This window comes from Glutamicibacter sp. FR1 (genome assembly GCF_047300825.1).
Classification (GTDB): Bacteria; Actinomycetota; Actinomycetes; order Actinomycetales; family Micrococcaceae; genus Glutamicibacter; species Glutamicibacter nicotianae.
On record NZ_CP178603.1, the window covers coordinates 1 to 57,671 of the forward strand.

The 57,671-nt window shown below is 53.3% G+C and carries 52 protein-coding genes and 1 pseudogene (1 of these 53 running past the window's edge); 15 read left to right on the forward strand and 38 right to left on the reverse strand.

The window, feature by feature from the left end:
- Positions 1–251 precede the first annotated feature (251 nt).
- The 11 genes from ACLQ8T_RS16385 to ACLQ8T_RS16435 all read right to left on the reverse strand — a co-directional run bounded on the left by ACLQ8T_RS16385 (position 252) and on the right by ACLQ8T_RS16435 (position 11,921).
- Positions 252–614 (reverse strand): hypothetical protein, encoded by a 363-nt coding sequence (locus tag ACLQ8T_RS16385; RefSeq protein WP_413456483.1) that lies wholly within the window; start codon positions 612–614, stop codon positions 252–254.
- 412 nt (positions 615–1,026) lie between these two features.
- Entirely contained in the window at positions 1,027–1,854 is an 828-nt protein-coding gene (locus ACLQ8T_RS16390) for a hypothetical protein (protein ID WP_413456484.1), read from the reverse strand.
- A 730-nt stretch (positions 1,855–2,584) separates the two neighbouring features.
- On the reverse strand, positions 2,585–3,103 hold the full coding sequence (locus tag ACLQ8T_RS16395; protein WP_413456485.1) for a hypothetical protein: 519 nt from the start codon (positions 3,101–3,103) through the stop codon (positions 2,585–2,587).
- Positions 3,104–3,817: 714 nt separating this feature from the next.
- Positions 3,818–4,960 (reverse strand): acyltransferase family protein, encoded by a 1,143-nt coding sequence (locus ACLQ8T_RS16400; RefSeq protein WP_413456486.1) that lies wholly within the window; start codon positions 4,958–4,960, stop codon positions 3,818–3,820.
- A gap of 153 nt (positions 4,961–5,113) precedes the next feature.
- Positions 5,114–6,286, reverse strand: coding sequence for an MFS transporter (locus ACLQ8T_RS16405; protein ID WP_133834610.1), 1,173 nt, complete (start codon positions 6,284–6,286; stop codon positions 5,114–5,116).
- A 100-nt stretch (positions 6,287–6,386) separates the two neighbouring features.
- Entirely contained in the window at positions 6,387–7,166 is a 780-nt protein-coding gene (locus ACLQ8T_RS16410) for an SDR family NAD(P)-dependent oxidoreductase (protein ID WP_413456487.1), read from the reverse strand.
- A 79-nt stretch (positions 7,167–7,245) separates the two neighbouring features.
- Positions 7,246–7,737, reverse strand: coding sequence for a cupin domain-containing protein (locus tag ACLQ8T_RS16415; protein ID WP_413456488.1), 492 nt, complete (start codon positions 7,735–7,737; stop codon positions 7,246–7,248).
- 11 nt (positions 7,738–7,748) lie between these two features.
- Complete coding sequence (locus ACLQ8T_RS16420; protein ID WP_413456489.1) at positions 7,749–8,942, reverse strand: acyl-CoA dehydrogenase family protein; 1,194 nt, start codon at positions 8,940–8,942, stop codon at positions 7,749–7,751.
- Between the two features lie 108 nt (positions 8,943–9,050).
- Complete coding sequence (locus ACLQ8T_RS16425; protein WP_413456490.1) at positions 9,051–10,421, reverse strand: FAD-binding protein; 1,371 nt, start codon at positions 10,419–10,421, stop codon at positions 9,051–9,053.
- Entirely contained in the window at positions 10,418–11,161 is a 744-nt protein-coding gene (locus ACLQ8T_RS16430) for a GNAT family N-acetyltransferase (RefSeq protein ID WP_413456491.1), read from the reverse strand. Before ACLQ8T_RS16430 ends, ACLQ8T_RS16425 begins: the two co-directional genes overlap by 4 nt.
- 154 nt (positions 11,162–11,315) lie before the next feature.
- A complete protein-coding gene (locus ACLQ8T_RS16435) occupies positions 11,316–11,921 on the reverse strand; it encodes a TetR/AcrR family transcriptional regulator (RefSeq protein WP_413456492.1) in 606 nt (201 codons plus the stop codon).
- Between the two features lie 135 nt (positions 11,922–12,056).
- Between ACLQ8T_RS16435 and ACLQ8T_RS16440 the strand changes: the two genes are divergently transcribed.
- Complete coding sequence (locus ACLQ8T_RS16440; protein WP_166650835.1) at positions 12,057–12,956, forward strand: zinc-binding dehydrogenase; 900 nt, start codon at positions 12,057–12,059, stop codon at positions 12,954–12,956.
- 805 nt (positions 12,957–13,761) lie between these two features.
- Positions 13,762–14,742 (forward strand): hypothetical protein, encoded by a 981-nt coding sequence (locus ACLQ8T_RS16445; RefSeq protein ID WP_413456493.1) that lies wholly within the window; start codon positions 13,762–13,764, stop codon positions 14,740–14,742.
- Positions 14,743–14,797: 55 nt separating this feature from the next.
- Here ACLQ8T_RS16445 and ACLQ8T_RS16450 read toward each other — a convergent pair whose 3' ends face one another.
- On the reverse strand, positions 14,798–15,175 hold the full coding sequence (locus ACLQ8T_RS16450) for a VOC family protein (RefSeq protein ID WP_413456494.1): 378 nt from the start codon (positions 15,173–15,175) through the stop codon (positions 14,798–14,800).
- A gap of 472 nt (positions 15,176–15,647) precedes the next feature.
- Between ACLQ8T_RS16450 and ACLQ8T_RS16455 the strand changes: the two genes are divergently transcribed.
- Both ACLQ8T_RS16455 and ACLQ8T_RS16460 read left to right on the forward strand, forming a co-directional pair.
- Complete coding sequence (locus ACLQ8T_RS16455; RefSeq protein WP_413456495.1) at positions 15,648–15,914, forward strand: hypothetical protein; 267 nt, start codon at positions 15,648–15,650, stop codon at positions 15,912–15,914.
- Between the two features lie 35 nt (positions 15,915–15,949).
- Positions 15,950–16,234, forward strand: coding sequence for a helicase associated domain-containing protein (locus tag ACLQ8T_RS16460; protein WP_413456496.1), 285 nt, complete (start codon positions 15,950–15,952; stop codon positions 16,232–16,234).
- Between the two features lie 67 nt (positions 16,235–16,301).
- Here ACLQ8T_RS16460 and ACLQ8T_RS16465 read toward each other — a convergent pair whose 3' ends face one another.
- From ACLQ8T_RS16465 to ACLQ8T_RS16510, 10 genes are all read right to left on the reverse strand, one after another.
- A complete protein-coding gene (locus ACLQ8T_RS16465; RefSeq protein WP_413456497.1) occupies positions 16,302–17,165 on the reverse strand; it encodes a DUF6282 family protein in 864 nt (287 codons plus the stop codon).
- Entirely contained in the window at positions 17,152–18,999 is a 1,848-nt protein-coding gene (locus ACLQ8T_RS16470; RefSeq protein ID WP_413456498.1) for an isocitrate/isopropylmalate family dehydrogenase, read from the reverse strand. Before ACLQ8T_RS16470 ends, ACLQ8T_RS16465 begins: the two co-directional genes overlap by 14 nt.
- On the reverse strand, positions 18,996–19,703 hold the full coding sequence (locus ACLQ8T_RS16475; RefSeq protein ID WP_413456499.1) for a hypothetical protein: 708 nt from the start codon (positions 19,701–19,703) through the stop codon (positions 18,996–18,998). The genes ACLQ8T_RS16470 and ACLQ8T_RS16475 overlap by 4 nt, the downstream gene beginning before the upstream one ends.
- 50 nt (positions 19,704–19,753) lie before the next feature.
- Positions 19,754–20,686: a hypothetical protein gene (locus ACLQ8T_RS16480; RefSeq protein ID WP_413456500.1), complete on the reverse strand. Its 933-nt coding sequence runs from the start codon at positions 20,684–20,686 to the stop codon at positions 19,754–19,756.
- Between the two features lie 10 nt (positions 20,687–20,696).
- Complete coding sequence (locus tag ACLQ8T_RS16485) at positions 20,697–22,145, reverse strand: FAD-binding protein (protein WP_413456501.1); 1,449 nt, start codon at positions 22,143–22,145, stop codon at positions 20,697–20,699.
- A 36-nt stretch (positions 22,146–22,181) separates the two neighbouring features.
- Entirely contained in the window at positions 22,182–22,772 is a 591-nt protein-coding gene (locus ACLQ8T_RS16490; protein ID WP_413456502.1) for a hypothetical protein, read from the reverse strand.
- A 49-nt stretch (positions 22,773–22,821) separates the two neighbouring features.
- The gene (locus ACLQ8T_RS16495; protein WP_413456503.1) at positions 22,822–23,808 is read right to left on the reverse strand and encodes an NAD(P)H-dependent flavin oxidoreductase; all 987 of its coding nucleotides are present in this window, start codon (positions 23,806–23,808) and stop codon (positions 22,822–22,824) included.
- Positions 23,809–24,053: 245 nt separating this feature from the next.
- Positions 24,054–25,079 carry a LysR family transcriptional regulator gene (locus ACLQ8T_RS16500; protein WP_413456504.1) on the reverse strand — a complete coding sequence of 342 codons (1,026 nt, stop codon included), beginning with the start codon at positions 25,077–25,079 and terminating at the stop codon, positions 24,054–24,056.
- A 197-nt stretch (positions 25,080–25,276) separates the two neighbouring features.
- Positions 25,277–25,846 (reverse strand): NAD(P)H-dependent oxidoreductase, encoded by a 570-nt coding sequence (locus tag ACLQ8T_RS16505; RefSeq protein ID WP_413456505.1) that lies wholly within the window; start codon positions 25,844–25,846, stop codon positions 25,277–25,279.
- Positions 25,843–27,069, reverse strand: coding sequence for an MFS transporter (locus ACLQ8T_RS16510; protein WP_413456506.1), 1,227 nt, complete (start codon positions 27,067–27,069; stop codon positions 25,843–25,845). Before ACLQ8T_RS16510 ends, ACLQ8T_RS16505 begins: the two co-directional genes overlap by 4 nt.
- Before the next feature lie 98 nt (positions 27,070–27,167).
- On the opposite strand from ACLQ8T_RS16510, the gene ACLQ8T_RS16515 reads away from it, so the two are divergent.
- From ACLQ8T_RS16515 to ACLQ8T_RS16555, 9 genes and pseudogenes are all read left to right on the forward strand, one after another.
- Positions 27,168–27,542, forward strand: a complete 375-nt coding sequence (locus tag ACLQ8T_RS16515; protein ID WP_413456507.1) for an ArsR/SmtB family transcription factor — start codon at positions 27,168–27,170, stop codon at positions 27,540–27,542.
- A gap of 279 nt (positions 27,543–27,821) precedes the next feature.
- The gene (locus ACLQ8T_RS16520; RefSeq protein WP_413456508.1) at positions 27,822–28,202 is read left to right on the forward strand and encodes a LexA family protein; all 381 of its coding nucleotides are present in this window, start codon (positions 27,822–27,824) and stop codon (positions 28,200–28,202) included.
- A pseudogene (locus ACLQ8T_RS16525) lies at positions 28,181–28,477 on the forward strand (hypothetical protein); the annotation flags it as partial. The gene ACLQ8T_RS16520 and the pseudogene ACLQ8T_RS16525, both read left to right, overlap by 22 nt.
- Before the next feature lie 179 nt (positions 28,478–28,656).
- Positions 28,657–29,742 (forward strand): tyrosine-type recombinase/integrase, encoded by a 1,086-nt coding sequence (locus tag ACLQ8T_RS16530; protein ID WP_204677448.1) that lies wholly within the window; start codon positions 28,657–28,659, stop codon positions 29,740–29,742.
- Positions 29,743–29,744: 2 nt separating this feature from the next.
- The gene (locus tag ACLQ8T_RS16535) at positions 29,745–30,074 is read left to right on the forward strand and encodes a helix-turn-helix domain-containing protein (RefSeq protein ID WP_413456509.1); all 330 of its coding nucleotides are present in this window, start codon (positions 29,745–29,747) and stop codon (positions 30,072–30,074) included.
- A gap of 2,240 nt (positions 30,075–32,314) precedes the next feature.
- Positions 32,315–33,649 (forward strand): MFS transporter, encoded by a 1,335-nt coding sequence (locus ACLQ8T_RS16540; RefSeq protein ID WP_413456525.1) that lies wholly within the window; start codon positions 32,315–32,317, stop codon positions 33,647–33,649.
- A 178-nt stretch (positions 33,650–33,827) separates the two neighbouring features.
- Complete coding sequence (locus ACLQ8T_RS16545) at positions 33,828–34,835, forward strand: DUF4113 domain-containing protein (RefSeq protein ID WP_413456526.1); 1,008 nt, start codon at positions 33,828–33,830, stop codon at positions 34,833–34,835.
- A gap of 252 nt (positions 34,836–35,087) precedes the next feature.
- On the forward strand, positions 35,088–35,336 hold the full coding sequence (locus ACLQ8T_RS16550; RefSeq protein ID WP_413456510.1) for a hypothetical protein: 249 nt from the start codon (positions 35,088–35,090) through the stop codon (positions 35,334–35,336).
- 240 nt (positions 35,337–35,576) lie between these two features.
- Entirely contained in the window at positions 35,577–37,529 is a 1,953-nt protein-coding gene (locus ACLQ8T_RS16555) for a hypothetical protein (protein ID WP_413456511.1), read from the forward strand.
- A 781-nt stretch (positions 37,530–38,310) separates the two neighbouring features.
- On the opposite strand, the gene ACLQ8T_RS16560 is transcribed toward ACLQ8T_RS16555, so the two are convergent.
- The 14 genes from ACLQ8T_RS16560 to ACLQ8T_RS16625 all read right to left on the reverse strand — a co-directional run bounded on the left by ACLQ8T_RS16560 (position 38,311) and on the right by ACLQ8T_RS16625 (position 54,739).
- Positions 38,311–39,228, reverse strand: a complete 918-nt coding sequence (locus tag ACLQ8T_RS16560) for a hypothetical protein (RefSeq protein WP_413456512.1) — start codon at positions 39,226–39,228, stop codon at positions 38,311–38,313.
- Between the two features lie 2 nt (positions 39,229–39,230).
- A complete protein-coding gene (locus tag ACLQ8T_RS16565; protein WP_413456513.1) occupies positions 39,231–40,856 on the reverse strand; it encodes a hypothetical protein in 1,626 nt (541 codons plus the stop codon).
- A gap of 115 nt (positions 40,857–40,971) precedes the next feature.
- On the reverse strand, positions 40,972–41,247 hold the full coding sequence (locus ACLQ8T_RS16570; RefSeq protein ID WP_413456514.1) for a hypothetical protein: 276 nt from the start codon (positions 41,245–41,247) through the stop codon (positions 40,972–40,974).
- 62 nt (positions 41,248–41,309) lie between these two features.
- Positions 41,310–42,512: a hypothetical protein gene (locus tag ACLQ8T_RS16575; RefSeq protein WP_413456515.1), complete on the reverse strand. Its 1,203-nt coding sequence runs from the start codon at positions 42,510–42,512 to the stop codon at positions 41,310–41,312.
- A 157-nt stretch (positions 42,513–42,669) separates the two neighbouring features.
- Positions 42,670–42,954 carry a hypothetical protein gene (locus ACLQ8T_RS16580; RefSeq protein WP_413456516.1) on the reverse strand — a complete coding sequence of 95 codons (285 nt, stop codon included), beginning with the start codon at positions 42,952–42,954 and terminating at the stop codon, positions 42,670–42,672.
- 12 nt (positions 42,955–42,966) lie between these two features.
- Positions 42,967–45,171: a hypothetical protein gene (locus tag ACLQ8T_RS16585; RefSeq protein ID WP_413456517.1), complete on the reverse strand. Its 2,205-nt coding sequence runs from the start codon at positions 45,169–45,171 to the stop codon at positions 42,967–42,969.
- Positions 45,172–45,714: 543 nt separating this feature from the next.
- Complete coding sequence (locus ACLQ8T_RS16590) at positions 45,715–46,320, reverse strand: hypothetical protein (RefSeq protein WP_413456518.1); 606 nt, start codon at positions 46,318–46,320, stop codon at positions 45,715–45,717.
- Positions 46,313–47,959 carry a M23 family metallopeptidase gene (locus ACLQ8T_RS16595; RefSeq protein WP_413456519.1) on the reverse strand — a complete coding sequence of 549 codons (1,647 nt, stop codon included), beginning with the start codon at positions 47,957–47,959 and terminating at the stop codon, positions 46,313–46,315. The genes ACLQ8T_RS16590 and ACLQ8T_RS16595 overlap by 8 nt, the downstream gene beginning before the upstream one ends.
- Positions 47,956–50,076 carry a hypothetical protein gene (locus tag ACLQ8T_RS16600; RefSeq protein WP_413456520.1) on the reverse strand — a complete coding sequence of 707 codons (2,121 nt, stop codon included), beginning with the start codon at positions 50,074–50,076 and terminating at the stop codon, positions 47,956–47,958. The genes ACLQ8T_RS16595 and ACLQ8T_RS16600 overlap by 4 nt, the downstream gene beginning before the upstream one ends.
- Before the next feature lies 1 nt (position 50,077).
- Positions 50,078–52,582: an ATP-binding protein gene (locus tag ACLQ8T_RS16605; RefSeq protein WP_413456521.1), complete on the reverse strand. Its 2,505-nt coding sequence runs from the start codon at positions 52,580–52,582 to the stop codon at positions 50,078–50,080.
- Between the two features lie 14 nt (positions 52,583–52,596).
- Complete coding sequence (locus ACLQ8T_RS16610) at positions 52,597–53,157, reverse strand: hypothetical protein (RefSeq protein ID WP_388025525.1); 561 nt, start codon at positions 53,155–53,157, stop codon at positions 52,597–52,599.
- Positions 53,158–53,166: 9 nt separating this feature from the next.
- The gene (locus tag ACLQ8T_RS16615) at positions 53,167–53,499 is read right to left on the reverse strand and encodes a hypothetical protein (RefSeq protein ID WP_133834577.1); all 333 of its coding nucleotides are present in this window, start codon (positions 53,497–53,499) and stop codon (positions 53,167–53,169) included.
- On the reverse strand, positions 53,496–54,491 hold the full coding sequence (locus ACLQ8T_RS16620; RefSeq protein WP_413456522.1) for a conjugal transfer protein: 996 nt from the start codon (positions 54,489–54,491) through the stop codon (positions 53,496–53,498). Before ACLQ8T_RS16620 ends, ACLQ8T_RS16615 begins: the two co-directional genes overlap by 4 nt.
- Entirely contained in the window at positions 54,488–54,739 is a 252-nt protein-coding gene (locus tag ACLQ8T_RS16625) for a hypothetical protein (protein ID WP_413456523.1), read from the reverse strand. The genes ACLQ8T_RS16620 and ACLQ8T_RS16625 overlap by 4 nt, the downstream gene beginning before the upstream one ends.
- A gap of 225 nt (positions 54,740–54,964) precedes the next feature.
- On the opposite strand from ACLQ8T_RS16625, the gene ACLQ8T_RS16630 reads away from it, so the two are divergent.
- Together ACLQ8T_RS16630 and ACLQ8T_RS16635 are read left to right on the forward strand one after the other, a co-directional pair.
- The gene (locus ACLQ8T_RS16630) at positions 54,965–55,750 is read left to right on the forward strand and encodes a hypothetical protein (RefSeq protein ID WP_413456524.1); all 786 of its coding nucleotides are present in this window, start codon (positions 54,965–54,967) and stop codon (positions 55,748–55,750) included.
- Positions 55,751–56,071: 321 nt separating this feature from the next.
- Complete coding sequence (locus tag ACLQ8T_RS16635; protein WP_413456437.1) at positions 56,072–56,956, forward strand: replication protein RepA; 885 nt, start codon at positions 56,072–56,074, stop codon at positions 56,954–56,956.
- A 9-nt stretch (positions 56,957–56,965) separates the two neighbouring features.
- Here the strand turns inward: ACLQ8T_RS16635 and ACLQ8T_RS16640 are convergent, their stop codons facing one another.
- Both ACLQ8T_RS16640 and ACLQ8T_RS16645 read right to left on the reverse strand, forming a co-directional pair.
- Positions 56,966–57,541: a hypothetical protein gene (locus tag ACLQ8T_RS16640; protein WP_413456438.1), complete on the reverse strand. Its 576-nt coding sequence runs from the start codon at positions 57,539–57,541 to the stop codon at positions 56,966–56,968.
- Positions 57,534–57,671, reverse strand: partial view of a ParA family protein gene (locus ACLQ8T_RS16645; protein ID WP_413456439.1) — the 3' end only. Its footprint extends 804 nt past the window's final position; the window shows 138 of its 942 coding nt (coding positions 805–942); the start codon falls outside the window, past its right edge; the stop codon is at positions 57,534–57,536. Before ACLQ8T_RS16645 ends, ACLQ8T_RS16640 begins: the two co-directional genes overlap by 8 nt.

Genomic DNA, 57,671 nt, shown 5'->3' on the forward strand with positions numbered 1-57,671 from the left:
ACCGAGCCTGGCAGCGCATCATGCCGCCCGCAGTCTAGGGCCATGCCTGAGCTTGGGTCGATCCATAGTGAAGACATCACGGCCACGCGGTGTCTGATCCAGGGAGCAGGCCCACGGCGAGCGCTACCGAAGGCCAAGCAGGGTGGTGATCATCGCTGGGGTTTCCCTTACCTCACGGTGGCGGCAACCCGTCAAGTGGGATTCAGAATAAAACCTAGTCAACGGATAACTAGACCTGCCATGTGGTGATTCTAAGCGCTGGGTTTCTTGTAGACCAGCCACGGGTCTGCCCGGTAGTCGATCGTCTTGTCCTGGTCTGCATGCCATTTAATGTCGTCATCCGTGTGTGCCAATAGGGCATCTGCTCGACGCACACGACGCGCTGCGCTCTTGTTGATCCAGCACTGTTCCGGGTCTCCTTCAAAGGTCCCGGTTGCGGATAGCGGAGGATACTCGATCAGAATGAGATCCCCGGCCCATGCTTTGATCCTGGCGTGCAACAACTGCTCCCACGGCAGTGTCACCTCAACATACGGATATCGTCCTTCAGGATACTCGCGGATTGAATCCTCAGGTGGCACAATCATGGGTTCAGTTTGCCATGATTCACTCACCCCAGCGAGCAATTAAACGTACTAGCCAGCAAGGCGTTTTCAGGGCGGGCACATGGCGCGCGGTGCTGAGAGACGTCCCGCCTGCAGGAAAGACGCGGCTTCGCTGCAGAAAGGCACCGGCCCCTCCCCTTTGCCAGGCGGCCACGTGATGGCCCGGTCGGCCCACAAGCCACCACTTACTTGAACGCTGACTGCAAATAAGGCAGAGGAATACACGGCGAGCGCCCACAGAACAAAGTGCAGTGGTTGTCATGGCAGGACGTACCTCCAGTGGGACGGGGCCCAGGGTGTCGAGGGGTTTCCGTGGCCGTCGGGGCCGGCGGTTGGAGGATCCCGGGGTCGTACCACCAGTGGCCAAGGGTGAGCTCGTCCGAGGACCGCATTGCGAATAAACCATTGTTAGACGGAACTACTAAACGCTACGGTGGCGTCGACGTGGCATGAAATCAATGTGCTCTTTTGCTTCGACTTTGACGTATGGCCAGTCAGAAACCGGAGGTGACGGGAATTGACCGTATGCGATCACATAACGCCCAACGAGTTTCTTTGGCTCAGTTTCCTTCATCCGCTCTAAAGTCTTTTGAGGTAGCAGGATTGCTAGCTGGTCTCCTGCGTTTTCTAGCTTCAGCATGTTCCCGCCATAACGCGTGAGCTTATATTCTCTGATCTTTCCCCAAACAATTCTGCGTTGCCCATTCCAATCAGACTGTCTCGTCTCATCAATCTTCACAACCAGATCGGCTAACGGCACTGGCTTTTGGTATTCGACCTGTAGACGCATATCAGGTGGGCAAGTGCCAGCCACCAAATCCACCAGCAACCGGTGCAAGGAACACTCCGGATGCTCTGAACGGGCGAGCTGATCCGTCACGCTTAAAATACGTGTCCGTGTTCCTGGGTTTTGAGGATCAGGGCGCCATCTTCCATTTTCAGAAATATCTTGTCTAACTACGGCAGATAACCTGATCTTCCAAGCATTTTCCCGAGCTGCAACCACATGCGTATGCCCTTGATCCCCAATACGACTACCTGCACTGTGCGGATGATCTAGACACCCAGGAATGTGGGTGGCTCTGAAATGAGCAGCCTGCACCTTACTATCCATCGATGCGCTCCATGCGCGTCCTTCGCAAGGAACTCCTTGCATTGTTTCTCCTGGGCACCACATTTCAGGTACCGCATCGAGAGTACGGAGTTTCTCAATAGTTATTGGACCCGAGGAGGTCATCGCAACATCCATCTGACTACTCCTTATCCAACCCGCTCAAGTCCAGACTAGACGTAAAACAGGAAAGATAGTCAGAAAGGTAACTAGCCAGTGTAAACGCCTGCTCGGGGTCAGACCGGATTCCAGATACAGAACACCCACTAGTGGGACCAACTTTCCTGACAAGGTAGCCAACTAGAGCAAATCCGTGGCGAGCTCAGCACCTGTTGAATTGCCCAAAGCTGACGGCTGAAAACATCGTCAAATAGCGATTAGAGCGATGCACAGCGAGCACCCTAATCCCCTACGTATGCAACACGGTGATGCATGGTGCTGCGTACTCCGTGTTGGAAAACCTTTGGAGTACAGATGCGTGAGGCACCGTAGCCAAGCGGCAGTTTTGGGCCATACTGCCTAAAGGAGCGCAGCCAGCCCCTGTAGCAGCCTGGTCCGGCCTTTCCGAGAGCATCCGTTAAAGGAAGCCGAGGACATACCGCCCACGGCCGCGCCGAGGATGAACTGCTCCAAAGAGGATTCCCGTCTCCGCGGAAGGTGCCGGCGGCCGCGCTGCAGGCAGCCCGCCCCGGTGGTATGTCCCCCAGCGGCCTGCAGCACTGCTCAAGATGAAACCAGGTGGTCCCGTTCTAGCTCCGGCGGGCTTCAATGAGATGTCGCGATGAGTGCGCAATAAACGGCTGGCCACCACGCATCAAAGCATCCAGCTGTCACTGAAGCCGGTCCTAAGCCGCGAGGTAAACAAAGGTCAGGTTCCAGCCCGCTCACATTCAATATGCTCGATCTGAAGTTCCGCCCATCTCTTTTCGACTTCAGATTTTCGATAAATGTAATTAGCCACGGCAGCCCGAGAGTTCCAGTCGCGTATCCACGAAGTTTCTTTCTTTCTGGAAAGGAAAATAGCGAATGCCGGCAGCAAACCCGTGAGACTGCAAGTGATTCCCACTAAGGGAGCAGAAACATACGCCAGCCCTACACCAATCGCGGCAAGCGCGGCTAGGTAAAACAATAGGAGAACTAAGGCCAGCAACTTATCCCAGACGGAAGTTTTCATCATCCAGGATATAACGGTGTGAAAATTGGTCACAGCACAGAATCCACCGATTACTGCGTAAAATGCGTAAATTCCTAGGGCCGCAGAAAAGGACACTGGGTGATAAAATACCATGGTTAATGAGGCTAAGACAAAGCTCAATGCTAGAGGAGGTAGTAAAAATACCTTCCACGCAGCAAACCGTGATCTACTACGAAAAATTTCAAGGTTCACTTGTGCTTTACTTAGCTTCGTTCGCGCTAGCTTCAATTGTACTCTTGGATCGTTAACTGCATAGTTACCTAGCGCTATCGACAATAAGATCAAAGCAGTATAAGCAGGTATAACGACTAGCATTTTAGCCGCCTTATCCGCTTCTCCGACTGAGGCGACTGAGGAAAGTACAATTGCAGGGAACGTACACGCGATAATTAAAGTAGAAAATACGCCTAAGGTCCTACTTGTTTGCCATGCCCTATCGCCAGTCCCTCTAATTTGTCCAGTGACACTCACTACAAAGAAACCCAACAGGATCGTTAGGTAGAATCCGCAAACCCATCCAATCTCTTCTAGTATCGAATCCCCGAGAGCACGTACAACTCGATGAAATTCATCCAACCCACTACCCACGGGAAGCGTACATTGGATCGCCGCAAAAGAGAGCACTAATATTACGATCGAAACTGTCATTATTTCACTGAGAGTCTCGCTTAGAGGTCGTGTCGGCCACTGGCCGTAATGAGTTACCCTAGCTTTTCTCACAAACTTGTTCACCTAACTTATTTTCAATTCATTTAAATAATGGCAGACAGAGCACACTTATCGATATATAAGCCGGGTGCCTCACGTTAAATTTTCAGATAGAAAATCTTGATTATTTATCGTTCCTTTCGAGGTAGCGCTGATTTCATAGTGCTCACCAGAGCCTGGGTGTCTGCAGCTGATCCCTCACTTTGTTGCCATCGGCCTACGAGAAACTGACGAATCAAGCGTTTCACGGCGGCCGAATGCTTCAACAAGAGGCCGTTCAATCAAGAAATACAAAATCCATGCAACAGCTACAGCGATCACGAATGCGGTCAGCGCTAGGGTAATGATTTCGGAATTGCCATTCAGACCGTCAGATGACTTCGACCATTTGGCGACCAATTCGAGTACTGGGTAATGCACCAAATAGAACCCGAAGGACAGTTCCCCTAAAAGCATCAGCCAGCGAGGCGCATCAGTTCCACGCGCATAGGTGCGGCTTAGTGAAGCGGAAAGTATCAGCCACGCGCTCGGGATCACCAATATGGCCCGATGTGACCACAACGTCGGTGCATACAAGCAAAGAACGTATGCACAGATCAGACAAACGAGTGCTGGAAGAATTGGAGCTCTTTTGATCCACCCTGATCTGACGGCTATTGCAAGGCAGCCTCCGAGCACAAACTCTGGAAGTCGAAATAGCGGAGATACATAGGCAATCCAGTAACCGAAGCTCTTGACGTTCGGATCTAATGGCATCGCTACTCCAGTATTGAAATAGGTTGCAAGCAGCACGATGCCAGCGATCGCAATCAGTGCTCCAACGGCCAACACAGTTGCCCTCATCCGAGTTCTACATCTATACATCAAAGGTGCGATGAAAAGCGGGAAAAGAGCATAGAAGAAGGCCTCGACGCATAGTGACCATCCAGGTGCGTTGAGCCCAAGCGCGGTTGCTGGGTGTGTGAACCACGCTTCACTCATGACCAGATATCCGGGAAGCAGATGTAACCGATCTTGGTTAATCATGACGGCCAGGATCCCGGAGAGCCAGTACAACGGCAGGATTTTGACGAAACGGCGCCGCCAAAAACTACGAACTCCATCACCGGGTTTATGGGACCAACTGATCACAAAACCACTGAGGATAAAGAAGAAAGTCACTCCCAAGCCGCCAGCTGGGTCTGCTACCCAGCGTAAGGTCGAATGGGATTCGACCTCAGATGAGAGCAAACCGATCTGAGGGAGAGTCACGTGGAAGATGAAAACCACAAGGGCCGCGGGGAACCTGAGAACAGTCAGCATCTGCAGACGTGGTGCGTCCACTGGGCTAGGGGGTTGCATGAGATTTCGTTGCTCTATTCATTTGTGAAGGTGCGATGCTGGAGAATGGCCAGCTTGATGAGACATGCCATATTGAAAGGCCAGTGCAGACACTGGCCTTTCAATATGTTTTGAGTTGCAAGATTGTCGATGGCGCTCACGCCGTGGTTTGAGCTATTCCGCCATAACGGCTTCGACCAGCTCTTGTTTCTTGGTTCGAGTCTGCGCCGCCAACACCAGTGCAGCAAGGACGACGAGCACGGCCCCTGTCCACATTGCGATGGCCGGGTCATCGCCAAACATTCCAATGGTCACAGCGCTGACCGCTGAGCCCAGCGTGACACCTGCCGAAATTACGGCAGTGTGGATAGTGCTGACCATCGTGCCTGCACCACCAACTTCTGCCACACGAGTTACCAGAGCCGGGTTCATCGTGACTCCGACGAAGCCAACGACGATCACCATAATCAGAACGACCGGCTGGACGTATCCGAATGCGGCAAGCGCGGCGAGCGCGATGAATAGCAGGGCGTGGCCGATCCGGAGAACTGCGATGGCGTGCTTGTCTGCGAATTTCCCGACGATCATGTTGCCGATGTATGAGCACACACCGTAGGCAAGAAGGATGATGGTGGTGGCGTTTGTGCTGAATCCTGCGCTGGTCTCTAGCAATGGCGTGAAGTATGAGAAGGAAGCGTAGGCAGCACCAACGGTAAGCAGGCTGACCAGGTATCGTGCCCAGAGTCGTGGCATTCGCAGGTTTCGTAGATCTTGTGCAGCTGCTTCCTGTGCTGGGGCTTCGCGTTTAGGTAGGACGGCGAGGCTTGCGACGAAGAGTGCAAAGGTGAGGATGCCTAGGACGTAGAAGCTGGACTGCCAGCCCCAGCGGTCTGCGATGAAATGCGATAGTGGCAGCCCTAGGACGGTGCCGACCATGATGCCGCCGAGCACGATTGAGATCGATTCTCCGATTTTCTGCGGGCTTGGGGCGAGGAGGGCGGCGTAGGTGACGGATAGGCCGAATGATGCGCCAGCTAGTGCTCCGGTGACGATGCGTACCATGGCGACCCACCAGTATTCATCGACTAGGGGAACGAGTACCTGCATGACTGCGTAAAGGGCCACGATGGTTAGTAGGGCGCCTTTGGGTGGGCTGTGTCGTAGGAAGTAGGCAAAGAGGGGTCCGCCGACGGCCATGCCTGCTGCGAACATGGAGACGAGCATGCCGATCTGGCCTGTTGATACTCCAAGGTCTTCGGACATGGCTGGCATCATGCCGGCGACTTGGAGTTCGCTCATGACGGTCACCATGATGGTGACCATGAGCAAGTAGAGGTGCTTTTTCATAGGAGTTTCTTCCTTGAGAGCTTGGAACTTGTTGGTTGTTCGAACAATTTTGGATTACATTATCCAGAAATTGGGTATGCGTAATCGTTGTTGTTCTGGATCAGGCGTTCGTTCCGCCGTCGACAGCAAGTGTCGCTCCAGTGATGTAGGAAGCTTCTTCGCTGGCGATGAATACTGCAGCACGTGCAACGTCGTCCGGAACACCATATTCTCCAAAGACCGTAGTGGAGCGTTGGTAGTCTGAGGCTGGTCCGTCTGCAGGGTTCATTTCTGTATCGATTGATCCGGGCGCAATTTCGTTGACGCGGATTCCGAGTTCTCCCAGGTCTCTTGCGAGTCCACGGGTGAATCCAGTGATGGCAGCTTTGCTGGTGGCATAAGAGGTGAGTCCTCTGCTGGGCACTCGATTTCCGAGGCAGCTGCCGATGTTTACGACTGATCCCTTGGGACTGATGTGTGGTGCAGCTGCTTGTGTAACCAGAAATGGTCCGATGACGTTGGTGGTGATCGTGCGTTTAAGCGTTTCGGGAGATATCGACAGGAAGTCTGGCGTGCTCATGTCGGCGTATCCTGCGTTGTTGACCAGGACGTCAATCTTTCCACCCAGGATGTCCACGGCCTGCTGGATTGCTGGGGCGATCGTTTGTTCTTGTTCGAGGTCTAAATGTATGGCGGAAGTTGGCAAGTTGGTTTCGGCGGTGATGCGTCGTGCCGTTTCTTGTGCGGCTTCTTGGTTGCTGCGGTATGTGAAGGCTACTTCGTATCCAGAGTTAGCGAATTGCTGGGCGATGGCTGCGCCGATCCCTCGGCTACCTCCAGTGATTAGGGCCGTCTTCCGTTTCGAAGTTTTAGTTGTCTGTTGTGCAGACTCGATGGTCAATGTACTTTTTCTCCGTTTGCACTTGGGTTTTCAATGGTCGATGCCGTGGTGTTCTTTACGTGTTGCACCACCATTGTGGTTAGGCGGGTTGCAATCCGTGACGCAGTCCGACCTCAGCGGCTCGGAGGTTGTCTGCTTCGGTAGCGACTGGGATCGGTAGTGCAGGTTCAGCCTTGGTTCCGGCTTCTTTGAAGAACTGTTCGGTGCCTGATGGGGTGAAGAGAAACTGCAAGTGAGCTGGTGTCGCTGTGTGGTTGTAGAACCTGTGGACGGTTCCGGCGGGAATCACAGCAACATCGCCCGTGTGAACTTCTTGGCCTTCTTCGTTGAGGTAAAGAGTGACGGAACCGTCCAGGACTGTGATGATTTCCAAGGCATCAACATGGATGTGCGGTGGTGGGCCCCCACCAGGTGGTACCCACGCGTCTGTGAGGGAGATGGCTCCACCTGTCGCTTCACCGGGGACTGTCAGGGTGTAGACATCGCTGCTTAGCCAAACTTGTTCGGCTTCTGCGAATCTGAGAATTTGCGCTTTGGGCGTGTCGGGGTTGGTTTGTTTTCTCTGGTTCATTTTGGTCTTTCCTACAGGAATGGTCCTGCAGTTTTTCCGCCAAGAATGCGGTTCCCTGCAAGTTCTAGTAGTGATTGTTGGGCTACGGCATGCTGGCACATCACGTGCAGGTCACTTAAGCGAGCGCCGAGATCGCCGGCGGCGACGTAAACCGCCTGGGCGCCGAGCAAGTCACCTGCTTTCATGACCAGATCTCGTGATCCCTGGAATGCGCGCTGACGAATGGCTGCAGAGGCTACGAGGATCGAGCCTTGATCAGCTTGGGTGTGAGGGTTTTGCTGATACACGTCCCAGGCTGTTGCCAAGCTGCTGTAGACACTTGCTCGTAGTGACAGTAGGTCAGCGGTGAGATTTCCGATGGAATGTAGAACGCGATCGTTTGGTTTCTCGCCCTCTTTGAGGAGAGCTGCGACTTTCTTCTGGACACCGGCGACAACTGCGCTGAGTCCGCCCACAGCTACACCGAGAGGGATTCCTGCCATTTTGCGCAGAATGGCATCGTGGGGACGATGCATTGGGCCGTCGAGTTTCGGTTCGTGCAGGGAAAAGGTTCTCTCGGTAGGGATGATGAGACCCTCTGCGCTGTAATGCTGACTACCTGATCCTTGGAGCCCCCAAGTGTCCCAAGTCTGCTCAACCTTGACTGATTGTTTGTCGAGTACTGCAATGCGCCAGGTCCATTCGCTGGAGTCGTGGGCGAAGTATCGAACTCCCCCGAGCAACACGTCAGCATGGTCGATGCCTGAGCCGAATTGCCAGCGACCGTTTACTTGGCAAGTCCCGTTTCCGAGATCGACGGCCGTACCTTGAGGGTGAATCCAGCCGGCACTAATCAGTCCGGATGTGGGGAACACTTCTTCGCTCACGGAGGATGGTAGGAAGCCTCGGTAGATTCCTGAGTCCATGCCAATCATCACGCACCAGGCTAAACTGCCGTCGATCGTGCCTAGCTCTTCTAAGACTCGCGCTTGGGCTGCCGAGGTTAGTCCGCGGCCGCCTTGTTCCGTGCTGAGCGCGAGGTCGAAGAGTCCGCCGGTGCGCAGTAGTTCTACGCAGCTGTCAGGCAAGCGTCCGCCTTGTCGGGCTTTCACGCCGTGGTCTTGCAGTTCTAGACGGTGTTCCTGGACCCATTCCAGGACTTCCCATACGCGATCCTCTTCGGCAAAGAAGTAATCGTCTTGCTGTTGCAGCATTGTTTGCAACATCTGCTCTCCTGTCTTGTTGGCCCTACAGGGTGGACCTAGTTCTTAGTGGTGTTGCAGGCACTTCTGTATGCCCCAGCTCAAAGGTTGGTGGCGGTTTGAGCCGGTTCGTTATTCTGCTCCGGCGGTAACGTAACGATTACTTGCAAAAACTCGGGTCGGGTCAATCACTCGACTAATCCTTTGTGCAAGGAGAGCGTCAATGCTCCGGCCTTGATCGGCATAGTCTTCTCTGGTGTGCCCTGTATCAACTCGGTAGGGTACGTATCCTGAGTCGACGAGCTTGGAAACCATCCGGTCAAATACTTGGTGGGCGTCATTGGAACCGGTCTCGTCACGCTGGAATGAGAGCGCTACGACCAGGTCCACGGTGTCGTGGTCAAGTACGTTCACGGTAGTTCCGGCTCTTACGTTTGTTCCGACGATGCTTTGTCGGACAATTTCGATAGCTTTGACGACATCTCGACCATGCATGGGCAGGAAGGGCAAAGCGAAGATCCAGCCGGTCCCGTGTTTATCGGCGCCTTGTGTTGATGCGTTGAGTGCGTTGCGTACGATGGTTTCGCTATTGCTGGTGTCACCGTCGTACAAGCTGATGACAGCGGACATGAGCGGGTCATCATTGACTTTTGAGGCCGGCACTCGTTGTGGTTGGATGCTTCCGAGGCGCCGCCAAAGTTCTGAGATTTTGGCTTGTGCGATCTGCTCAGGACCATCAATGCACGCGTGAATGGCAATCCTTGCTTCACGGGCTCCGTAAAGTGAACTTGATTCTTCGTCGTAGATCTTTGTGACGCCGCTGAGAATTCCGTCTCCAACTAGGGTGCGTAGTTGGTCGACTACCGTTTCCATTGTTCCGGGGTCGACGGTGAAGGTCACGATCTCGCGGCGGGAAGGACGTGGTCGAAGGCTAATGGTCGCGGCGGTGACTACCGCAAAGTTTGATTGTGTAAATAGGTGAAGCGACGAAGGGCCCAGTCCCCAACGATTCGCCGCGAGCGATCCCACGTTAGGCCACCACCCAACTGTGCCAGCGGTGCCATCAGGTAGAACGACTTCAACTCCTAGTAGATCGTGCGTTCGTTGGCCGTGAAGGCCGACTCCGCGATCCATCATGTTTCCAACAATTGAAGTTTGGCCCGAGGAGGCAGTGCAGTTGAGAAAACGTGATGTTCCTTGAAGCTCAGCACTGAGCTGATCCTGTGTAACGCCAGCTTCTACAACGGCGAATCCTCGCTCAAGGTCAATGATCCTGATCTTGTTGAGTCGATGTAGATGTACAAGATCAGTATTTGGTGTGGGGCTCGATGCTGAACCGAGTCCCCAGTTATATCCGCTGGAGACGACGCGTAGCGGGAGGTTGATGCTCGCGTTGTGTGCTTTGAGCAGTTCTTGGACTGCGGCGACATTTTCTGGCTCGAAGACTGTTCCTGGTTGAACTGCAGGAAACTCGCTGACGTTCATTCCTTGGAGGCGGTTCATGCGGACTGCCCCCACTCACGGTTACGGTCTGATTTGATCGCGACATATGAGTGTTCATCGTCAAAGGTTGCATCCGGGGTGATCAAACGTGCCCGACGAACCGATTCCAAAGAGTATCCAGCTTTAATTGCAGTGCGTACAGAAGCGGAATTTGCTGGTTTGATTCCAAGCTCAATCCTTTGAATTCCTGCAGATTCAAAGGCCCAGTTGGTAAATACTTTGAGCGCACGCGCGGCATAGCCCTGCCCACGATGATTTGGCATCGTGGCATATCCGACGTCAAGAACTCCTGGTGGGACGAGTCGACGCATGGACAGCTTCGCGACGGGTGGACCGTCCATCTCAGTGCGAGCGATGAGGAGCGATGTATCCCCAAGTCTCCAGCCTAGGTAAGCTTCTGCAACAAGAGTTTGAATCGTCGCGTCTGATGCAGCGGGGAAGAGCGCGTGCTGGCGTGTTCCTTCGTCCATTTCATTCGCGCATAAGTCAATGCAATCAGTGACTCGTGGGTGCGTGAGCACAAGCCCCTGGCCGCGGATACAACCGTCTTTCAGGACCGGGAAAAACATCTTAGGTTGCTGGCTTATCTGCTGACCTTCTGATGGAGCTGCCCATCGCGAGTTGCCCAGATGTGTCCACCCTTCGCCAATCAGCCGTTCCACCTCCTGGCAGTCGCCCATTGTCACAATCCGAACATTGGGCTCGATGCGATACTCAAGGGCTCGGTGATCTAGAGCCATCTTGTTTCCTCCCTAGGTGAGTTTTCCTAATTTGCCCTGACAGCTTCGAAAGGTCGTTGTGGAGCTGTTGGTTTTGGACAGGGCAGTACTTTCATTCTGTACTTGAAAATACAGAATGAAAGTACAGTTTTGAAAAGGTGTGATGATCAGAAAATTAGTGAATTAGTACGGAATCCAGGCTGGCCTTGGCCACACGCTCAATTAGATCAGGCTCAGCTCCTGCTCCTGCCGTTACCCTCATTCCAGATATAGCGGTAATCACCAGCATTGCCACATCTCCTGGCGACATCCCCGAGGTAACACTGCCATCCGATTGGCCGATCGTTGCCGCATGGACCATGCACTCTAGGCGCCGCTCAAGGTCGCGATCCAAGATATCTTGGATGCGCCCGTCCCGCGCGCGAAGAGTTGGGGACATGTAGGATTGCACGATCATGCAGCCTGCCGCGCGCCCCCCCGAAAACGCTGCACGCTCTTCATCCACAGCCATCTCCACGACCCGACGAAGCCGGGTCCCTCCATCGAGGTTAACGTCAGTCAGAACTGTCGCATGCGCTTCAGCCATAACCTCCGTGTAGCGTTCTAGTGCTTGAATGAAAAGCTCGTCTTTCGACACGAACGCGTTGTAAAGACTGCTGCGACGAACGCCTGCAGCTTCACACAATTGGTCGGTCGATGTTTCCTCAAAACCGTTGATACGAAACTCCTTGATAGCAGCATCAAGGGCGGCAGTGGTGTCAAAAGAGCGCGGTCTAGCCATGGGAGGAGCGTATCATGTTTTGGACTACAATATCCAATATAAGGTTCATCTCCAGGCGTCACACTCCTCAAGACCCCACCTATCGTTCACTTAGGACACATGTCATGCGTCCTGTCACCCGGAAGAGGTTTTACTTTGAAGGCACTTGTTCTCGCAGCCGATGGACTCGAGTTAGCGACCATCCCTGAACCCACACGCGAAACCCCAGATGCAGTACTCGTGGAAGTTACCCTTATATCCCTCAACCGAGGAGAGACTTCTCTACCTTGGCGCTCAGGTCAAGTTGCTGGCTGGGACGCATTCGGCACTGTTATTGAAACAAGCTCTGATGGACAGGGCCCTCCGGTCGGTTCCACCGTGACCACGTGGGGCTATTCAGGAGCCTGGGCACAACAACGGGTCGTCTCACGCCATGATCTGGCAGTCGTTGCCGGGAATATCGACCCTTATGCCGCGGCAGCACTTCCCGCAGCTGGAGTATCCGCCCTACATGCAGTAAAAACAGCCCAAATAGTCAAAGGCACACGGCTAGCCATAGTGGGCGGAACTGGCGGTGTCGGGCATCTGGCAACCCAACTAGCAGCAAGTCTCGGCGCCATCGTCACAGTCGTAACCAGAGACCCCATTTCCGCCTCAGCAGCACACACAAAATCAGCAAACTGGAACATCAATTTCACCTCTGTAGAAGACATCAATCCCTCCGCTGAGTTTGACGCCATCATTGACACTGTCGGAGGCACACCACTATCGCTTCTGACCGAACACCTGGCGCGAAGAGGCCGCGTCCTGCTCGTTGGTGCTGCAGGCGGTGAAAAGACAACCCTCGACACTTCTCAGCTCATCAAACGAAAAGCCAGCATGCACAGTCTCGACGTCCCCACACCTCTTGGAAATGACTTATCAGACTTACTCACACTCGTTTCAGAAGAGAAAATACGACTCACAGCTTCCGACGGCGGTAGCTGGGTCCGGTTAATTGACGAACCAGCTTCTCAACTCATGGGCATGGGAAAAAGCGTGTTCCACGTCAACTAATACTCAACGGAGCACGCCAGCATTCTCAAGCACACAAATCCCCGGCGAAGCGCTGATCTCCAATACTGCCCTGACCAAGCGGGGCATGCAGCATCCTGCAGGGACCGTGAGCATCATGAGCACTAAAATTCCTGTCGGCTACACGGTCGTCGGTTCATACACACCGCTCGTTACTTGAGCTGCCGTGCACGGCAAACAACCGCCCCCGGCCCAACACACAACCCGGGGTCAAATACCCCGGAACGAACCTGCAAGTTGAAGAAACCAACAGAAGCAGCAGCCATGTCCGGCAAGGTCCGCTCAACCACCCCAACCCACCACAATCAGCAACCCCATGAATCCGAAACCGACTGAATAAGGGGGCGTTACCCGGACCATACGGCCTGACCCATCGCGCTGGCCAGCATTGCTAGCAGCCTGCACCCCAAAATGGGGACATACCGCCAGCCGGACCCAGGGACGCCGGGCCTCAGACCGGACCCCAAACAACCCCTTCCATCGTCACCGCAACTGGCGAGAAACTCAGCAACTGGCGAGCGGTTCAACAACCAAGAATGTGCGCCCGCCCAAACTAGACGCGCACAGCAGCTTCAACGCACCAGATTACTTAGCCCACAAGAACCCAAACAGCACGCAGCAGCAAGAAGGCCTTCAGGATGGCGCCAAGCGGCTACGCACGGTATGTCCCCACCAGACAGCAAAAACCAACCGAGTGCTTGTTCGATAACACCCCAATCTTCATGAAGATCTGCATCAGACGGGAGATTATTGAATGGCAGGTCCAATTTGCGTGAAGGAGTCATAAATGAGTGCAGCAGATGATGAGTTTCTTGGCGTCGGTCTATTTACTGAGATCAGGACTCTCCAACGGGGGACTGTCGCAGAGCCTCAACCAATAACGAAATTCGCTGCTAAGAATGTGGAAGATCATGCACGTTCTAACGACGGCACCACTCATGATGCTGTGGACCGTGATTATATGATCTTTTCGGATAGCTCAGGTTTCATGACTGCGCCGCATTCGCACGTTGAAGCTTATCGACGCTATTGGGCTATTCAATCTTTCGATGATGATGGACAAACTATCCGTTGGGTGGAGAGTCGGCAGAAAGATTTCATGACACCGCTTAACGTGTCTCGAAAGGAGCTCAATGCAATTTGTAGAGAGCGACCTGTGACGTTCAAGGGTTTACGTTGTCCAAGGTGTAATGAGCCGGTTCGGATTCATAGTCGCAGAGAAGCAGTAGACGCGATCTGTTCTCCGAGTGGTTATTGCGGAAGTTGTTGGCGTAGTTACTGGGATGAACTAGTGCAGAGAAACGACCGTGAACGCGATGAGAGGATGCTTGAATCGCAGAAACAGGAACGCAAGCTTCGCCGAGTTTTCGAGAGCACTTCTTGCGAAGATTCACACCTTTCGGAGTGCCTGAAGCTTTTAAGCACTTCTGCTCTAGAGCTCTATCTAGACCTGAAGCAAAAGTCTGATAATCCTGAACAAGGATTCTATCGAGAAGAGCTTCCAGGTCATTCTGTGTATCTGATTAATCCGTGGCTTGAAAGACCGCAGGACCTCGCTTACCAAGACCGTGGTCCTGATCTGTTTTCGCTATCCAGGCACAGGCTGATTGAGCCCGAGCGGCTGAATGGGTTCGTTACTTTGACTCAACATGGCCTGATAGATCCCAAAGGGCTCCCTCACGTCGCTTGGGTTGTGCACAGCGCGCCAGATGGCTTTCCAGTTGAAGAAGAAGTTCAGAGGCTCCTACGAGAAGTTCAGGGGAATTAGCTTGGATGCCGCATTCGCTTTCCTGAAAACATCCCCTCGTTGATATGTAGCCGAGCTACGACTGGGGCAGCTCAGCTTCGCTTCTCTCGATGCAGAATTCGTTACCTTCTGGGTCTCGCAGAGTAACCCACCCTCGCCCATCAGAGGAGCGGTGGTCCTCATAGATCGATGCACCCAATTGGATGGCTCTTTCTACTTCTGCGTCTCGGTAACGTTCTGTGGGCTGCCAATCGATGTGCACTCGCTTCTTGACTATTTTTCCTTCCGGCACATGGATTAACAGTAGCCCAGGCAGAGGATGAGGAGCCTTTACCAAAACTTCTGGATCCCCAGGCGCATCAATGTCGGAGACTGGCCAGCCGGTCATACGGCTCCAAAAGGTCGCAAGAAGATAGGGATCAGCGCAGTCAATGGTCAAATGGCGAAATCTCATGGTTGCTCCCTCCTCTTCCAAGCGGGCGGCTACAGTCCAGCTCTTCCGTTATCTCTTCAAGAGCCTTTACTCTGCCACACCGAGAATAAGAAGCATAGGCTTGAGGTGACGAATCAAAGATCCGAAACGCTTCAGGTTCACTGCCAATAGTTGCACCAACTAACTCAGATATGAAACGGTAGAAGCTGTGAGTTGATTGCCGTAATTTCCGGTTTCATCTCATGATTTATGCGCATTCCCCCAAGATGGCGCATGAATCAGTTGCTTGGCAGTCCCCCAAGATGCCAAGCAATAGTATCTGGATATTTACTACCTTAAGGTGTTCTGGATGCGACCAATGTAGGGATGCTTTGCACCAGCGATGCATCCCTACTTTTATGCGCGTCATGCGAAATCCCTAGGATGTTCAATACGAAAGACGTAGCGTAGTTCCATGGTTGGGTGGGACTTTTCAAGGCATCCTGAATGGGACATGATGTACGCGGCAGGACTTACCGTGCGTGAGATCTCCACCTGGTGCCACCAGATCTACAGCACCGTGCATCTGCACCTGCAGGTCAGGGAGAAGTACTCGCCAGGTCTTCGCGCACAGCATGAAGCGGCGCTTGCCCAACGCAGTCCGAATTTCGCGACCACTAAGTGGCGCAACTGGCTGGAGGCGGCCATCACCTTTTATAGAGCTCACGGTCGGTTGCCCGCAGCCAGCGAAGATCCAACAGAGCAATCGCTGTACTTGTAGGTGTGCCAGCAGCGGCGTACACACGAGCATGGGACATGCCGCTTTCAAAAAAGGTGCTGCTCGAAGCACTGTCTGGCTGGGATCAGAACACGCATCAGTTGCAGCTCGATCAGTTATGGCAATCCCATCTTCAAGAACTGACCAACTTCGTTGATGCTCACGGTCAGATGCCCAGATACAAGAATTATTCTTCCGAGCTTGAGCATCGGCTAGGCGTTTGGCTGCATAACCAGCATCAACGCCGGTCCCAAGGAAGCCTTGTGGCTTGGCGGCTTGAAGCTTTGAACGCTGTGGCGCCTGGTTGGCGTAGCCGCAGGTAGCTCCAGAGCTGTTAGATGCCGAAAATGATGGCTCGTTGCCAAATTATTCGGCAACGAGCCATCATTCTCATAGTCCTAGTAGCTCTCTGGGATTTTTTAATGTCATCTGTTGATAGCCTGCTTCAGAGATTTCAAGATCATTGGCCCAGCTTCGAGATAGTCTCCTGTACTCGCCCGGCGATGGTTTGTCTTCCTGACCGAAATCTGAACTGAGTATCAGTCGAGGATTCGCGGCAAGAAGGTCCGCCATGTGCTGTATCTCTTGGTGCCTTTGCTGAAGAGTTAGTGCTGTGAGCTCAATATAGACACTCTCTTCTTGAGCGAGGTCCGCAATGTCCTCAACGCTAAATCCTGACATTGGATGAGTTGCGTGGGTGAGGACGATCTTTTCAATACCTGCGGACAAGGCTTCTTCAATGACGCGGTGGCTGTCTTCTCGGTTGCAGTGACCTGTTGCCAGCACGACCGGTGCTCCACCCATGGAACTTAGAGTCCTTTTTAGGGCGTTGCTCGGGTGGCCGTTGGGATCAAAAAGTGGTTGAGAATTTTGTTGGTCAAGGTTGATTCTTGAGTGGAACGTTTCTCTGTGCAGTTTTGATTTGTGGTTGGTTATTCCAAGGGTAGGTAAGTACACCATGAGTCGAGCTGGGGTATCTTCACCGTGTGCGAAGAGTGACTGTTCTACCGTTTGAGGTTTCAAGCCTCCTGCCAATTCGTTGAGAACCACAGCGCCCGATACTGGTAAGCCCTCTTGTCGGGCTTCCCAGGTTTGCGCAGCGGTAGAACCGAGGTGGCTTTTGATGACGGCCCATCCATTGATATCCGCGAAGCGTTTTGCTGCTTCTCGTGTGGTGTACTTGCGACGGTAAATGTCAGGACCGGCATGGAAATGAATATCAATGAGCGACAGGTCCGGGTTACCCTCGGGCACCGCTAAGTTCCCATGGTTTGGCGTATCCGAACTTTTCGCGTGCTTCATCGAGGCGGAGACCGTTCTTTACTCCATTGGCGATTCGCTGTTCGGTTTCATCGACTCGTGCAGCACGCTCGGCGACCTCGCGCGCGTGTTCCAGTGGTACTGCGAGTACCCCGTTGTCGTCTGCAACGATGATGTCGCCTGGGCGGACGTGGGTTCCCTCGATCGTGACAGGGACCTGAGTATCTTTGAGTTCGACCCTGTTTTTGCCGCTGACCATGGTGACTGCGCTGCTGAACAGGGGGTAGCCTGCTTCACGGTTTTCGGCGATGTCACGTGCCGATCCGTAGACGGCGGTGCCGGCGAGGTTGCGGGACTGTGCAACAGTCATGAGCAGTGAGCCCCAGGTCGTGCAGGTGGTGCTCCCTGCATTATCTACGATTACAAAGGACCCTTCAGGTACCTCATCAAGGTAGTTCGCTGCGTTCCTGAATTCTTGGTTTGATTCGCGAATTTCCTGGTATTGAACGGTGTAGGCGATTCCCGCGGCGTGCGTTCCTGGGACTCGTGCGTGGAGTCCTGGTAGGACACCGGTAATCCCCAAGCTGTCGAGAGCATCTGCGACCGATGCAGTGTCCAGTGTTTTGAAGACTTCGACAAGCGCGATGATGTTCTTCTCATGCTCGCTGCCGGGGGCGGCAGTGGAGCTGTTCAGAGCGTTCGATACGGCCTTGGCGGTGCCTGTGGTGGAGGCGGTTCCTCCGAGGTCGTAGGTCAATGTTTTCTTCTCTTTCAAGACTGTGCGGCTGGCGTCGATGAGCTGTTCGCCGGGGATGGAGTAGTTCAAGTGATCGAGCATCTGCGCAATGGCGAGAATCATGGCCATGGGGTTGGCTTTGTTTTTTCCTGCCATAGATGGGGCGCTACCGTGCACTGGTTCGAAGTAGCTGCCGTGATCGCCGATGTTTCCGCTTGGGGCCAGGCCAAGGCCACCCATCACGCCGGCGCCTAAATCAGACAGGATGTCTCCGAACATGTTCTCGGCAATGATTGTCTGGAATCGTTCGGGACGGCGAACCATCCAAAGAGCCAACGCATCGACGTTGAGGATCTCGGTCTGGATCTGTGGATATTCACGTCCGATAAGCTCCAGGCGTTCACGCAGATAGTTGCTGCTGTTCCTGAGGACGTTTGGCTTGTCTGCCAAGCTCAGCAGTTCATGGCCATGCTTGGTGGCATATTCAAAGCCAAACCGGAGGAGCCGGTCAATTCCTTGTTGCGTCTGCAGTCGGAGGGATACGCTCGTGTTCTCCGCTCCGGATGCGGCTGCGTTCGGGTGGTTTTGCACTACTTCCCAGAGGGATTGGGGCAGCCCGTGGTAATCGAAGCCAGCGTAGAGTCCTTCCGTGTTCTCGCGGATCACGGTGAAGTCGAACTTGTTGTCAATGAGGTCTGTAATGGGGCGGACGTTCGCGTAGAGTCCTAGTTTTTGCCGAAGCTGCAAGACCGGGGATTTGAATTTCAGTCCTGTGCCGCGAAGTTCAGGGATAAGCTCTTCTTCTGCTTCTCGTAGCGGTTTACTGGTGATTGCACCGAGTAAGCATGCGTCTGAGCTGGAAATGAGGTCCCAGGTCCGGTCAGGTACTGGGGTGCCTTCGCTCTTCCAAAATTCCCATCCCACGTCTCCATAGGTGAAGTTGATGGGCAGGCCTAATTGCTCAACCACTTCGATTGCAGCGTCAGTAACTTCTGGGCCGATGCCATCTCCAGGGAGGACTGCCACAGTTTTTGGTTCGTGTTGCGCAAGTGGTGAACTTGATGGTTCGTTTGCTTCTCGTGTAAAGCTCATGCGTTTCCTTTCAGGAATTCTCTGATCACGGCCCGGACCTTTTCAGGTTGGTCGCTGTGGGGTCGCATCCCTGAGTCAGGTATTTCGTGAATGTGGTGGTGATTGGAATCGGTCAAATGCTGGCGACCTACTAATTGCGAGCAGGCGCCTGTGAAACTCAAGATGGTGCCGCGGTGACTCGCGATGTGATCGCTGACATCGAGACCATGGAGAAGTCGTAGCCCTGCTGAAAGTCGTGAGTTGATCCGTTCGTCACAGGCCACTTCGATTCCGGTGTTTTTGGTGCTGGTATTCGATGCTTGGACTCGATGATTCAGAAGTTCTAGTGCCGCTGAAGTCTGGCCGGTGGCGGCAAGATTCGCGATATCTTCCAGTCGACTTTCGAGTTGCTCGTCGGCAATTGTTGGAGCAGAAACGAGAAGAACTTGTGCAGTGGGATTCAAGGAGGGCAAGAGTCCTTGGAGCAAAGCGCCGCCAAGTGCATTACCTGCGTATAGATCGAACTCTTCGAATCTTTCGAGTTCGGTTCTCCACCGTTCGACAAAGTCCATGAACTTATTCGCATGTGGGTGCAGTAAGGACAGCGAATCTACTACTGTCACTGAATACCCGAGGCTGGTCAGTTCGTTGATGATGGGAAGAAAGAATCTTCCTTCGTCCCAGGTGGGAATCACGGGGGCAAAGATCAGCGCTTTCTTGCCCACAGACAGTGTCCTAGGCTCATACCTTGCGGTTTGGATCGTCAAGGCGCTTGTCATTTGGCCCCCGAAAGGGACCTTGCAGTTGCTATAGCTTCGCTATGGCGTCCCAAGATTGCTTTGCGGTGCTCGACCGAAAGATCGTAGTGCCCTAAAACAAGATCTGGAAGTGGCAAGGATGGCTGGCTCTGTGGCACAGCTGCCAGCAGCTGGTCTGCCAGCTCCAAAAGCGCTCCGAGGTTGAGCTTTTGAGCTGCCGCAAGGTTGGTACGTTCTAAGTAAGCAAGCCATTGTTCGGCAATGAGGTTGCCCGGGCCCTTCCCCATGCCCTGCAACGATGAATCAACCCACGTCGCACCGGCGTCAACACCGGCAATCGTATTGGCCAGCGCCAAGCCGAGATTGTTATGGGTATGAAGGCCTATCGGCTGCCCAGTGAGGCTCTGAATCAACGTTGTCATCGAGATGGCCTGGCTTGGGGACATGCTGCCGTTCGAATCGGCCAAGTACACAACCTCGGCGCCAGCATCAGTGGCCGCTGAGGCAACTTCGGCAATCCTTCGTGCCGGCCACTGAGTAATCCTCGCGAAATTCGTCCCGACTGTGAACCCGATTTCTCGGGCTTGCCGGATAAAAGCCAGCCCTGATTCATAGTTGTGCGGTGGGAGTATGATCCTCACCAACCGTGCTCCTGCCGCATACATCTCAGGTAAATCCGGGGCAGAAATGTTCTTCGGGTGAAGAATCAGGGCTACTCGCTCAGCCCCGATCTCTCGGGACATGGCCTGGATGAAATCATTGTCACCGCGCCCAGTCAGTCCAAGATTCGGCGTCTGGCTAAAGGATCCATTGCGATAGGCAATTTCGACCCAGTCGAATCCAGCTTCCGCACTGAGTCGCGCGTGGCTCTTGGCATAGTCCAATGAGAAATTAAAATTGTTCCGATACCCACCATCACGCAGGGTCACATCAATGTTCGTGATTTTCATACAGCGTCTCCTAAAGAACAGCCAGCTGCGGAACTAGATAATGGGCAATGTGCTGGGCGGAGATCCGCCCAAAGACCAGCGAACGAAGAACAGAAGTAGCTGGTGGATACTCGTTGTAATAAAGTCCCGTAGCTTCTCCTGCCGCATACAGGCCAGGAATTGGGGTGCCGTTAGGAGTCACCACCTGGGCGTTGAGGTTCGTGCGAACTCCCCCGTAGGTGAAGCAAATTGCTGCAGTGACCGGTACGCCGATAAAAGGAGGAGTATCCAAAGGGACAGCCCAATTGGATTTGGGAGGAGTGGCCCCCGAAGTGGACTTTCCATCAAGGCGAGTAGGGTCAAATGCAAGATCGTTAGTCGAAGCATTGAACTCATCGACGGTTGCCTGAAGTTTGGACGGATCAATATCCAACTTGAGTGCTAGATCAGCAAGTGAATCAGCCTGTTCAGGTGGTACATCGCTCAAAAGCGAGTTGTAAATTCCCGCAATTTCCAGGGTCTTCGCATCAGCAATCCAATAAGCTTCTTGCCCTTGGTTCTTCCAAATTTCGTACCCGACCTTCTCGAAGGTGTTATCCCAGGTGTCCTGGCCCTCATCAATAAACCGCTGAAGATCACTATTCAAGAAAATTCCGGTACTAAATCCGTACAGTACCGAATCGGCTTTTGACGTCCTGGTATCAACGGGCTCTGCGTGAATTCCATCGAACTGGCCAGCAGTATCAGCTCCTAGCTCGGTAGCCATACGCAGTGCGTCACCACGATTATTCGCAATTCCCGGGGCAATCAGCGGCAGCTCACTGGCTCGCTCGCCGATGTATTGGGTCAGGATCTGCGGGTTTCCCTGGAAGCCGCCCGAGGCGAGAACCACGGACTTGCTCTTCAGAGAGGTGGTCGTTCCGTCGAGGTTTCGGACCAGGAGTCCGTTGATTCTCCCGTCAGCGTCGGTCGTGAGCCGCAGCGCTTCTGTTTCATAGTAGATGTCTGTGCGTTCATCTTGGTCGAGCACAGAGCCGAGGTTTTCAACGATCGATAGTCCGCCACCGTGAGGGCTGGCAGGTGGGGTCATTGATGGCTGTCCCGCGTCAAAGGTGTGTGGCAGTGGGAAGTCTTCGAAGACGACGTTAATCCCGTAGTTTTCGATGAATTCAATCGTTTCTGGGGTTTTCTCAGCCAATACTTTGCAGTATGCGTCGTCGACTAGCCCGTTAGATACTTCTGACAACTTTGAGCCATAGTTGGTATCTAGCTGTCGTTCCTGATTGATTCGCAGGAATGCTCCGGTCCATCGGGTTGCCCCGCCGCGGTCTTTTTTCTTGGAGCGTTCAATGATTGCGATACGCGGGTTGTCTGGTCGTTCTGCTGTTGCTTCGAGATAGGAGACTGCTGTGGAGAGTCCGGCAGCGCCAAATCCTACGACTACTAGATCGTAAATGTCGTGGTTGATTTCGGTGGTCATTGGAGTTTCCTCGTGGTGAGTCGTTTGTGGGTGTGGTTACTTGCTAGGCGAGATCACTCGGCTAGTGCGGTAGAGCCGGTATTTGGCGCCTGTGGTGGTTTCGCCAAAGGTGTTGTAACGATCGAGGAATTCTTGGTCTTCGAAGATCTTGTTGAAGGCATCTTCGTCGCTCCATGCGGCCAAGTTGATGATTGCGTCACCGTCGGTGCTGGTGAGGAGTCGGGAGCCTTGGAACCCTGTAGCGGTTGATGAGACGTGTTCTACGGCTTTGGACAGGGCGTCAATCGATGACTCTGGTGATTCGGTGGTTGCGACGTTGACCAGAAAGACTCCGGGGGTAGCTTCTGGGGTAGTGACGATCCCTGGGCTCACGTTTTTTGCCGTAAAGGAGCTGGTCTCAAATGACGCGATGTTGTGGACCTTCCAAGGGTCCCCTTCGATGAATTCGTTCAGCGTCTCTTCGTCAAGATCGGCAGTGATGATCGTTGCTCCGCCGTTGTCGTTTGGTCCGCTCAGTAGGATGCGTCCTAGGTCTGAATGGGTGCGTACCCAGGCTTTGTGGGCGACCATGTGTTCTTTGATTTCTTCTGGGGAAACAAGGTAGGTGAGGTTGATGATGTGGATCATGGTGTGCTCCTTGGGGTGGTGATTTTATTTGTTGCTGGAAATGGCAGGATTAGACGCGAATGGCAATAGTGCGGTTTAGCAATTCCAAAGTTTGGATGGCTTCCTGGACGGTGCTGTTGATGATTGCGCCTGCCGGCTCTACTTCGGTGATGAGGTCGATGACTTCCCCTGCGAAAAGCGCTCTTTGATTGGCATCGTCTTCTTGAACGGCCTTGGTCCATGCTGGTTCGATCGCTGCACGAGCTTGTGCCAGTTCTTCGTCGCGTCCCGTCCACTGCTGGACAAAGTCGTTGGTTACCGATCGGGCGGTGTAGACCTCGTCCCAAGGAATTCCTCGAACAACGTCAAATGATCGGGTATTGCGCAGTTCGGGTGCAGTGGCGTTGAGGAGTGATGAAGTGAAGGCGGGGGTTGCTAATGATTCTTGCGATAGTGCGAATCGGGTCCCCATCATGATTCCGGATGCTCCGAGGCTCAGGGCTGCTGCTAGGCCGCGGCCGTCGGCGAATCCGCCGGCTGCTACTACCGGGACCTGATGTTCGATAGCGTCAACGACTGCTGGGATCAGTGGCAAGGTGGCTTGGGTTTTGTGGTGTCCACCGGCTTCGGCACCTTGGGCGACGAGAACCGAGGCCCCAGCGTCTTTGGCGATGATTGCTTGCTCTACGTCGTGTACCTGAACTACTACTTTGGCTCCGGTGTTCGCTGCGGAGTGGACGAAGTAGCCCACTTGGTGTGCGTCGCCAAAGGAAAGCGCGATGACCGGAGGGGCATAATCCAGAACTTTCTTCCATAGTTCAGGGCGTTCAGCGAATGTGAACATGACACAGCCAACGCCCCACGGGTTGGTTAGGTCTTGCAAAGGTGCCACGTTGTGCTCGATGAAGTTGGCGTCGCCGTAGCTTACGCCGACAAGTCCAAGTCCACCGGCTTGGGAAACGGCTTTTGTGAGTGATGAGCCCGAGACTCCGCCCATGGGGGCGCTGATGATGGGGTGGTCTATCCCTAGCAAAGTAGTCAGTTCGTTGGAAATCATGGTGCCTCTCAAGGAATGTGTGGCTTTGATGCGCCGGAAAGTTCCGTTGATTCGAGGCTATTGCCAGAGGATAGTTGCAGTCTAAGACTAAATTTTTATGGGACGTATAGCGTTTTACCTATATTCTGACTTGGCATTATTATTACGTAAACATGAACTTAACGCCACGTCACGAGGGTTGCGCAAGTGCGCGCATCTCGTAACGTGGCGTTAAGTTTCTGGTATGAAGTTGTTTTCCCTCTAGGTCAGGCCGACTGCCAGTTGCGCAGGGCAGCTGCTTGGCGCAGGAAGTATACGTTGGGCCCTTCTGCCATGGTGACCAGCGCTATTTTCTCGCGGGGTGGTGTTGTGGTTGGCAATCTTCGCCACACCAATTCTTGATCGTCTTTAATCGACGAGTGAGGCCTCAGCGCGACAAGGTTAGGTGTGGTTCTTAGCGCATGAATGAAGAGTGCGTCTTGCTCTTGATCAATTGCGAGCAGCTGGGCTTTCCATCCCATAGTTGCCAGTTGTATTGGGATGAGCTCCGCATAGCCAGGCGCGCAACCTGCGTCGTACCAGATCAATTGTTGTGTAATGAGCTCCGACCAGGACAAGCATTCCGTGGTTGCCAATGGGTGGTTCCGGTGGAGCACCACTCCTAGCTCCTCATCTTTGATGACTGTGTGCACGAGATCCGGAGAGACGAAAGGAAGTCGGACAATCCCATAGGCGAGCTCGCCGTGTTGTAGCAGACGAAGCTGTTCTGCCGTCGCGATAGATTTCATTTGTAGTCGTGGAACTGGAGCGGTGTTCACTTGGTATTCCGCCGAGTCCGTGAGGCCAATCTGTACTTCGTTGAGTACTTCTGTATGGACTCCACCGCATACTCCGACAGTCCATATTCTGGGAGATAGGGATGCTGCTGCAATGGCTCCTCTAAGCAGGCCCGGGATTCTTTGCACTTCTCGTAAGAATGCGCGACCGTTCAACGTGAGGTTCATGCCACGGGCGCTTCGTTCGAAGAGCGTTGCGCCTACTCTTTGTTCGAGTCGTTTGATCTGTTGGCTAAGGCTTGGTTGTGCAATTCGTAGTTCTTGAGCGGCTGCTGACACTGATCCAGCGCGGACCACTGTCAGGAAATACCGCAGATGTCGCATATCAAAATCGTCCACGTGCTGAGCATGGAGCATTGCTTCATCAAGGCGTTCAAGTTCCGCAAATGAAGCAGTGAGTGGAGCTTCGGAATTCAACGAGAGATCTTGTTCTAGTTCACGAGTGATAACGCTCATTTTTCCTCCATTAAGACTTCGCAGGCATGTGACGCTGGCTAGGCCTGTCGCTCGTACTGGCGACAGGCCTAGCTTGGCAGAAATAAGTGGACTGGACGTGAATAACACGTTCCGCATGCCTTTTGAGGTCATGAAGGCGTAATGCTCTTAATGCATGGTCTTAGATTTTCGATCGCTCGATGACGCTGATATTTTCATCAGCTTGGAGCATCTGAGAACAGGTGTGGTGCCTTGAAGACTTCAGCCGAGGAAGACTGAATCCAGGCAACATACTCCTTAGCATTCCCGTCCAACTGCTCGTCTGAATTATCCCCCACGCCGTTGAGGAAGAATCCTGGCTTGTATTCCATACCCACCCTTTTTGCGATGGCTTCAAAAGGAGAGGTCAGCTCCTCCATGGTGCGGTGGTACTTCCCGTCGGATGTATAGTCGTGTGGCCGCGACCATGTTGATATAGCTAGGCCTAGTTCTTTTCCTTCGAGTGCAGTCCCTCCTGGGCCGTAGGCCCAACCGTGTTCCAGCACTTCATCGATCCATGTTTTTAGTATGGGTGGGCAGTTGTACCAGTAGAACGGGAATTGCCAGATGATCCGGTCATGGGCTTCAAGTGCTTCCTGTTCGTTGGGGATGTCAAAGTGTCCATGAGCGATCGTTTCGGCCAGAATCCGGATCGTGACGTCGCTGTTTTGACGTAATTCTTGTACCCAGCGTTGGTTGACACGGGACTTTGCCAGGTTTGGATGTGCCACGATAACGAGTGTTTTCATGCTGTTGCAGGCTCCTTTGCTTCTGCATCCGTTGTCGCGAGTGCTTTGCTGCTGATGCGCACGGTGACAAGGGCTATTGCTGCGGCTGCGCTGAGGATCACGGCGAAGGTGCTGACGGCGGCAGGCAGGCCGGTTTGGTCTGCAAGGTACCCGGTGAGTACTGGGAGCAGTGCTGCGGGGATATATCCTGCGATGTTCAGTGCTGCGTTGGATTCCGCTCGATGGCTGCTCGGGACGTTCGTTGAAATGAGTGTTAGGCCTGCAAGTTGTCCGAGGCCTTGGGCGATACCGGCCAGGAGTGCTGAGGCGAAGAACAAGGAAGGGGTTCCGGCACCACTAGCTGTGGCGATAAGAAGCAGCATCGATGCCAGCGCGGCACTGGAGCTGAGAAGGAGATGGCTGCGTGTGGAGAGCTTCGCCAGCGCGAATTGGATTCCTGTCGCAGCAAGGAACATGCAACAAGCGGTCAACCCAGCGAGCAGCGCGTCTGATTGGTGAAGGATCTTACTGAGAACCGAGGGCCCGAGTGAGAGGACGAAGGACGTGGCCGTGATGCCTGGTGCGAAGGTGGCAATTCCCCAAGATATTTCTCTTCTGTTTTCCGCTGGGGGCGCTGGGAAACGCCACCGAGACGTGCTGGGGTTCGCGGGTGGCTGCAGGGGTAGCGACCAGGCGATGACTAGTGCGATGGCACTGGTGATTGCAAGGGCTCCGAAGACCACTGGCTGCGGGGTGGTGGTGAAGCTGATAGCTGCTCCGGCAAGTAGTGGGCCCACTCCTGCTCCGAGAACCATGGCCGCTGAAGCGATGAGTGAGGCAGAGCGCTTGCGGTGTTCTGGGGCGAGGTCGACGACTGCAGCCATGCCCGCTGTCACGATGGAACCGACCGCGATGCCGGCGAACAGCCGGGCGAAAAGTAGCGCTAGAACGTTGTCGGCAGTGAGAAAGATGAGGCTTGAGGCAACGGAGAGTGCAAGGCCTGGGATGAGGACGACTTTGCGGCCTTTTCTATCAGCGATTCTTCCGGCGAAGAGTAGTGCGCCGATTAGTCCTGCGATATAGGTCGCGAACACAATCGTCAGGGTTCCGGAGCTGAAGCCCCAAGTGCCCTGCCACTGGACGTAGAAGGGTGTTGCGGCGTTGGAAAGGGCGAAGACTGCGATGACCACGAGCGCTGCTGCGATTGATTTGGTCAGACTGGGTGTACTTGCTTGTGTTGACACACCAAATTCCTTAGTTCGAATTTTCTCGTACAACAGTGAGCGTAGCGGAGTTTTCATTAAAGTACGACTATTTTCGAACTATGGGTAATATTGCAGTCATGACGAAGCTAGCTGCCACATATTCTGAACACGAAACTCCCGAAGGAATACCCGCACCCCTCCCTCAGCCGGCGCCCGAAGGGCTCAAACTAGAGAAGGTCCTTGCGGCACTCTCAGATCCTCTGAGGCTTCGCATCATGCAAAGGCTACTGACATCATCTGAAAATTTCGATCATTCTTGCAGCTGGTTCGGTTTCAATAGACCAAAATCTTCCTTAACGCACCACTTCAAGGCATTGCGCGAGGCCGGACTCATCAGCCAGCGCCAGTATGGACTCGAACGTCGCAGTAGAGTGCGCGTGCAAGACCTGAACGCCCACTTCCCTGGCCTCATCGGCCTAATCGCCAATTGGGAAGACCCGGAAGCCGTATAGGCGAAGTGTCGCAAGAAGTATTCCTGCCTTGACGAAACTCGTCACTGCAAGCGTTGCTTATTAAGATTCGATCCGTCATGAGTTGAGTCGCGGATCAGCTGACCCCAGCTCTCCCATGCGGCGGAGCGATAGAGACTCAACGCCCTCAGCTTGCCCACGCAATACTGTCGGCGCATACTTGTACCATCAGATTTTAGAATACGTGTTCTAAGTATTGGGGGTAAATTGATAGTCAATCGAATATCTGAGTGTGTGCCAATTTCCTCGGCTAAAGCAGTTGTGGCGGCTGTACTAGGCAAGGTGAGCGCGGGTTACCCGTCACCAGCCCAGGATTACAGCGATTCCAAAATTGATCTTTCTGAGATGCTGATTAGGGACCAGGTATCGACCTTCATTGTTCGTGTATCTGGTGAGTCAATGCGCAATGCGGGTATCAGTGATGGAGACGAGCTTATTGTTGATCGGTCAGTTGAACCGCATGATGGACACGTGGTTATCGCCGTGATCGATGGAGAGATGACTGTTAAGCGGCTCTCCATTGGACCTACCGGAGTAGTGCTGAAAGCGGAAAACCCTGATTATCCCGACGTACATGTTGCTGAGCTATCGGATTTCAGGATTTGGGGAGTTGCCACCACATGTCTTCATCATCTCAATTAACTGATAATCCTCATCAGGACTACATCGCACACGTAGATGTGAACAGCTTCTACGTGTCCTGCGAGCGAGTCTTCGACCCGAAGCTAGAACAGCGCCCGGTCATCGTGCTGAGCAATAACGACGGCTGCGCCGTAGCCCGTTCCGCAGAGGCTAAATCCCTGGGTATCGGCATGGGCGATGCCTGGTTCAAACTCGCAGCTGACGCTGACCGGCTTGGTCTCGTTGCCAAATCATCCAATTATGAGCTCTACGGTGAGATGAGCTCCCGCGTTATGAACCGTCGACTGTTGTGCGAAATGCAACTCGCAATCATTCTTTGACTCGGCAATAAGCGATCATTCTCATTTGCGAGGGCAGTTTTACCCAGTGTAGTTCAAGTCTTCTCGGTCGGCTATTGACCGTTGATGCATGCGCCCTTACATTGTTGTATGTGGTGCAACATTCAGATGATTTAATGCGGACTCTTCGCGCCGTGTCGGACTCGTCCAATGTGGCGTTTGTGACGCCGGAAGCGACGGTGTTTGAGGCCATGCTTGGTGGTTGGGAAAGCCAACAGCGCAGTCGGGGGCTGCGTTCCACGACTATTGCGACTCGGCGGCGTCTGATCCTGCGGTTGCAGGAGTTTTCTGGAAGGATGCCGTGGGAGTGGAATGCTCAAGATGTCGAAGAGTTTATTTCGGGGCCAGATCAACGGCTCAAGTCGCTTTCAACTATGCGGCACAATCACAATGCTATTAAGACGTTCTGTGCGTATTTGATTGATCCGAATTATGACTGGGTGGAGATTTGTGAAAACCAGTTTGGTAGCCACCCGGTGCAGGTGTGTCTGCCCTGGAATACGGTGGCACATAAGGCTCAATATGAGGGGTCTGGAAAACGTCGTCCTCTGTCCTTCGACGAGGTTGAAACCCTATTTGACACGGCCGATGCCAAAGTCGAAGAACTCGCTGCGTCAGGGAAGAAGGGCGCGCTGGCCGCGCTTCGAGACTCTCAGATATTCAAAACAGCTTATGCTTTTGGGCTACGACGAAATGAGTTAGCCCAGTTGGATCTTGCGGATCTGCACTACAATCCCGAAGCTAAACAGTGGGGACGTTATGCGGCTTTGCATGTGCGATGGGGCAAGGCCGCCGGCGGCGGTGCACCTCGACGTCGTACTGTTTTGCTCGTGCCAGAATTCGATTGGTGGGTACCGGGTATGCGGCAGTGGGTTGAACAAGGCCGTGATCGGTTTGATCCAGGAGAACTCGATGCTATTTGGGTTACCGAGCGACGGACTCGCATCTCTGGGGGTTATCTTGATCGCCGATTTGCCGAGCTTCGTGCCGAAGCTGGGTTGCCGGAAGAGCTGACGTTGCACAGTCTGAGGCATTCGTATGTCACGCATTTGATTGAACATGGGTATGCTGACCGCTTCGTGCAGGAACAAGTGGGGCACCAGCACTCGTCTACCACCTCGATTTATACCTCCGTGAGTGGAGATTTCAAGAATAGAATTTTGGCCCAGGCGCTGCGAAAAATTACCGAGGAGGAGGGGTAGGAATGATTGAGCTGCATACTACGTGGAACCTTCGAGCCATTATGGCTTCGAAAGGGCTATTCCAAACGACTGATCTTCGCCCTTTATTGGCCGAGCGAGGCGTTGAGCTGTCGCGGGAGCAAGTGTATCGGTTGGTCACAACGCCACCTCGCCGCATCAGTCTGGAAGTGTTGTCTGCGCTGTGTGATGCGCTGGAGTGTTCTAAAGATGAGCTGATTGTGACAGAGCGGCGTGAAGTCGAAGCACCGAAGACAGCCGTGGCAGAAGGCAGTAAAGCTCCTATTGGTGATCTGCGCCCGGTGCGGGCCAGGATCAGACGACCCAAGCACTAACGAAAGTTCCTCATGGATACAGTGACACAAGACATTGTCGCAATTCTGGAGTCCTATGCTCCGGAAATTGCGCCGAGTGTTCTGGCCGCCATGATCGATTCTATTGCGCCGGTCTATCGGACGCGTCGGAGGCTGTTCATCGCGATCAGCAAGCGACCCGGGATTCTGACTGGTGACGACGCAAACGTGCCCGTGACGGTTCAAGCCTTGACCGCTGCTCTCAGGGAGGCTGGGGCAGCTGCGATTGTAGTGCCGGGATGTGAGAGTTGTGGCCGAAAGATGCAGTTGCCGCATCGAGCACCCCAAGGAGGTCGCCACTGTTCTCGGTGCGAAAGAAATTATCGAGCGAGACCCTGTGTTGGCTGTGGGCAACGGCGACCCATCCATAAAAACCTCAAAGGAGAATACTTTTGCAGACCGTGTTGGAGGCTCGATCCGCGGTCGTTTGGGGTCTGTCATCGCTGTCAGGAGACGACGTCTGTCAAGAATGCCTTAGACGGGACGTTGGTGTGCAACCGTTGCTACAAACCCCCGAAAGCTCAGTGCTTTGGTTGCCAACGACTCAAACCCATAGCGCTACATCTTCAGGGCAAGACGATCTGCCCCAATTGTTACTACGGGATGCGTTACCCACGCACTTGCCCAGGCTGCGGTGAACAGAAATTCCTGACGCACATTATTGACGAACAGTTGTGCTGCGCTTCGTGCGCAGGTCAACCCGAGGTTTTGGCATGTCCGGGGTGCGGTTCCGTAGAGAACATGCGGAAGTTCCACCTGTGTATCGAATGTCACCGCCCCGAGATTATCCAGAAGATACTGGCAGACGCCGACGGGTCTGTGCGGCCTGAGCTTCGACCGTTAGAAAAGTATTTGCTGGAAGGAACAACACGAGCTGACTCCCTTGTGGGGTGGCAACGTACCAACCGTGTCAGTGCTGCGGTGCTGCGAGAATTAGCCACCGGGCAGTTGCCCCTAGAATTCGAGGCAATCTTTACCCGATGCGGAGGAAAACAAGGCGCAACGTTCTTACTCAGCATGCTCGTGACATCCGGCGTGCTGACAGACATCGATATCAACGAGGAACGATACTACCTCTGGCTGACCTCGTGGCTATCGGAACAGACCAACTCAGCCCATCGATTGCTGCTTCGCCGGTACGCGCAGTGGGGACTGTCGACTAAACCCTGGGCAGGGTACGCGATACGACCTACCGATCCCAATAACCGGTTCCATCGACTCCGATCTCGACTCCAGACCTGTGCTGAGTACCTTCAATTCGTTGAGGACCAGGGATATACGACCCTGACCTTGCCCCAAGGAGTGCTCGACGCCTACGTTGCAGGCTCTGCTAATCGTCATGATCATATAAGTCACTTCACACGATGGCTGAAAGACAACGGACTCGCCACAGCTGTCTCGTCATACCGACAAAGAAATACATTCATAAGCGCTATAGCTCCAGATGAACGATGGCGTCTAGCACGCTGGCTGCTCCGCGACGAAACCATAAAGGCACAAGACCGTGTCGCAGGGCTTTTCGTCTTGCTATATGGACAGCCGGTATCCCGAATCGTCGCCATTCCCCGATCTGCGGTGCGCTACAACAAGAAGGGTGTTTCCATAACCCTCGCCGATGATCCTATTGAGCTGCCTGAACAACTCGGGCATGCTGTCATGTTGTTGCATCGGATCCCATCAAGAACCCACCGGGACGTAAATGACACATGGTTATTCCCTGGTCGATGGCCAGGTAGACACCTCACCGCAGGGGCCTTAGGAAGCCGATTGGGGCGTTTAGGCATTCCTGTAAAACGCTCTCGAACGGCTGCACTCCTGGAACTCGCCGCTGAAATACCCGTGCCGCTCTTATCGGATCTGCTCGGTATCTCCACCGTCTCAGCTGCAGCCTGGGCAACAGCAGCAAACCGCGACTGGTTAACATACCCTGTCTTACGGATGAAGACTTGACCGGCAAGATATCCAAGACGGAGCTGATATAATCCAGGGTATGGCAGGTTCCTCTGCGGCTGCGGCCGCTGTGACGAAGATGCTCCGCTAGCGGCGGAGCACGTAGTCCTTTAATCTTTTGATGCTTCGCCGCTCTACGGCCAGTCCGGAGCGGCGCTTAGTGCTGCCCGGAGTTCTTCTGAACGATGGAGCACGACTTGGTTCCCACTAATCTTTCTTCTCAATTTAAAACCACGGCGGTGCGGGCTTGGGTGACGCTCGCCTGTCTTTCCATGTTGCAATTCTTGATCGCGGTAGATGTGACCGTAGTGAACGTTGCCCTTCCGTCCATCGGTGCCGAGTTTGGTGCCAATGCTAGACAACTGACATGGGTTGTCGTCGGGTACACGATCACCGGTGGCGGTCTATTAATGCTTGGCGGCCGGCTCGGGGACCTACTCGGGCAGCGCCGGTTGTTACTGATCGGTACAACTGTGTTCGGTCTCGCTTCACTGCTGGCCGGGCTTGCCCCGACGTATCCTATTCTTGTAGCCGCGAGGCTGCTTCAAGGGGCAGGCGAAGCGCTGGCTTTGCCAGCCGCAATGGCTGTGATTGTTCTCTTGTTCCCTGAAGGTCGTGGACGATCACGCGCGCTGAGTGTGTGGGCGGCAGTTGCTAGCTGCGGGCTGGTGCTTGGCTTCATTCTCTCCGGAGTCATCACTGAGTTTTTAGGGTGGCGCTGGATTTTCCTTGTATCGGTGCCCTTTATCGTGTTCGTCCTCATCGCTTCGGGCATTCTCATCCCGGCAGACCAGCCAAGAAGGCGCATGAAACTCGACCTTCCTGGTTCGGTCCTGTTGACAGCTGCGCCACTTCTGTTGGTATTCGGGATCGTCGAAGCAGGAGAGACTGACGGAATCCCCCGTTGGGCGGCCGTGGTCGTGCTAATCGGAGCTGTGATAGCCGCCTATATGTTTGTTGTCGTTGAACGACGGGCCACGAATCCGCTGATACCCCTGGAGTTCTTCCGCAACCGAACGCGAGTGGGGGCCAATCTTGCGACTGCTCTGCTCAGCGGTGCTTTGTCCACATCGTTTTTGCTGTTCACTTTCTACCTACAGAACCGGCTGGGGCTCAGTCCGTTGACCACAGGACTGACGCTGGTGCCACTAGCGATCTCGCTTGTTGCTGCCGCAACCTTGGTACCTCGATTCCTCGGACGATGGGGCGCGCGATTTTGCGCCGTGACCGGCATCGGGTTTACGGCTCTCGGGATGGTGGCTATCGCCATCGTCACCTACGTAGAGGCTGCGGCTATTGCGATGATTCCAGCTATGGTTCTTATCGCCGTAGGGATGGGTTTTGGGCTAGTCGGGCTTCAGTACGCGGCTGTTACTGGAGTGACCGAATCGGATGCCGGTACAGCTTCTGGAGTCCAGCGGGCGGCAGATCAGCTCGGCGGGTCAGCAGGCATCACCCTCTACATCGGTCTCGGCTTTTCTGGAGCTTCTTTCGGAATAGACCCATTTCTGCTCAGTAGTACGTTTGCCGTCATCGGGTTAATCGGGGCAGGACTGATAGCCATGCGGATATCCATGCCGCGTCATGGTGCTGAGGAAGACGCGTAGCAACGAAACCATCCGAGTCAGCCCCGTGAAAAATGCTGGGCGCATCGTGACACCGTCTTCTCCGTCTTGGCACAGCGCAGTGATAGGCCCACGACGCGCCCAGCAGGGTATATCCTGCTGTAACGCAATCGACACGATTCAATAGTGAACAAATCGATATTCGCCAGTACCAGTATCTCTGCTTAGGCGCTTCTCTGCCTGGGTGGAGGTCTACAGTATCGACGAGGCCTTCCTAGGCATCAGAGGCACTCTAGAGGAGCTGCAGGTCCTAGGTGAGAAGATCAAGGCCGAGGTCCTGCGACTCACCGGCCTGCCAGTCTGCGTGGGAATCGCGAGGTCTAAAACGCTGGCGAAAATGGCGAACAAAGCGGCCAAGCACGTGCCCGAGCTGCATGGTGTATGCGTATGGGATCGAGCACCGCGGGATACCACCGAATCACTGCTTACTAGACTGCCGGCCGTGGAGATCTGGGGCATTGGCCCTCGACTGACTAAACGCCTGCGCGGCATGGGGATCTGGACTGCTAAAGATCTCCGAGACGCCGACGCGGTAAGAATCCGCGACAAGTTTTCCGTCGTCCAGATGCGAACAGTCCTTGAGCTGCGCGGCATTCCCTGCATCCCGATGGAAGAAGAACGCGAGGTTAAAGACCAGCTAATCTTTTCCAGGTCATTTGCCGAGCCAATCGCTGATCGAGTCGGGATGGAGCAAGTTCTGGGGATCTACGCCCAGCAAGGATCTGCCAGGCTCCACCGTCACAAGAAACACGCACGTGTGATGAGCGCGTGGGCTATGACCAGCTACTACAACCAAAACCAATCGCACCAGCCAGCAGTGACAATCAAACTACCTGGTCCAACGTCTGACCCTGTCGTGCTTACCAAGGCAGCCAAAGCCCTGCTGCCGCAGATCTTAGTTGGCGTGCGCTATGCCAGAGCAGGGGTTGTGCTCACTGACCTGAGACCGGCTGCAATGCAGGAAACTTTCGAGACTTTCGCTTCAGCTCATGAAGAGAAACAAATCGGTAGCCTTGTTGAGCAGGTCCGACGAGAACATGGTGTGAAGTCAATTGGATTAGGTCTGGCTGGCTTGCAGCAAGGCCCCGTGTGGGAGATGAAAAGAGAAATGATGAGCCCGCGATACACCACCCACTGGTCAGAAGTTCTCACCGTGAAAGCTGCCTAGTCTATAACGGAGCGCTAAGGCCCCCTGCCGAGTACCCCTCAAACACTATTCCACGGTGCCGCCAGAAAATTTCATTCTCGTATATTTGCATGCGGTAGTGATGCTTGAAGAATTAGATCTTGGCGAGGAGGCAGTCGGACAGCTCTGGAGACCCTAAAAAATCGAGACATTAACCCACTTCAGACTTAATTTTCGTCCGACACACCCGAATCAACACTCACACGTTATAAAGATTCGGTTAGGTTTAAGGGCATGAGCACATCAACAACGACCCCTCGGATTGGGTACGGAATGCGAAAAGATGCAGTAACTGCAACTTATGCCATCTCGGCCGGAAGCCGAGCCAGGTTCAAAGAAATCGCTCATCGTTCTGGGATGAGCGCCGGCCACTTCCTCGAAGTCCTTGCCGATCAGTTACCCCTCGACGAAAACGGGGTTCCCTTGTTCTTGTCTGAGCAAGCAGCCGAAAGGAATGAGGAACCCAAACTCAAAGCTGGTTAAACAAAAGATGAGCGGATCAGCGCCAACCGATCCACTCATCTTAGAAGTCTGAAGCATCACTTAGCGCCAACTGAGTAATGCAGAGAAGGCTTCTAACCTTCACGATCAACCAGAAAACTGCCGTTCTGATTGATCCATATGAATCCGATCCACCGCATAAAGAAGAAAGGACTATTTAGTTAACAGCTCCCCCATTCGGGAGGGCCGTGGCCTTTGCTATGCCATAAAGGAGGTATCGCTTTGCCTAAAATCAAATATAGAGACTCTGAGGGCCTTCTGTCCACAGGGACATACCATTTTGCGAGCGAATCCACAGACTCAGCAGATGCCCAATGGAACTTCTTCGCACCCAAAATCGCCGGCCGGAACACCTACCGTTGGATGAACGCCGAAGGAAAGTACCTTCCTAACAATGAGCGTCCTATCAGCGAAGAGTCGCCAGCGCGTCCAGCTGCAGTCATGATCTATTCCGCTGAAGGCCAGGCACAGACTATCTGCCTCGACTTCGATGCGAAGTTCCCCTCTCTTGAAGGTGACCTCGAAGAATGCCGGACTTGGCTTGATTCATTCAACATTCTGTATGTAGTCGACCGCTCTATCTCGGGTGGCCACCACATCTATATTCCGCTTATCGAGACTCTAAGCTGCCTCGATGCCAGGTTCTTCGTTGAGCATCTCGCAACGCACTGGGCTTCTCTGGACGCCTCCCCGCATCGTGTGGCCAAGCATGGCTGTATCCGCGTGCCGGGTAGTAGGCACAAAAAGGGTGGTAGCCAAACCCTCGTCACTGGCTTCGACAGGTCAGTGATGATCTTCACAGTGCGCAACACTGCTGAATCAATCAATCAGCTCCTCGATGACGCTGTTCGCTGCTCTGTGAGCAAGGCTGCAGTACTCGAAACTGGGACAGCTTCTCCAGCCCCAGCTCAACCCGCCGTCAAAAGTGCTGCACGTATCAAGCCGAAAACTTCACTGGCCCGCGCCATCGCAGAAGGAGCACCTTTCGAAGGCTCTTATGCATCCCCTTCTGAAGCTCGCATGGCCGTTATCTGCTCGCTTGTATCGTCCGGGTGGGACATTCACCAGATCGACAACGAAATGACCTCTGGTCGACTTCCTGGGCTTGCCGCCTTGTACTCCAAGTACTCAACGGATGCTAAACACACACGACTTCAAGCCGAGATCTTGAAAGCTGAGTCTTTTGTAGAAAAACGTCATGTCAGCAAGGGTTTTATCCCTGTTCGTAAAAACAACATGAACGACACTTTTAACTCACAGCGGGGGGGTATTCATAGGGAGATTCGGAAGATGAGGGCTCTGATTGATCTTTTCGACCAGCGGCTTTCTCGGATGCGATCCGGGATTTATCTTCGGGTACTCCTGCGGGCATTGTTCGAGTTTGCTCATAAGACAGGGCAGACTCGCTTTGCTGTTGGGTGTAGGGCACTAGCTATTGCGACTGGCATGCACTTCGCCACGATTTCTAAGCTGCTTAAGGAGCTTGTTCAGATTCCAGGAGCCCCTGTTGTCAAGACGAAGAAGGGGTATCTTGGCGAGGCAGATGAGTATGAGCTCCGTTTGGAATCTGCTGATCGGCTGGTTGCAAACGACCGGCGGTTGGCTAAAGGGAAGATCTACTCAATTCGCCCTGTATTTCGCGCTCTAGGGCCTGTTACAGCACTTGTGTATGAGTCGATTGAGGAAACCCCTTACCAGTCGAGAAAAGATTTAGCTCGTTCTACGGGCCTCTCTGCGACAGCTGTGTACGAAGCATTGAAAGAAATGTCGTCGTTAGGCATGGTCTATCTTGACCATGGCGTGTGGCGCATACGAATTTCAGCGAATCTTCGGCAACTCGCAAACATGCTTGGTGTGCTTGATGAAATGACTGAGCAGATCTCTCGATACCGTGCTGATCGTAAGGCCTGGCATGAGTACCTGGCTAGAGTTCCTGGAAGTCGCTACTACTTGGCGCCGGTGAATGAGCGCGAAATCTTCGACCCGGTTACTGAGGAGGCCATAGTGGGGCCTCCTCCCCCGAGGTATCGTCCAGAAGAGGATTTCAGGCCTCTTGATGAGTATGAGCTCTATGATGCGGAGATGGACTACTTTTGGGTCCATCCAGGTGCGGATAGCGAGGCTTCCCTTGTCGATATCTCGCTCCTTCGCCCTTACGAACGGATCGCGGCCTAGTCTTTTCAATCTGACTGATCATTCTCTTTGACATCTAATTATGCTAATCTTTATTAGCATATAGGTGATTGGGAGATCCCCTCTACTCGCAAATGAATTCTTCTTCACTACATAGGCGTCCAGGGACGGTGAACAAAGTGTTGCAATGGGTGACGTACTCCTGCACAGTGGATCAGATCGTCGACCTCGACTTGAACGAGGTAGCCCATTGGGCTGTGACAACCTGCTTGATACGAGAGCTTTCCGGAAACGAGCCTGCGCCTGTAATCGCAGAAGAAATGTACTGGATGCTTCTTAAAAATTCCGTACTTCGAACTGAAATCTGTAGCCGATATGCAAAGCACCACGCAGTTTCGGGAACGTCGAATTTTGTGTGAGACAACTAAACGCAGGTGGGGCCAGAAACGCTTTGTTTCTGGCCCCACCTGCGTATTTTCTATTCACTGCGTCGCGTCGCATTCAGGGGCTTGCCTGGGCCCTTATAGAGCTCACGTGTCTGAATGAACTCCTCTACCTCATGTTTCAGATGCAAAAGAGGCCGTTGCACGACCGGGCTAGGGAACGAATCCTTCCACCTACTGCGCTGCACCCTAGCTACAGCCTCGGACACATTTAGGCGCTGCGCGAGCCATTGAGTATCGACTAGTTGCTCCCTGAGAGTGCGGGCTAGCTTGGCCGAGTCAACGGAAACATCAGCCGGCAGTAGCCGGTGCAGGGCTTCACTCAAAAACTCTTCGATCCTGTCTTGGTCAGCCATGCTGGTATGTCCCTACTCTGACTATCATTGATCACGATTCCTTCGTCGCCGACGTGATTTTCGTCCAGAAGGTGGTTGCGGATCAATCAGGCGATTGCCCTTCTTGTCGCGATTCCAACGTCGAGCGTCCTGCTGATCCAGCGCCTTACGCTCTTCCTTGCCTCGGGCAGCGTCGTAAATTGTGATGTCAGTCTGCACAATTGAATAGTCATCAGGATCAAAATCTTCTCCTTTGTACCGTTCCATGAGCTGATCTTTAATCCAGGCTTCTACATCTCCGTCTTTAAACGTTCGAATATCAGAGAGGACGTCTGAGAGGTGATAACCGTCGTGGCTACCGATTTCGACGGTGCGAAGATCACCATTTCCCAGATCGAAGGTGACGCCGATTTTTCCACGTTTGTCTCGAGCTCGTTGACCCTTGGCAGCGCGGCGCATCGTGTCCAGGAAAGTAGCCATACCTTGTAGATGGCCTTTTGATCGCTTTCCTTTAGGCATCGTGATGACGTGTTTACGTCCACCGTTGGGCATCACCGTAGTCTTCTTGAAAAACCTTCTCCGGCGCTTCTTAACTAAGCTTTTCGAACGATCTTCTGCGGCATCGAGCTCTTCTTGATTCTCGTCATCAAAATCTTCATGCTCTGGTTCATGTTCGACAGGAGTCACGACAGGCTCAGGAGCGTTCCGCTTAGCACGGACCTTAACTAACTGTCCTGCTTTGTTTCTCCTTCGTGCAGGAACATGGATAGTTCGCCCATGCTGCAGAATCTCCAATAGCGCTTCGCGATAGGATTCGCCACTAGTCTCCCCCTTGGAGATCTTACGAGCCATCTTTTCAGAGCGCTCGATCATATCGCCGATTTCTTTCCACGTTGCGTCAAAGACTCGGCGGATCTCATCGACTAGCTCAGAAGGTGTGAAGTCCCCATATTGCTTGGACATCGTTATGCCTCTTCAGCTGGTTGGTAAATGGCATCGTCATCAGCAATCTCGAATTCCGAATCGTTATACGAGCGCTCCCACAAAGCTCCTGCTTCAGACGATTGTTTGCGCAGCTTATTCCTGGCCTCACGAGTAGTCGGGACTTTATATGAACCTTGCAAGTAGCCTTGAAGGCGCATCCTCCCTACACGGCCGTCATCGAACCCTCCATCAGCTGTTGGCAGCGACCAGGTTGGAAGAGTCGTCGTGTAGATAGCATCGCCATTGATGCCCAGAAGGGTCGAAGGATCGACGCTAAGGGCTCCACCCATGACCTTGCGATCTGAAGTAGGGCAATGTAGCACTCGTGCACGGCCTCTAGCCCAAATTTGAGCAGCATACTCTGGATGATAGAACTGGTAACTCCGCTCATTCATCTGTTGACGCTCTTTGTAGACCCAGAGCTTTCCTTGGGGCTTGGCTTCACCTTGAGCGTAGGACGGTAGGTCCTGCACACTGCCGGTGACAATCGACTTGGAGCGGCCACGAGACGCAAAGGCGCCAATGGTCTGAATCAGAATGGCTCGGATTGCAGCTGCTACTGCAGCGCGTATTGTCGGATCCATCTCGTCATCATTCTGCACCCATTCGCGAGCACGGATAATTCGCTTGGCGAATGTATCGAGCGGTCGAGCGGTGGTTAGACCATGGCCAGCGTCTTTGCGGCTTCGCTCCGCGTGTCCTTCAAATCGGATACCCTCGATAGGCTCGATGAGCCACCCGAATTTCCTGGCTACATGAATCTCAGAGGTATCAGCCCATGTGACTGCTGTGGCACCCGGACGATTTGGGTAGTACCAGCCGTCGTCAGCGTTTTGGTGCTGCACGCCAAAGATCCCCACGTGATTCCATGTGTCGGGAACCGTGTACTTGATGAGAAGCCTTCCGCGGGCATAAGGTTCGTGCTCGAAGAGATCATTCGCAGCTGATCTATTGAGCCTGACTCCAGGGCCAGTCCCCAGCTCGCGGCATAGGGCCGCGTACATGAATCTGGCATCCACGTAGGCAAACTCATCGGCTTCTGGTGTCTTAGTAGGATCAACCAGGGGGATGCAGTCTTCATGTTTGGAAAATGAAGGCCCTGCAACAAGATGTTCTAAGTGATGCTGACCTGAAGTGCGGTGGATTTCCTCAGCGATATCTTCAGTGAGGTGAATGGGATCTAGATTGCGCGGCAAAGAAAAGGCCCAAAGGTTGGTCCCTGTTCCGGCTGGGCTCAGCGCAATTGGAGCACCTTCAAAGGCCTCGTCGATCATGACCTTTAGAGCTGTCCAGGCATCTTTGGCTTTATTCGGAGTAAGTGGAGTATTGCCGAACCATTCAGCAGCTGTACGAATTTCAACCCGTCGGCCGGTGTTGATGTGTTCAAACCGTCCCGTGACAGGTTTGCCCATCCAGTGTCCGAGGCCATTCCAGCCAGGGGTTTGAACGAGGAGCCAGTGACGCTGTCCGCGGTCTGCTCCAGGGACGTTGCCTGTGAACATGACTCGTTGAGCGCCTTCGGCTAAAGCTGTATCCAGGATGTCCTGCAGATTGGGTGACTTGCGACGCGCGCCAACCTTGGCGATTACTGGTTTGCCGTTCTGCATGACGCCCCTCTGGCCTCGGAAATCAATCCAGAGGGTAGGGGGGTCCGCGAGGTTTCGCCAAGGTTGAGGGCGCATCGTCAGGGGTCCTTAAATCTAGAGCAGAAGGCTACTTCGCCTACTTTGTGGCTGCTTCCGGGAAGGTGTCTTCTTCGAGCTTGGTGTAAAGATATGGGCCGCGGATTGTTGTCTGAATGGAGCGAGCCCAGAGCACTGGGTTCTCTGAGAAAGAAACAAATCCTGAACCATCTGCAGCTACAGTGTTGAGGTCCAGCTCAATGACGTCCGGCGCCTTCCCGGTAATCTCATGGGTAAGGTCGTCGTTGAGGGTGAGCGTGGCTAGGACCTCATCCTGGTCCCCATCGCGAAGTCCGAAAAATTTGAGTGTAAGCATGTCCACTCCTTTCTATATGCTATTCTAGATTAGCATAAATTGTTTGCTGTTGATAGTGATCGCTACAGGATTTTTCCTGATTTCAACATCGCTTCCGCCCTACGTTTGAGCGAGTCTGCGCGCTTGGTACCGATGATTTTTTTCATACCCAGACAATCATCGGATTTGGTGATCTTAACAAGCAATTGGAACTCATTTTGCGTCAGTTCCGGCTCACGCTGCTTGCGATAGCGTTGGAAATTTGAAGCATTGACTCTGTCTCGATTACGGGCGAATGTGAATCCGTGATCAATACCCACAACTCCGCGGTTATCGACAATGAAGTTGCCGCCGTGCCTATCTTGCTGTCCGATAAGCGCGTCGTAGAAGGCAAGATTATTGACCTGGTCTTTGGGAAGATCGCTCAAGGGGATTCCTGTGTTATTTGAAACCCGCCCAGATTGTCCATACGATACCGAACCCAATTGGCCATCGACTTCTCGAATGATGCAAGGTGATATCAACTGTGCGTATTCAGGGCCCATGGTTTTGGCGAATTGCCAAGCCGCCGCTTCGTGGATTGGCTGCAGAGCTTTATCTTGACCATAGAACGCGGCCGTCGAGTGGTCCAGGTCGGAGAATGGCTTGAAGTATCCATGTTCATCGTCCCGACCGATCTTGATTTTCTTGGTCGTATTAACTCCTTCGCCAATGATGCGTATTGTTTCGCCGCGCCTTAGTAGAGCCCCTTCTTGCCAAGTGCCCGACGAGGTTTGAACATCAACCAAAGCCTGGATCTGGTCCTTGACCGGTTCAACATATTTACGATCACTGTCAGACACAGTGATGCCACACAGCGTAAGAGGTTCTTTATTGCCGCCCTGCACGGGATCACCGGCATCGCCACTATTGCCCCCGCGGCCGCCGCCCATACCCCCTCGGCCACCGCCTCCGAGCCCAGCCCCGCCACCGGCAAACCCGCCGGCCATGCCGCCGTCTCTGAACGGCTCCGGGGCGGGGCGATGAAGATTATCGTTCTGAACATCGACTCCAGGTCTATATGTGCCTGCCAAGAGCACTTCAGCAGGGGCACCATGGTCCTTGGCCCAGATTTTCAGTTGGTCTGCAGGTTTTCCTTTGACGTCATTGAAGTCTAGGTTTTCTTCATTACCTGCCCACGCTTCAATGTTCTTCTTGATTTTTCGATTATCTCGGCGCCGCCTGTTGTGTGCTTCGCGAGCTTTAGTGCAATTCTGCCCTGGGCAGCGGCGATCATCTCGACACATGATTCCATCCCCTCGTCGTGGTTTGCCATACGGGAAAGGGATAGCCTCAGCATCTGCTGAAATCGGTCACAAGAGCGCCTAAGAATTTTCTCGTCACCACAGAGGCCTCCTGCCATCCAGGTTATGGATGACAGGAGGCCTCTTGAATGAACCAGGGCTATTTTTCCCCTTTGCGACGACGTGCACCGGCAGAGATGAGAAGAGCGAGCGCACCTAGAAGCACGGCGCCAGTGAGCACTATTCGAGGAAGATCAAGACCAATCCCCCATTGGTCGATGGACACCAATGCTTCCTGAGCTGTCACTACAATCTTCTTCTCCAGCAACCAATCTCGTACTGGAGTGAAAACACCGGCCAACAGTGATCCGACTCCAATCATTCCCACAAGGCTGATTACCGCGATTATCGCGATTGGCGCATCCATTTCATTGTTGTTGTCCATGGCGAGCTGCTCCTAGTCTTCAACTACTGGGTCAACGGGTTTACGTGTCCGAACCTTGTCGCTTGGTTCTAGAGCAAGCATTTCCGGCTCGCCGGTGCTCATGGCGCGATAGTCGATTTGCGCTCCCACTTCATCAATGAGTACATCTTCAACAACGCCCCAAAGTTCTAGGTCTTCGTCAATTTCAACGAGGTCGCCAGGTTCGAGTTTCGCAGGTTCAACGGAGATTGTTTGATCGGAGAATCCTCCGAAGCTCTCATCGTCATCTTCACTATCCGAAACGCTGTCATCGTCAGGCAGCCAGGATTCGAGGATCTCTGTTTCTTCGACTGCCTCAGGGGTTTTATCCGCGTTCTCAGCAGGGCCTTCTCCTTCTTCATGCTTGACCCAATTCGGATGCGGTCCATCGATAATCTTCGCGTCCAGATAATCGTCCAGCAATGAAGGCTGCTCTTTGCCGTCGATGTCGATCTGAATGTCCGGCACATCTTCGATGTGTTTGATACCCCACCGGGTTTGAGAAGGCTTCACGGCTGTAACGAATGCTGGGTCAAACCCTGGCGCGACAGGATCTGGATTCGGTGCGTAGATGAACTGAGATTCAACCACATCGCCATCCAAAGTTGTGGCGAATCCTCGACCCTTCTTGCTGCGTGCCACAGTCGTTCCGACAGCGGCGTTTTCCCACATCATCATCGCGCCCTGAGGATCCAAACGGCCAACGGAGTATCGAGCACCGAAATTTGAGCGCATTTCGCCGTTTAGGAATTCGACGTCGGGACGCTGCAAGCCGAGTACCAGGTGAATTTTGGCTGTTCGTGCCAGACGTCCGAGATCTGAGAGCCATTCTTTGACAGGCGGTTTGCCCTTGTAGCCTTGCTCAGCCCACCAGCTTTCAATGCGCTTCACCAGTGAAGCAACTTCATCGATGATAAGGATCAGCGGTTCGAAGTCATCCAACGAGGCCTTGCCGTCTTCGATCAGGTCATATCGCTCATCCATCAGCTTTTTGGCATCATGGATTAGCTTGATCTGATGCGGAACCTTGGCCGCGATGAACTCAACGTTGGGCCACCAGCGGAACCCAAGGAACTCAACGCGCTTTCCATCAACAACCCACGCACGAAGCCCTGCATGCGAGCATGCGATAGCCATGTTGTGCAGGATCACGGTTTTTCCTGATCCTGTGGGGCCAACAATCAGTGCGTGCGATTGCAAGTAGGGACGCCAAGTAACGACCAAGTTATTTTCAGCTGCAGCGATAGGCACTTCAAAAGCCGTGTACTGGGAATGCGTGAGGATCGGCTTGAAGGAGCTGACGTCGACTTTCACCATCGAAGGTAGCTCCTTGCGTTGTTTGAATACGACGACATCTCCCACGGTGTCCCAATGAGCGCGCCAATGCCCCGGGACACGGGTATTGAAAATTCTCTCGACCCTGTTGCGCCGCGCTGCCATGGCGAAATCAGTACCCTGGTGATGCTTCACAGTCACTTCTTCAACTCCGTCAGGGTCCGCCGTGGTTTCGACTTCCATAGGATCCTTGAACAATTCGGAGGCAACGAGCTGTGCTCGGGTATCGGCTGATTCCTCGCTGGTACCTTCTTGCTCAGTCTCAACGTCTTGCAATGAAGCCACTAACGTGAAGGGCTGCGGCCCTGGCTCGATTTTGATGGCCATGGCTGGAAACAACTTTTGCAGTATTGGTTTAAGAGCAAGTCCGATCACCAGATTTGCTCTGGTCTGTCCTAAAGGTTTGCCGTCCCAGGTCACTGGATTGTGATGGAAAAGCAGCGCAGCTGGTTTGGGCAAAAGCGAGCGTGTCCATTTATCGCAGCGGATCAGTTTCCGGTCAATTCGTTTAGCACCGAGCGCGTCGTAAGTTCTCAGTACGAGCTCGTCCATGATGCGGTCTTTGCGGCGGCGCCTCCCATGAAGAACGGACGCGCCAACAACAACTATGCCCAAAAGGCTGAAGGCAAGAGTTGCGTTGATCGAATACCCAAGGATCTCTGCGACGGCCCACCCCGCTAGAGATGCGATGACAAGGGCGAGCATTCCCTGGGCGAATAGATATCGACGTGGAGGTAGGAGAGCGAACTCGTCCGGCGTTTCCAGCGCCATGGATGACATTTGATTTCTCATGCTCAGGGGATAGCCCTTGCGCACTTCGAAATCGGTCATGTGAAAGACGAGGAAATCTGGAATTTCCAGCACTCCTACTTGACATGGTGTGATATCATCGAAACTAGGTTCTCGTAGAGGTTCTTTGATTCGATGAATCAGCACCAGCCAAGGGAGTTAGAGAAGAAAATCAAGGTATCCTGCCAGGTTTCAGGCATGGTTTCCCTCCCCAGCACGAGATGATCTGCCGGCTCGTTTCTTGCTGGCGAAACAGGTTACTTTTCGACTAAAGGCCGCTTGGTCAGAGTGTTCTCGTGGATGCCATTAGTTGCATCCATATCTACTTACCTAGTTGCTCCACTAATGGGTTTACTGCGATCCCAACTGTGATTTTAGTTAGATCGGTGGGAGCCGAAGCCAAGCTATGAACATCGTCATGTCTCTAGGACTTGACGTAGGTCTTACCTAATTCGTCATCTAGGTAGTTCACTATTTCCATCACTGTTATGCACATAGTTGCTGGCTTATGAGTACTGCGAGTTTGTATAGATGCTTGCTCCTAGGCAGAACAATAAGTAAGGCGCCCTCTTCCAAGAGGGCGCCTTTGTTGCGTTTCGAAGCTATGCGGGAAAGTGGTTATCCAATGAAATATCGATCGTCAGGTGAATCTGTTGGAGCGACTTCGTCAACAAATTTTGGTCCGTCGGAGAAGTCAACCCAACTATTGACTAGCCACCCTTCACGTGTGTTGACGAGTTCGATTACTTTGTTGGCAGCACGGTACCCGTCGCCTTTTGCTGATTGGGTGACATGATCGAAAGAGACCAAGAATTCTGCTTTGTCGTCGGTCAGACTCAACTGAGAGATTTCTAAATTTTGAGCAGAAGATACTTGCCGAGTCTCTTGGATTTCGGTCCAGGCGCTGCCGCCATCTCCTTGGCCGTAGGTCTTCAGGATTTTTTTGGCGTAGTGACTGGAGCACCATTTAGCTGCGCGGCCGATCCAAGCATCCGCCGAGGAATCTTGGTAGGACCAGGAGTAGTATCCCTCGACAAAACCGTGAATCGTCATCGTGATTTGAGGAGTAATCGGATTGGTGGGATCTGCTTGGGGAGCTGGTGATTCCACTTCCCAGGTCATAGAAGGTTCTGACTGCTGTGAGTGATCTTTAGGAGCTACTAGCCAGACAAGCAGGAGAGCTACAACTGCGCTTAGGGCAATAATCCATCCTCGCTTATTCATGGCCTTCAACCTCCTCAACGATTGGGGTCGCCGACTCAGGTATTAGGCTATAGCCGACCGGATTCTTTGGCAGCGGCACCTCGATTGTTCCTTTATTAGTTACGGTCACCATTGTTTCTTGATCGATCATGATTCCAACCTGGTCCCATTTCCCTTGAGCAACCTTGCCCATGACGATGAGATCTCCGGGGGCTAAGTCATCTGTTTGGCGGCCGGCCGCCCACGGGTCGACATATGGAACCCCGCGGATCTCTGCTTTCTGAGTTGCCCAGTAGACAAAGCCATCATCGTCCCATTTTTTGAATTCTCGTCCCCCTCGGACATGAGATCCGCCTAGGCCTTCTTTCGCGGCATCGACTAAAGCACTGCGTACTTCGGTGAGATCTGCTGTTGAACCCGCAGCGAGTGATGTTGTTGCACCCATCGCTGGGCACTCGGTGTTGATCGGCGCTTCTCCACCAGGTGCACCTTTGAGCATCTGTGTAGCTACGGGTTCCCAATTGTCATACAGATCAGGGAATTTGCTGACCTGAACTGCCTGGGCAGCTTCCCCAAGGCCAATCTGTTCCCAATTCTTTATCGCGAAGAGTCGCTTGATGAATTGTTCAGTGGAGTACTCCACCTGCATTAAGCTCTTCACCGGCCCCCATCCCTGTGATGGACGCTGCTGGAACAGCCCTACTGAATCATGATCATGACCGGACCCATCGATTGGGTACCCTAACGATTCGGGAACTGTAGTATTCGCTAGAATTTTTCCCTTAGATTCCTGCAGTACGGTCATCAACGTGATCACCACAGCCCGGTCATTTCCTTTGAGCTTTCGAACGGCGCTGATCACTCCTGCAAGGTTTTTTGCTTGTTTCTCATCGGCCACATATTTTTGCCCATCAGCACGTCGGTATGTCCCTGCCAAACCTCCACCAGTCTCTGGAATTTCTTGCTTGGGTGAATCTGGATTTTCTTCTTGATTATTAACTGTCTGGACCTGTTGTGTCTCGTCAATCCCAAGATTCACCCCCTTCTTCTTCATCCATGGGACGGGAGGAGTCGGCTGCCCGTTAATACGAATCTCGAAATGTAGATGCGGGCCAGTGGCGTTGCCTGAAGCTCCCACATCAGAAATGTGCTGTCCCTTTTGGACCTTCTCGCCGACCTTGACATGAATACCCTTGGGCCACGAATGTACATATCGGCTTTGGACCCCACCCCCATGGTCAATCGCGACCATATAACCGGAATTTCCGCCAGTCGATTTGCCTGCAATTGAGACAACGCCATCAGCCGCAGCCAAAATTGGGGTGCCATCTGGTGCCGAAATGTCCTGCCCAGAATGTACTTGAAATATGCCTAGAACCGGGTGTACTCGGCCACCATACGACGAGGTGAGTTTCCCTTTGAGCGGGTTGAGCCATTCGCCAGTGTAAACCTGATCCGGGCTCACTACATTCGGCCCATCCCCAACCTGGCACTGGAGCCCATTGTCATTGTTCGTCCCCGACCCATTCTTGGCTGCTCCGCTGAAGCCGGCCACCATCACAACCGGGAGAATAAGTGCTGACCCTGCCAACAAGATGGCGATGAGGAGACACCCTATACCAAGACCAGCACCGGTTTTTTTAGCACTGTTATTGGTCATCTGCTGACTTTCACAGGCTCGGGAGTATGAGCAGCACGACGTTGCTCAGCTCGTTGTTTCAGAAGTTCTTCGTTGGCTTTATGCTTCGATACAACCTGTGCTGCAGTATCACGTGCCTTCTGAGCCGTTGCTAGCTTGGCCTGAACGCGCTCACGCCGTTTCGGCATATGCTTAGCAACTTGAGCTGATTTCGTTGTCTTTGCAGCCATCTTGTTGGTCAGCTTCTCCATCTTTTCTGGAGTTGATGGAGTGCCAGGACGTTGAGCATCCTTTCGCTGAGCAGCGGTCAGTTTACGGTCGACACGATCCATCGATCGCTGGACACGTTCTTGCTTACGGTTCTTGCTATTTTCAAAACGCTCCTCACGGCCTTGATAGCGGTCTACTTTTCGCTGCTTCAGGTCAGTCTTCAGCTGTCCTGAAGATACGTGCGTTTTAGCAGCGCTAACTGTTTTACCCACCTTGCTTGCAGCCTTTCCTGCCACAGTTGCTGCAGTGACTGCAGTGCCTACGCCAGGTACGCGTTTGGCAGCTAGCAATGCTGCCGCTTTTACTTTTCCCCGTGCGTTACTTTGAGATCGACGCTCGTTAGTTTGCCCTGTGCCCGCAGGAGCGTCTTGAGGCATTTTTGATGGGGCTTCTTTATACACCTGAGCATCAGAATTTTGGGCAGCTGATCGAGCGTTGCGGGACATAGTCCTCGCGGATGCGACATTTGAAACCGTGTGAGCGGCACTGCGCACTTTAGAGATAGCGCCGCCAACGTTTACTGGCTGGCTTTGGCCTCCACGGTCTCCGAGAGTGTTCTTCATCCGCTCAGCTAGCTTTTTAGCTCTTGTTACCAACCACGAACGGTATTTGAACAACAGAACAGCTGAAACAACGGTGAAGATCATCACGACCGTGAATTTGTTGCGTCCCAGAGGTGCCAGGAAATCTAGGAAGCCGACGATCGCGAGAAGGACAATGACAAAGAGCGCGAGGGCGAACCCAGTGAGGAACAGTCCGTAGAGGACCATGACCAGGCATTCCCAAAGGCCGCCTCGTTCGCCTCCAGGCAACAAACCGATGAGCAGCTGATACAGCAGAACACACGTGCGCCATGCAAGAAACAGGACCGCGCCGGCCAGAATGGCAAAGAAAACGATCACGAAAATTAGCATCCCCGAGAGCATCATGACTGATCCAGCCATCACGTCCAGAGTGCCGTTCGGAGTCTCTAAATAGGCTTTGGCCTGTGGGTCGCATTTAGAAATGGCATCACGAACGCGGGTGTCAGCACCGTCTCCAGTAGTTACTTCCTGGATCTTTTGAGTGAAGGTTTCCGCACATTTCCCATCGAGGGTTTTACCGAATGCTACATATTGCAGAGGTTCTCGGAGCATCACGTCAGTGAGTTTGCTTCCTACTGAATCTGTGATGACTTGATTTGCCGTGAGATTATCAGAATTTTGCTCTCCGTTAGTAGCGATGGTGATGGCTACTTCGTTACCTGCGTTCCGGAACTTATCGAACGCTCCATCAGTACCGAATACTGAGTTCATCGGATTAGACAATGAGCCCATCAGAAGTACGAGTATTCCGATCGTTACGGCGATATTCATCAATGCGCTTCCGGCCTTGCCTCGCATCAGAGCAATACCGTAAACGGCGCCTGAAAGCGCCATGGCGAATCCGATGTAGCTGGATTTGATGGGAGACACGACTGCAGAGATGTTGTCGGAAATCCCCTTGACAGGGGAAATTAGCCAATCGACCCATGTGAACGAGAAGACAAAGTGGATCAACCACATCATCGTTTTGAAGGACCCCGTGTAGGGACCCCACAACAGATCAATAAACCAACCGTCGATGACATGGCGCGGGTGCCAAATATCTCCGCGGTCGACGGGAGTAGTGAGATACTTTTCTGCTGGTACGCCTTGTGAGTCTTTCAGCGAGCTCATAGGGTCGGCAGGGATCTCCCCCTCAGCTGGGGTACTGAGCGGAGAATCCTCACTTGTAGCTGCTGTCGAATATGAAGGAGCCGTCGCGGCTAAGGACGAAGGCGCGCCGATTGCTACGCTGCTGATGGCTAAAAGGAGCGCAAAACTGAAAAGCATGTAGAGGCGCTTCATTCTAGCCTCCGATTCGTGCTGCTTGTGGGGTGGTGAGGATGGCTGCAGCGATCTCAGGATCTGCTGGCAGAGTGACCTTTATTTCCCCGTGGTTACCTGACTGGTCGATAATCATCGCTTCGCCTTCTCGCCCAGGAACGATTTTTCCGTCGGCTTGTTGGGGCGAGAATCCGCGCACTTTCTCCACTTTTTCCTCGTCGTCGGGATCAAGTCCAAGAAAAGCTAGGCCCTTCTTCGCTTCTTCTTCATCGGTGTGGCGCATCAAGATACGGAACGGGATGAGTCCGCGTTTGTCTCCGAACTCGACTGGATCGTGTGAATCCATCCCAAGAACAGCTTTGGCCTTTCGCCCCTCGCGGAGGAAGGAGTTAACGATTTCAAGTCCCTGAGGATTGCTGGTGAGGTGGTGGGCCTCTGAAGCCATGAAAAGAGCTAGATCCGAGTCGTCTTCAAAGCACACCTGGTGAGCGATCCTAGCGATGAGCGCATACAAAGCCCGACCGTAGATTTTCTCCAAGCTGAGCTGTTTGAAGAGGAAACCTTGGCTGAGCTCTTCAGGAGACGGAAGTTCCAGACCGTAGGTACAAAATACGATTCCTCGCGCATCTTTGTTGAGCGGTGGCAATGTCTCGTCGAATAAGACCCGGCCCTGCTTCTTCTTCGAGAAGGCCTGCATGGTACGTCCCAATCTCCGCTGTTCAGGATCATCTGTTTCTCTCTGGAGGAATTCGACGAGCTTTCCTAATGAATCGATCCCGTGCTCTTCAAGATGAACCGGATTGAGCATTTCGTTGAGGACGATCCCCATTTCGTCTGAGGGAGAGATGTTCATCAACATGGCAGCTAGGGACTCCACATGTGAGGCGCCTTCTTCAACACCGAAAACACGTAGAGGATCCAGAGAATACTCTGGTTCAACTAGGTTGATTGCGGTGCTTGGGATGCCCTTTTTATCTAATGCACCAGCTACGGAAAGCCACTCATGAGTCGCTGATTTATCGATCACCAGATAACGTCCACCACGTTCCGCAACGAATGCTGTGATCTTCTTGAGCGTCAAGGTTTTACCGGCACCGAGTTCTGCGACGACAGCGAAACAACCAGACTTATTACCCATCACGGCGCTTTCGATATCGTGCAAAACGGGAGTACGCCGTCCGCCAGTGGTATTGATTCCCAGCATTGGTCCACGTTCAGCTCCCAATGAGTCAGAAGCGATAGGGATTGATGCTGACAGGTCATAACTGGTGGTGGGTGGCAACGCATATTCTTTGACAATTGGAGTCATCGGGGTGCCGATCATCATGGACTTCCACAGCTCTTCCATGAGCTTTGGCAAAGGGGCCTCGACGCCGACTTCCATCTGCTTGTAGAAGTCGATGATCTGCTTACCGTAGGACGTTACTTCCTCTGCTGAAGAACCACCGACGGCCAAAAGTACTGTCGGCGTTATGGAGACTTCTTTTTCATTGCGGCTCAGGGCTTGCTGGTACAACTGCAAATCACGCTGGTGGACATCGAGCTCAGCATTAGAACCCGTAACCGATTCGTCTGTTCTCTGATCACGCTGATCGTTCAGGCGTGATTCGTTAGTTGCATTCTGTTTCTTTGCTTCACGCGCATCGATCGTGGTGAATCGCCATACCCAATCCACTGGGAACGAGAGTTGGTCAATGGCGCTCATCCACTCGCCGCCAGGGAATTCGAATCCACCGAGCGGCATCGAGCGGATAGCCAGGACCTGTTGGTATGAAGGCTCGGTGCTGGCTGCCACTTTGATGTAACGACGACGGAAGATACGGTCTTTGTTCTCTTCACGCGGATCAGTTTGCGCTCCCTGATCCATCCAAGGTTCAGGAATGATCTGTGCCTGGCCCTCAACCAAGGATTTGTCATGACCATGCAGGCCGATAGCTTCGTCTAAATACAGGCCTCTCTGCATATGGTGAAGTGCCAGCCAGACATGTTCCTCTGGGGTGGCCGGCCGAGCACGGAACATCGTCGGGAGGTTTTTCAACGCTTGTGTACTCGACAAGCTGCTGGATTCTAAAAGTTTCAGGTCCGGGGACATACCAGGAAGGGCTAGGGCGTCGTGGAACTTCCGACGCAGGACAGTGCCGTGACGACGCAGTGTCTCTTTGAAGGAAGAAGACTTCAACGGAATGGAAAGCCAGAAAGTACGAGTGCCGAACTCGATGTCATTCCATGATTCAAGGGTTTTAGCGACTTCATGGAACCAGTGCGGACACTGCTCTGGGTCGACGCCTTCGATCATTGCTTCGACCATTGCTGAAGGGTCAAGCGATGCCGTGATGCCCATGAGCATTGATTCGCCGCGGAGGCTCTGGAACAGGTCCTCATGAAGCTTTTTGATCATGGAGCGCTTCTTGAAGGGTGCGTATCCATATTTCTGCGGTTCTAACCGCCAAGTAGCCCAGACGGTACCAGTATCTGTGAATGCAAGATTCTCAGTGAGATCGGTATAGGGGAGGATACGCCTAGACATGATTGAGACTCCTTTTAGTGGGTGCCGGTTTGAGCCAGAAGATGCTTCAATGCGCTGGAAGCTTGTATGGGTGACTGCGAAGCTGACTGTTGTACTTCCGGCGGGGTAGGTTCCGGCAATGAGATAGGGGCCGGTTCGGGCACAAGCTCTTGATAGAGAGAGGTAGTGCTGCTGTTGATGAGCACGGTGCGTGCCCGTGCCCGAGCCGGCTTATCGAATTTCAAGGGTTTCCCGCGGTATGTCCCCTGCCGGCTGAAGTACCGGGAGTTGATTGCGCCGGAGAACCCATCGAACTGTACGAAAGGGTTGCCATCGAGCTTTTCGAGCTTTCCTGCCAGAATTCCTGAGCCGAGGACTAGTCCAGCTGCGAGAAGCAGGTTGATCCCGAGGGAGTCAGTCCGCCACAGCGCGTAGCTTTTATAGAGCAACATGCTGACCGCAGCGACTGTCACGATCTGAGCTGCCGTATAGGGTCCGCCGATGATCTTTTCACCGCTGGGAAGGCGCCCGATCATAATCGGGATACGGACAACCCGGTAAAAGCGTGTGACTATCCGAGGAGATTCTTCTGACATGACGTGGCCTTAGCCCAAGGAACCTGAAGGGTCATCTGTTGCGTGGGTGATGGACACAGAATGCGCTGCAGAAGGCACGGTGCCCTCCACTTCTTCCTGAATGGTTGAGTACCCGCCAACGACATACCAGCCGATGACACCTCCCAAGACCATGGCGCTGAGCGTCTTGCCCCAAGACCCCTTGGACTGCCAGAACACGACGCCGCAGATGAGGATGATGATCACACCCACGCCGATGATGATTGTTCCTTTGCCCTGGTTGAACAGGGAGTTCACGGTTTCAAAAACGTTGCCGACGACAATGTTGGATGTCAGAGCACCGTTCAGTTCGTTGAGATTCATTGCTTTGGTTCCTTTCGTGGTGTCTGGGCCTTAGCGAAGGTTTCGTCAAGCCCAAGAGTGGAAACTTCCCATCGGCCGGCTCGTGCCGTGAGGGTCAGTTGGAAATCCCCGAGAGTCTCGGTGGTTTTGTTTGTCAGCAGCATGCGCGCGTTGACGTGTATTAGATCCCCATCAGTGGCCTTCTCTCCTGGTTCTTTGTCTCCGACCACATACTCGATGCGTGCGGAAGAGTAAGGGGCTGGAGAGATGGGAGTAATGGTTGTGCCTGGGGAAACGAAGCGTGTGAGGTCTCCGCTGCCGCTGAGATAGGACTGCAGAAATCCTTCGACTGAGCTCGTGACGGCCTTATTAGCCGAGAGGTCTTTTGAGTAGCCTTCGAATTTCTTGCTTTTGGCAGCGGGGTGCGCCCTTTCGCTAGGAAACCCGAGAATCGATAATTCTTGGTTCCCTGCGGTGATGAGCAGCACGTCAAATGCCCTTGGCTGCCATTGTCCTGACGGGTCTTTTACTTCAACCGAAACAGTGACTCGGAACGTCGATTCGTTAACGAGCCCAAGTTCAGACACACTAACTTCTCTGATCTCCGAGCCCTTTTTGGGAAGTCGAAGACTGGTGGTCTGTGTATAGCGGGATAGCCGTGAGGCATCGTCCTTAGTCGCGGTCAACCAGGAAGTAACGAAACCTTGGGCTATCGACTGCGCTTGTTGAGCTAGGGCAGGTGGTACTCCTGGCTTCTGCTCAACTACCTGAGCTGCAGCCGGTGGGGACATACCTTCAGAGATTTGGTATGACACGAATGGATAGGCCAATAGACCGACCACAATCAGACCTGACACCATCTTGTTTGAGATGCTGTGCCCCTGAGTCCAAGGTTCACCTTGGATAACTTCCGAAGCCTGCTGGTTCGCTACACCATCGGTTGAGTTCTTCTCGCGCTTGAACCGAGCGAAAATTCCAGCGTTTGGTTTCTTCGCTTTGCGTTGGGTTTTCATGGTCTTCCCTCCTCTCGGATGTATTCGGCTGCTTCTCGGCCGAGCTTCATTTCATCTGACATCAGGAACCGTGCCAGTTCCTCTGCTGCCTCTGAGCTGAATGGGCTTTCTAAGACATCGGCAACTCGTTTCTCTAAGCTCTCTTCGGCGTTGATGACCACTTCGCTGTGCTGAAAGAAGGAGTGGAGATTGTCCTCAAGAGAGGGCGAATTAGCATGCTCTGAGGCATCTCTAGCCTGATCTTTCATTGAGGTCCCCTGTCGAGATTTTCTAGTTCTGCCTATAGACAGCCCCCTGAAATACCAAAAGCGGTCAAATGATTTTCAAAATTTTTTTCACTGCAAGAAGACCCAAGTCAGGATCAGGAATTACAAGTCAGAAGAGTGCAGCTTGATGGCTGGGATCCAGAGTGATCCAGATTCGAATCTAGGGGCGCTGAGGAGCGTGGATCATGACGAAAGGACGTGATCCACATGGGTACTATCACCCGAATCAACACTCGCTTGAACTTGGAATGGGAAGCGCAGCACGCGCATGAAAAGGCCGACCATGGCACCGCCGGGTTTATCACTGGAGACGAGTATCTGGCTTTTCTCTCTAGTAGCGAACAGGCGACTTTGCATGACTGCCTCCAGGACGCTGTGAGTGGCAACAGCACAGTCGAAAGAGCATTGCTGCATTACTTCCAGGGCATGGCTGTCAACGCTGCACGCACCTGCAAAGGACTGCGGTACCTGAAGAGTATTGGGCAGCAAGACGAAGCGCTGACCATCGCAGTCCATGCTTTATGGGAAACCATCAAGACATATCCGCTCCAGAGGACCTCCTCCGTGACTGGAAATCTGCAAATGGAAATGCTGAAAAGAATCACCCGGTCAGTCAGCGCGAAGCTGCCGCAGATCATGGCAGAGCAAACCTATGGTGATTTCGAAATCGCAGAATCAATTCATTCTGAAAGCTGCACTAGTGCCGCTATGGAAGCTCATCCCATGGAGTGCCGTCCTCATGAAGAAAGCATTGGATCGCCATGGATTGAGGTCATGCGCGTACTTGAGTGGTCAGTCAAGACTCATGCCTTAAGCGTCAGCGAAGCTAAGCTCCTCGGACAGTACACATCGGCTACTACGAAAGAACGCCACAAGCTTGCCGATGAGCTGGCAATGAGCAGCTCCGAACTCAGCGATAAGATCTCAGTCCTCAAACGACGGCTAGCACGTCGTCTAGCAAGTGCTGGTGTCGAGCGAGGATCACTGATGTGAACCGTTATCCACGAATCCACAGAACCGGGTGCCCCTACTTATGAGAATCCCCCATGTTAATTAACTTAAATGGGCCTCTCAATTTGACGGAACTGACTAGGCAAAACATAGATCAGGCGTCACCGATTGCACGTGGTTAAGCGTCACCGATTGCACGTGGAAAACTTCCCTCACTGAGTTGAAGTGTCACCGATTGCACGTGCTGCATCCCTGGAATCACGCGGATTAACTCCCCCAAATAAATATCCACACCCACTGAAATACGGGCGTCACCGATTGCACGTGGATAACTTGCTCTATCCACAGAAAGTACTTCGCATCATGTCAACTGCAGCAGAGCTTATGACCAACCGCCAGCTTCGGCTAGTTGATTTGGCCTGTGACCTTGAGGGAGAACTTTTCTCAGGGCACTACGCTTCACGAATCATGGCGCAGCTCTCATTGCCCTATAAAGACCCCAAAGACGCCCAAGAATGGGTCCGGCGAAACAATGCCCTCACCCTTACTCTCACGCCGGGTCAGGTGACTGCTCAGGACGGGTCACGTCAACGCCTCTACCCATACGGAGTGATCCCCCGGTATTTGATGACCTGGATGACTACTGAGGCTTATCGCACGCGGTCGCGACAGCTCTATCTGGGTGACTCACTGACTCAATTCCTCGCCACTCTAGGGATGAATGGATCCGGTGCTTCCGGCCGGCGAGTTTTAGATCAGCTGCACCGGCTAGCCGTCGCCAATATCAATATCGAAGATGTTCGTGACCAGAAGTCCAGATGGAATATCACCGGAGAAAATTTCCACATTGCATCTCGTTATGACCTCTGGTTCTCGGCCAAGGACGTACCCAACCAGGAACAGCTTCTGGGGTCAACGATTACCCTGTCAGAGCAGTTCTATGAGGAAGCCATCAAATCTCCCGTCAAACTACACCCTCAGATATTGAGAGAGCTCGCGGGATCGGCAATGAGGCTGGATCTGTATGTATGGCTTTCCTACCGGTTACGAAACCTGTCGAAGCCGACTACTGTCACTTGGTCTCAGCTAGAAGCCCAATTCGGCTCTGAGTACAAACATCAGCGCCAGTTCAAAGCAAAATTTCTCGCGCACTTACGAGAAGTGCAGATCTTCTTCCCCCACAACGCAGTAGCGGCCCAAGTCCAAGGCTTGCGCCTGAACCGGGCCGCTAAGGTACTTACCTATTAGAGCGATGAATTACAAATACTGTGGGACATCAACTTTCAAATCCAAAGCGAAGAGGGATGAAATAAGTGCACTGCGAGTTGGTGCGCCCACTTCCGCGCAGTAGACATCGTCGATCCATGCAACTTGGTCCGAAGTCAAGCGCAGCTGTATCTGTGTGCCTCCCTCTCCCCCGCCACGGCGCTTACGCAAAGGAGCGGCGCCAGGCATCCCTTCGGGCAGGCCAGAAGCTACTACTCCCCCAAAGCAAGACGCCAACTTTTCTTTTGAGACTCGACTAAGTGCACGGAAAAGTAGTTCTGTATAACTCTGCGACGCCGCGAGAGATTCTTTGCGCAGGGCCTTATATACATTGGCCGGCAAATAGACCGACGAGTGCGGCTGCTTCACATTGCGCTTCCGGGAAGACGGTGTACCCGCGGCAGCTTCCACCTCGACTTCCCTCAGAACCTCTTCCTGGACTGCGCGATCCGCTAGTGGTGGTGCCTTGCGTTTGGTTGGTTTTGGTGGCAGAAACCCTTTTAGTGAATCTGCAGGGTCCTCTGAAGCGCCTGGTTCAAACATGCCGCCCAAATTTTTCCTAGTCATTGCTAACCTCGGCTTCAATTTCCAACAGACGGGCAAAAATTTCACGTGTTAAGGCCGTGTATTCCTTTGCCAAGTTCCCAACATCTGTGGCTAGTAGCGCTTTATCCTCCTCGACAGCTTCACCGTTCTT

What these genes read in the sequence shown, in the direction of transcription:
- ACLQ8T_RS16635 (WP_413456437.1), top strand. Translation starts at nt 56,072, where the DNA reads ATGTCAACTGCAGCAGAGCTTATGACCAACCGCCAGCTTCGGCTAGTT.
- ACLQ8T_RS16455 (WP_413456495.1), top strand. Translation starts at nt 15,648, where the DNA reads ATGATGTACGCGGCAGGACTTACCGTGCGTGAGATCTCCACCTGGTGC.
- ACLQ8T_RS16550 (WP_413456510.1), top strand. Translation starts at nt 35,088, where the DNA reads ATGAGCACATCAACAACGACCCCTCGGATTGGGTACGGAATGCGAAAA.
- ACLQ8T_RS16430 (WP_413456491.1), bottom strand. Translation starts at nt 11,161, where the DNA reads ATGGCTCTAGATCACCGAGCCCTTGAGTATCGCATCGAGCCCAATGTT.
- ACLQ8T_RS16495 (WP_413456503.1), bottom strand. Translation starts at nt 23,808, where the DNA reads ATGATTTCCAACGAACTGACTACTTTGCTAGGGATAGACCACCCCATC.
- ACLQ8T_RS16600 (WP_413456520.1), bottom strand. Translation starts at nt 50,076, where the DNA reads ATGAAGCGCCTCTACATGCTTTTCAGTTTTGCGCTCCTTTTAGCCATC.
- ACLQ8T_RS16405 (WP_133834610.1), bottom strand. Translation starts at nt 6,286, where the DNA reads ATGAAAAAGCACCTCTACTTGCTCATGGTCACCATCATGGTGACCGTC.
- ACLQ8T_RS16390 (WP_413456484.1), bottom strand. Translation starts at nt 1,854, where the DNA reads ATGGATGTTGCGATGACCTCCTCGGGTCCAATAACTATTGAGAAACTC.
- ACLQ8T_RS16620 (WP_413456522.1), bottom strand. Translation starts at nt 54,491, where the DNA reads ATGAAAACCCAACGCAAAGCGAAGAAACCAAACGCTGGAATTTTCGCT.
- ACLQ8T_RS16605 (WP_413456521.1), bottom strand. Translation starts at nt 52,582, where the DNA reads ATGTCTAGGCGTATCCTCCCCTATACCGATCTCACTGAGAATCTTGCA.
- ACLQ8T_RS16570 (WP_413456514.1), bottom strand. Translation starts at nt 41,247, where the DNA reads ATGCTTACACTCAAATTTTTCGGACTTCGCGATGGGGACCAGGATGAG.
- ACLQ8T_RS16595 (WP_413456519.1), bottom strand. Translation starts at nt 47,959, where the DNA reads ATGACCAATAACAGTGCTAAAAAAACCGGTGCTGGTCTTGGTATAGGG.
- ACLQ8T_RS16470 (WP_413456498.1), bottom strand. Translation starts at nt 18,999, where the DNA reads ATGAGCTTTACACGAGAAGCAAACGAACCATCAAGTTCACCACTTGCG.
- ACLQ8T_RS16485 (WP_413456501.1), bottom strand. Translation starts at nt 22,145, where the DNA reads ATGACCACCGAAATCAACCACGACATTTACGATCTAGTAGTCGTAGGA.
- ACLQ8T_RS16530 (WP_204677448.1), top strand. Translation starts at nt 28,657, where the DNA reads ATGCGGACTCTTCGCGCCGTGTCGGACTCGTCCAATGTGGCGTTTGTG.
- ACLQ8T_RS16580 (WP_413456516.1), bottom strand. Translation starts at nt 42,954, where the DNA reads ATGGACAACAACAATGAAATGGATGCGCCAATCGCGATAATCGCGGTA.
- ACLQ8T_RS16460 (WP_413456496.1), top strand. Translation starts at nt 15,950, where the DNA reads ATGCCGCTTTCAAAAAAGGTGCTGCTCGAAGCACTGTCTGGCTGGGAT.
- ACLQ8T_RS16590 (WP_413456518.1), bottom strand. Translation starts at nt 46,320, where the DNA reads ATGAATAAGCGAGGATGGATTATTGCCCTAAGCGCAGTTGTAGCTCTC.
- ACLQ8T_RS16425 (WP_413456490.1), bottom strand. Translation starts at nt 10,421, where the DNA reads ATGAACCGCCTCCAAGGAATGAACGTCAGCGAGTTTCCTGCAGTTCAA.
- ACLQ8T_RS16540 (WP_413456525.1), top strand. Translation starts at nt 32,315, where the DNA reads ATGTTGCAATTCTTGATCGCGGTAGATGTGACCGTAGTGAACGTTGCC.
- ACLQ8T_RS16435 (WP_413456492.1), bottom strand. Translation starts at nt 11,921, where the DNA reads ATGGCTAGACCGCGCTCTTTTGACACCACTGCCGCCCTTGATGCTGCT.
- ACLQ8T_RS16625 (WP_413456523.1), bottom strand. Translation starts at nt 54,739, where the DNA reads ATGAAAGATCAGGCTAGAGATGCCTCAGAGCATGCTAATTCGCCCTCT.
- ACLQ8T_RS16560 (WP_413456512.1), bottom strand. Translation starts at nt 39,228, where the DNA reads ATGTCCAAGCAATATGGGGACTTCACACCTTCTGAGCTAGTCGATGAG.
- ACLQ8T_RS16565 (WP_413456513.1), bottom strand. Translation starts at nt 40,856, where the DNA reads ATGCAGAACGGCAAACCAGTAATCGCCAAGGTTGGCGCGCGTCGCAAG.
- ACLQ8T_RS16420 (WP_413456489.1), bottom strand. Translation starts at nt 8,942, where the DNA reads ATGTTGCAAACAATGCTGCAACAGCAAGACGATTACTTCTTTGCCGAA.
- ACLQ8T_RS16450 (WP_413456494.1), bottom strand. Translation starts at nt 15,175, where the DNA reads ATGAGATTTCGCCATTTGACCATTGACTGCGCTGATCCCTATCTTCTT.
- ACLQ8T_RS16575 (WP_413456515.1), bottom strand. Translation starts at nt 42,512, where the DNA reads ATGTGTCGAGATGATCGCCGCTGCCCAGGGCAGAATTGCACTAAAGCT.
- ACLQ8T_RS16490 (WP_413456502.1), bottom strand. Translation starts at nt 22,772, where the DNA reads ATGATCCACATCATCAACCTCACCTACCTTGTTTCCCCAGAAGAAATC.
- ACLQ8T_RS16500 (WP_413456504.1), bottom strand. Translation starts at nt 25,079, where the DNA reads ATGAGCGTTATCACTCGTGAACTAGAACAAGATCTCTCGTTGAATTCC.
- ACLQ8T_RS16630 (WP_413456524.1), top strand. Translation starts at nt 54,965, where the DNA reads ATGGGTACTATCACCCGAATCAACACTCGCTTGAACTTGGAATGGGAA.
- ACLQ8T_RS16415 (WP_413456488.1), bottom strand. Translation starts at nt 7,737, where the DNA reads ATGAACCAGAGAAAACAAACCAACCCCGACACGCCCAAAGCGCAAATT.
- ACLQ8T_RS16610 (WP_388025525.1), bottom strand. Translation starts at nt 53,157, where the DNA reads ATGTCAGAAGAATCTCCTCGGATAGTCACACGCTTTTACCGGGTTGTC.
- ACLQ8T_RS16640 (WP_413456438.1), bottom strand. Translation starts at nt 57,541, where the DNA reads ATGACTAGGAAAAATTTGGGCGGCATGTTTGAACCAGGCGCTTCAGAG.
- ACLQ8T_RS16445 (WP_413456493.1), top strand. Translation starts at nt 13,762, where the DNA reads ATGAGTGCAGCAGATGATGAGTTTCTTGGCGTCGGTCTATTTACTGAG.
- ACLQ8T_RS16400 (WP_413456486.1), bottom strand. Translation starts at nt 4,960, where the DNA reads ATGCAACCCCCTAGCCCAGTGGACGCACCACGTCTGCAGATGCTGACT.
- ACLQ8T_RS16480 (WP_413456500.1), bottom strand. Translation starts at nt 20,686, where the DNA reads ATGAAAATCACGAACATTGATGTGACCCTGCGTGATGGTGGGTATCGG.
- ACLQ8T_RS16515 (WP_413456507.1), top strand. Translation starts at nt 27,168, where the DNA reads ATGACGAAGCTAGCTGCCACATATTCTGAACACGAAACTCCCGAAGGA.
- ACLQ8T_RS16615 (WP_133834577.1), bottom strand. Translation starts at nt 53,499, where the DNA reads ATGAATCTCAACGAACTGAACGGTGCTCTGACATCCAACATTGTCGTC.
- ACLQ8T_RS16535 (WP_413456509.1), top strand. Translation starts at nt 29,745, where the DNA reads ATGATTGAGCTGCATACTACGTGGAACCTTCGAGCCATTATGGCTTCG.
- ACLQ8T_RS16505 (WP_413456505.1), bottom strand. Translation starts at nt 25,846, where the DNA reads ATGAAAACACTCGTTATCGTGGCACATCCAAACCTGGCAAAGTCCCGT.